Origin of the sequence: Sphingobium sp. RSMS (assembly GCF_005406185.4) — a bacterium.
Classification (GTDB): Bacteria; Pseudomonadota; Alphaproteobacteria; order Sphingomonadales; family Sphingomonadaceae; genus Sphingobium; species Sphingobium fuliginis.
In genome coordinates, this window is record NZ_CM191257.1 from 3,526,596 (window position 1) to 3,584,266 (window position 57,671).

Consider the following 57,671-nt stretch of genomic DNA (forward strand, 5'->3'; position numbering starts at 1 on the left):
CCAGCCCGTGATCGAACGGAATGGTTATGCTCAGTTCAACATCATTCTCGACGCCGACCGCCCTCTCCACGCTGATTGGGAACTGGTCCGCGCCTGGGCGCTGAGCTATTTCGTGCGCGAGCTGCAACTTGCCGCTGTCCTCGTCCTGCATGCGCCATTCCTGGCGGGGTCCGCGAACGAACCCCATGTCCATATCTTGGTCCCAGCTCGGCGGCTGACTGCGAATGGGTTTGGTCTGCACGCCCGTGACACTTGCTCCGATGCAGGTGCGGCTGAAGCGCTTGCCAGCTGGTTGGCGTTCAACGGGGTGGAAGCCGTATGAAGCTGATCGAGCCGGCAACCTGGTGGGGAATTGCATCCCTGCTGCTGGTACGCGAGGCGCATGAGCAAGTCGCATCGGCGGCAAGCGGCGAAGCGTATCAGATTGAAGCACGGGGTGATCCAGCGTCATCTTGATAAACTTGGGTGGCGAAAGGCGCCGAAGCTCCCAGTCGGTTACCCTCGCCGCGTAATACGTTTGGACCTGCGCATGATGCGGGGACACCCGGCCGGCGTCTGCGCTCGGGCGAAGCATGATCTGGTAGTTGTCTTCCGCTGTGGCAAACCTGCTTTCGTGGTGGTCCACTTCGCCTATGCGACGGAATTTTTGGATATCCGGCATATCATGAACAAACCTGCCTCGGAAGCGAACGGCGCTGCTCAACCTGAACGTTGATCAGGGCTAACGGCTTAGCAAGGAATGAAGAATAAGGCCGGACTGTGCTTGCTATCACCCCTTCGGCGCTACCTGCGACTGACACATGGCCGTCAATTTGGAGCAACGTCAATTTATGGCGAGGACGCGCCATGGACGAATTCGCCCGAGCCGAGGCAGCCGTCAGCGAAGCGCTCCTGTTGCTATCGGAAGTACCTGGGCGCGGCGAACCGGTTAGCCTGCCGCATCTTGTCGGCCAGCGCTTCGCGGCGTTGGGCGAATTGGTGAGTGAAAATGGTGCGTTCGCGGCGGAGGGGAAGGGCGTAGCTAAATCACTTGCGGAATGGAGCGCACATCACACCTTCCGGTCCCTATTGTGCCACGGGACCGCGACGGTGACCGTCGATCATCGTGGCCGATGGCATCTGGTACTGAAAATGCTCACCTTCAGATCGGGCGAAGCCGTCCGCGAGTCGATGGTCATAGATGAAGAAGAGGCTGCCGAACGGCTGACCGCGCTGCATGCCTCGCGCCAGCGGCTAGAAGGTAGGTTGCGGGGCATGACGGCCGGCATCTGTCGTTAGCCTCGAGGTAAGGTCCAGCGCAGATTGAACGTATTGACGTCTGTCAGGGCGTGATCGACCACGGTCGCGGAATTTGCCTTCATCAATTCGGGGTACGTTGAAGGCGAAGCTTTGCCGTCATGCCTCTGCGCCTGCATCTCGGGCGTTGCCAGCCCAAGCTGGATAATGACCATCAAAATTTGGAAATCTCAAAGATGCTAAGAACAACACGCCGGAGCAACGGCGACGGGGATCAATCTGCCTCATCGAAGAGGGGTCGCAAGGCTTTGCCGATCGTAGAATGCCCGGTTCCAAAGTTCACAGATTGGGTGGATCCCCCCTCTTTTCGCGAAGCGCTCGTCCTCCATCTGGGGCGCTTTTCCGAGAGCTATTACCAACTCCACCGATCCATCATCCAAGCCGGGGAGAAGTTCGATCGCGCGACCCTGCAATCGTGGGTCGAGGGACGTCGGACCCCGCAAAGCGCGACCAGCCTTGAACTGCTGACGCGAATTGAGCGGCGCTATGATTTGCCCTTGGGTTACTTCAAATCGAAGCTGCCAAATCCCGCGCGTGCGGCCTCGGGTCTATTGGTGAAGGGGCTGCCGAGAGCAGAGCAGCGGCGGCTGGCTTGGCACCTGCCCGATGATTTTAACTCAAGGCCGCTCAGGGAACAAAAGGAGATCCTGGATTGGGTTCAGAACGTCGTGATCTCCGGCGCCACCGAATATCGCCGCTTTCAGGCTCAAGCCATGAAGCTGCGCTACGCGATCCGGTTTCCTTCTCTGACAGGCAAGCAGATGAGCGCGTCGATTGCGAGCGATGAGCTTTGCAATCTCGATGACCAAGCTGACCATATCGGCGTGGTGGATGCGCCGCCTCGTCTGGTGTCGGAGCTGACCGAGCTTGTCCGCTTCAAGACCGCCACCCTCACCGACATCGGCTTCCAGCGCATCGGCGTCTGGAACGAGGAAACGACGGCCCAGAAGATCGAGCATTTCGGCCTCATGTTCGGCGCCTTGGCGGCTTCACCGTCGGGGGCCGTTCATGGCCATGGCGTGCCGGTAAAGGACATCTCGTTCGCCATGCTGATCTTTCCGCGCGTTTGGGACTGGTATGTCCAGTGGCGTGAGCGGCGGCGCGGCTTCTTCACTCGCTGGGAATGCGACATGCTGCGCAATGCGATGGCGTTAGTCCGTTCGGAGACTGGCTGGCTGCGGCAGCATCCAGAACTTGCTTCACGTCTTGTTCCGGTTGAAGGGCTCATATCCGCTGAGGAAGTCGCAGCTGCGCGTGCCGATTGGCAGGGCGCTTGCGATTTTCTCCATGCGCATGCTGGCGCACGTGTGAAGGAAGTCGAACGGGTAGCGCGGATCCATCGTGACCCGTTCGAGCCGATATTGCCGATCCTTGAGGCCTCCAGCCCGGTGGCGGAGTATCTGAAGATTGCCGATGAAATTCTGAAGCTTCGCCCAGACGCGCGGCGGTTTCCGCGTGCGGCCGCGGAAGTGGCTCGCTCCTACCTCATCATTCGTCTGGGCCTACATCTTGGATTGCGACAGAAAAACTTGCGGCAGCTGATGGTCTGCCCGCGAGGGCATCTGCCGCGTTCAGAACGGCAGCTCGAGGCTCTGAAGCGCGGTGAAATTCGCTGGAGCGAGCGCGACCATGGTTGGGAAGTTTTTGTGCCTGCTGTCGCGTTCAAGAATGCCCATTCATCCTTCTTCGCTGGTAAGCCTTTTCGGCTGGTCCTGCCCGATCTCGGCGGTCTCTATGACTATATCAGCGCATACATCGAGGGGCATCGCCTTGCCCTGCTCAACGGTGCGGAGGATCCTGGCACCTTCTTCGTCAAGACGGTGAAGAAGACCAGCCGGGATGCGTCATATAATCAGAATACATTTTATGAGGCGTGGAGGCTCGTGATCCAACGCTATGGTGTCTTCAATCCTTATACCGGGAGAGGTGCGATCAAGGGATTGCTGCCGCATGGACCGCACAATGTACGAGACGTTCTGGCCACCCACATCCTCAAGCACACCGGCTCCTATGAACAGGCAAGCTATGCCATCCAGGACACGCCGGAGATGGTCGCCAAGCATTATGGACGGTTCCTTCCGCAGGACAAAGCGGCGATGGCCGCTAAGATCTTGAACCGGGTATGGGAAGCTGCTTGATGTGAAAAAGTGGGGCCGGCTCAGCCGGCCCCAGTGGAAGAACTTGGATAAGCCAAGCCTTCGGGTCGCGGAGGGAAACTGCTCGCAATTCAACCGATTCGGATAGGAAGAACGCGATATTGACATCGTGCTTCGCAATCCGCCTTGACCGCCTATCATCCTGTCCGCAGGCGGGAGGCCGCAAGTCAGTATCCCAGGGGCTTATGTCAGTGAGGAAGCCGGGTTCATTCCACTTTGTCGCTTTGATTAAGGGTGCATAGCCGACACCAGCGACGCAAGCACGTAGAAGGCTTCTGTTTCTCACCGCTGATGCGACACCGTGTGAGCGTCTTTCCCTGCAACCCGTCTCCGAACCGGGCATTCGCCCGCTGGCAGGTCAGGGACGACCGTTTGGCGACGGCGAGCGGGCAATTGATCGCCTTCAGTGCGAGGTCGGCACGATAAGTCGAATGCCTCATCGCTCTATCGGCAGATCGGTTTGACTTGAACTTAGGGGGAAATGTAGAGCTTCGACCAAACGCTAAAATGGGGGCCGCGTGCTGACGATATTCCGCATGATCGCGAGTAAATCCGGGTGGTTGTTACTCTCGTTCGTCGGCATTGTCATAGTGCTCGCGCTGGCGAACGAGTTACCGGCAAAGCTGTCCGATTGGAAAGCGGAAGCAGTCAGGGCCAAGCAGCTTGCGAGGGAACTGGAGACCGACCTTCCGAATTTCGACAAGGCGGCGCACGACGCAATACACGCTGCAGACGCCGAGATCGCATCACTAAAGCGGGCAAGCGACGCAAGGCTCGCCACGGCTGAACGCGACATCGCCCAACGGACGGAGGACGCGAACCGGCGTGTGCTGATAAACCCGAAGATCGCCATTTTTAAGGGTCAAGCAGATCAAATCGTCGCGAGCTACCATGCGAAATATATTGAGTTGCCGCTGCTCAAGCGCGCTTCGCAGCTGATCGAGATACGCAGGGAAAATTTCCGCAACGTTAGAACGCGCCAAGCGCAAATCAGCTCGCTTCGCCAGGCCCACGCACTGCACGCCGCGAAGATTGCAGCTTTCAACAAACGTGCAGGCGAACGAAATGCCTTGCAGCGGCAGGCAGACGCTCAATTGCGCGCCCGGGTTTGCCGCAGCGTCGATTTGCCGTTCGGTTGCGGTCTCGTCAGGGAAGTCAAGAAGCGCGACGCCGCGTTGACGGTCGAGCGGCTGCAGTTGGAGCAGGATGCGCAAGACTTGCGCGACCGTAAGGCTGCAATGCGGGAACTTGCGCTCCGCCGGGAGCAGTTCGCCGACGGTGCCGCCATTGCTAGAAGTGCCACTGATGCCTACGCGGCGGAGGTGAACCGTCAGTCGAGACAGGCTGGCGACTACACTTGGAATCGCGTCACGGACGCGTTCCAGCGCTATAGTGGGACGGCCTTCTGGATCTTGCTCGGGGCGGTGCTGGTTCCTATCCTGCACAAGCTGTTCGCTTTCCTCGTCATTGCGCCCTTCGCCGCTCGTGCGAGCCCGGTGCGCCTGCGCAATGGCGGACAGCCGCTTGTCGCAACCGCGTCGGGCAAAAGCGTCGACGTAGCGATAGACTGCGACAGCGAGCTGTTGCTGCGATCCGGGCTACAGAGCAGCTCAGTGGATATCCGCGGGAGCGATCAATATCTGCTGGATTGTCGTATGCCATTGACCTGCTTCGCTGCCGGACTTTTCAATCTCCAGCGGCTGCGCAGCGATCGGCCCGATCATATCGTCGTCACCGGGACCGATGAGAACCATCGGTTGGCCCTCATCACAGTCCCAGAGGACGGAGCAATCGTCCTGCAACCACGCGCGCTTCTGGGCTTGGTGAAGCCACGCGGTCGACGGCTCGTCATCACGCGCCCGTGGCGCGTCCGCTGGCTGATCTCGTGGATCACCGCGCAGTTCCGTTACGTGGTATTCCACGGCCCTTGCACGCTGATCGTCCAGGGGCAAAGTGGCGTGCAAGTCGAGGATGCTGCACGCGGCCGCATGATCAACAAGCGGCTGACACTCGGCTTCGATGCAGGGCTAGCCTATGGCGCAGCGCGCTCAGCTTCGTTCTTGCCCTATTTGCGCGGGGAGGCGAGCCTCTTCAACGATCGTTTCCACGGCACGGGCTTTTACCTTTACGAGCAGCGCGCGGCAGGAATGGGTAAGGGTGGTCTGTGGGGCCGCGGTCTCAAGGGGATCGGCGACACGGTGCTCAGCGCACTGGGCGTCTAACGTTGGCCGTCCCGGGTTTTCCGGAGACGATTCCATTTGAGCCATGCGACTATACCGAGGACCTCATCGGATGCATGAAGTTGGGCTCGGCTTCGACGGGCGGAATATGCCCTGTGGCCGATGCCACACGTTCAGCGGCCAATCAGTGGAAATCATGGCTGCGGATAGGCAGCACCTGCTCCGGCTCGGCAGTGGTCTTGAACGGCGGTGACGACAAAGTGCGACCGCTCGGGAACGCCGGATCGCGCGGGTCAGGACCGCCGCCATGGCATGTGCCGTCGCCTCGGCCCCGCACGACCTTGAACTCAGGTCGCCCGATTGATCGCAGCATGTCATCATGATCGGTGATCCGATCACAGATGATGTGGATGACCTCGCCCTCCTTCTGCAGCCGTCCCCGCATGGCGATCAGGGATGCCGACATGACCTGCCGTCGATAGATCTCGAATTTGGTCGGCCAGAGAATGCCGTTTGCAACGCCGGTTTCGTCCTCGATGGTGACGAACAACACCCCCTTCGCCGATCCCGGCCGCTGTCGCACGAGGATGACGCCGGCTACCTCGATGTTGCGCCCATCGCGGATCGATCGAAGATCCGCGCAGCGCACGATGTTCATGGCGAGAAGCTGTGGCCGAAGGAAGCTCAGCGGATGATCGCGCAGCGACAGCTGGAGCGAGCGATAATCCTCCACGACCTCACGGCCCTCGCTCATCGGCTGTAGCACGACAGGGGCCTCAAGGCCTTCCGGCGAGAACTTGCCCTCTCGCTGGTCAACGGCGGCAAAGAGCGGCAGCGGCGCTTCGCCCAAGCCCTTGACCTTCCAGAGGCCCTGCCGCCGATCCTGCGCAATGCAGGCAAAGGCATCGGCCTCCGCCAGCCGCTCGATCGCGGCGCGCGGCACCCCGGCCCGGCGCCAGACCTCCTCGACGCTCTCGAACGGAGCGTGGCCTCGGGCACCGACAATCGCCGCGCCGTGGATGTTGGCCAACCCACGCACCTGTCGAAATCCCAGCCGCACCGCTTTGTAGCGGCCTCGCGCCGGCTCGAGCGTACAGTCCCAATAGCTGTGATTGATCGAGACTGGCCGCACCTCGACGCCATGCTGCCTGGCATCCCGCACAATCTGTGCCGGCGCATAGAAGCCCATGGGCTGGGCGTTCAGCAGCGCGGCGCAGAAGACGTCGGGATGATGATGCTTCATCCAGCAAGAAGCATAGGCGATCTTGGCGAAGCTCGCCGCATGGCTTTCGGGGAAGCCATAGCTGCCGAACCCCTCGATCTGCTTGAAGGTGCGCTCGGCAAAGTCCTTGGGATAGCCGCGGGACACCATGCCGTTCACCAGCTTGTCGTAGAAATGGCTGACCCCGCCGGTCAGCTTGAACGTCGCCATGGCGCGGCGCAGCTGGTCGGCCTCGGCGGGGGTGAACCCCGCGCCGACAATCGCCACCTTCATCGCTTGCTCCTGGAACAGCGGCACGCCCAGCGTCTTTTCGAGCACGGCACGGAGTTCGGGCTTGGGGTATTCCGGCTTTTCCTTCCCTTCCCGCCGCCTGAGGTACGGATGGACCATGTCGCCCTGAATGGGTCCTGGGCGGACGATCGCCACCTCGATCACCAGATCGTAGAATTCCTTCGGCTTGATCCGGGGCAGCATCGACATTTGCGCCCGGCTCTCGATCTGGAATACGCCCAGCGTGTCGGCGCGCTGGATCATGGCATAGACGTCGGGGTCATCATTCTGGAGGTCGGCCATGCCGACCCTGATCCCCTTATGCTCCTCCAGCAGGTTAAAGGCGCGGTTCATGCAGCCGAGCATGCCAAGGCCCAGCACATCGACCTTCATGAACTTCAGCGCATCGATATCATCCTTGTCCCACTCGATGATCTGTCGGTCCTCCATGCGTGCGGGCTCGATCGGCACCAGATCGTCGAGCCGGTCTTGGGTCAGCACGAACCCGCCGGGATGCTGGGACAGATGCCGCGGAGTGCCGATCAGCTGGCGTGACAGTTCCAGCGTCAGCTTGAGGCGATGATCGTCGGCATTGAGGTTGAGGCTCTCGATCTGCTCGTCCGTGATCCCGTCCATGGACCAGCCCCAAACCAGCCCGGTCAGCATCTTGGTGAGATCACGGGGCAGTCCCAAGGCCTTCCCGACCTCGGCCACTGCGCCACGGGTGCGGTAGCGGGTAACCACGGCGGTCAGCGCCGAGCGCGTGCGGCCATAGGTCTCATAGATCCACTGGATAATCTCTTCGCGCCGCTCGTGCTCGAAGTCGACGTCGATATCGGGCGGCTCCTTGCGCTCGCCCGAGACGAAGCGCTCGAACAGTAGCTCATGCTGGATCGGATCGATCGAGGTGATGCCGAGCATGAAGCAGACGCAGCTGTTCGCCGCTGACCCGCGCCCCTGACACAGAATGCCGCGCCGCCGGCTCTCCGCCACGATCGCATTGACGGTCAGGAAATAGGGCGCATAGCAAAGCTGGTCGATCAGGCGCAGCTCATGTTCAATCTGGTCGCGATAAGCTTTGGGCAGGCCGCCCGGAAACATCCGCTTGGCCGCTGCATCGGTGAGCGCCGCCAAGGCCTGCTGCGCGGTGCGCCCCTCCATCACCTGCTCATAGGGATATTGATACTGGATCTCGCCAAGATCGAATCGGCACTCAGCGGCGATATCGGCGCTGGCCTGGATCGCGTCAGGAAAGGCCGAGAAGCGCCGCTCCAGTTCCTGAGGCGATTTGAGGTTGCGGTCCATATAGCGTTCGCGCTTGAAGCCGAGGCCATCGATGCTGGTCTTCTCGCGGATCGCGGTCATGACATCCTGGAGCGGCCGGGCTTCGGGCGTGTGATAGAGAATGTCGCCCGTGGCGACGCTGCGCACGCCTGCCCGCCGCGCCATGGCATCGAGGGCGTGCAGGCGGGCGAGATCGTCAGGACGCCGGCGCAGCGACAGCGCCATATAGGCGCGGCGGCCGAAGGCGTTCCGTAGATCCGAGAGGTTGGCGAGCGACGCGCTGTCAGGCAGGTCCGGCACCAGAATGGCGATCAAGCCCTCGGCATGGTTCGCGACATCGGCCCAGTGGAGCAAGCAGCAGCCCTTGCCGCCCCGCGCTTTGCCGACGGAGAGCATGCGCGTCAGCCTGCTCCACGCTGAGCGGTCTGTCGGATAGAGCAGTAAGGCCCGACCATCGGTCAGATCGACGCGAGTGCCAGGGATCATCCGGACCTGGGTGGCTTTCTGCGCTTCCCAGCCACGCACCACGCCTGCGACGCTTCCCCAGTCCGCAAGCCCGAGCGCCCTATGGCCCAGCAAGGCAGCGGCGGAGAAGAGCTGCTCCGGCGAGGAGGCGCCGCGAAGGAAGGAGAAATGGCTCGTCACCTGTAGCTCGACATAGCGGGTCATCAGCCGAAGATCCCGTGCATGTACCAGCTCAGATTGCCGGTCTGCTCATCGACGCCATCACCACGGCGGAACAGCCAGAAACGCTCACCGCCGGTTGCCTCGACCCGGAAATAGTCCCGCACCGCCCACATCTCGCGGGCGCTCCGCCACCACTCGCCATGGATGCGCTCGGGGCCATCGCCTGCGATCACGCGATAGTCGGTCCGACGCCAGGTGAAGCGGCGGGGCGGGTGATCGGGGAGCAGCGCCACGACATGGGAGAGAAGCTCGGGCCTTCTGAGCATCCGCACGGGGCGCTTCCAACTCGGCCAGCCCACGGACTTTGCCAGAGCCTCGACCCGCCGGACTGCGCGTTCGGGCACATCACTCTCGTGGGAGGAAAGGCGGAACGGCGCGTCAGGTTCGATCCGACCGGCGAGCTGATCGATGAGCGGGGCGATGTCGTGTGGGCGGTCACTTGTGCCAAGGCCCGCCTCCAGCGTCTGTGCCCGAAGTTCCTCAACCCGCGGCGCGACGAGCATCATCGCCTCGATACCAAGCCCAGGGTCGATTCGCTCGATCCGCATGTTGAGCATGCGCTTTAAATGCCGGGCATCGCGTGTGGCGCGGGCGGTGCCAATCGCGACATGCTGCTCGGTACCATCGACAATCATGCAGGTAAGATGGGCAGCGCGCAGGCCCATGCCGCGCTCCTGCAGCACCACCACCAGATCGTTGACCAGATCACCGATGACCTGGGTGATGGCCTCGGCGGTGCCGATGGGTTCGAGCAGCCGTCGCTCCGCCCGTGGTGGCTCGAAGGGCACGACCGGGACGATCGGCTCGGCGACCAGTCCACGCGCTTGGTCCAATCGACGGACGGTCGTTAGCCCCAAGCGGCGGGCCAAGGGGCCGCGCGGCATGGGATATAGATCGGCGATCCGTTCAAGGCCGAAGCGCGCCGCCGACATCAGTGCCTCGGGTTCGAGCCGCAGAGCTGCGAGTGGCAGATCCGCGATCGCCTGCGTCTCGGTGCCGGGTGGCAGCAGGGTGATGGCTTCGCCGCCATAGCGCGCCAGCGCATAGGCGGCGCCCGGTGTGCCGGCAATGGCGATGCTGGCGGTAAAGCCCAGCCGCTCGAGGAAGCGCTGCAGCCGTCGGCAGAAGCGCGCCTCGCCTCCGAAGAGGTGGGTGGTGCCGGTGAGATCCAGCCATAGCCCGTCCACGCCCGACGGGCAGGCGGTCGGCGTCCAATGTCCGACGGCATGGAGCGCCAGCCGATCTAGCCAGGCACGATCGGCCTCGGGATCGGCGTCACGCACATCGAGGTCGGTCACCAGCGCGCGAGCGTGGGCAGCCGCCATGCCGGGACGCAGGCCAAGCTCAAGTGCCACCGGGCAGGCGGCGGTCACCATCTCACGCTGCCCTGTCCGGGTGATGAGAATCATGGGCTGCCCCCACAGCGTCTTCCATGTGGGAGCGGAAGCAGGCCGGATGCTGGCGCCGCCTTCGTCCGTCGGCATGGCTTTGAAAAGATGCTCCGCCGACTCGCTGCGGCGGCCCATCTCGCGCATGGTCGGCCGCTGGTGCGCAGGCAAGGCGTCGATCTCGCTCTGGCTTGGGCGCTGGGCACCTTCCCGCGCCCAGCGCGCACCGGGCCGCCAGCCACCGCCGCGCGGCACCGAACAGGCTCCTGGATTGTCGTCGATCGGTCCTGCAAAACGCGCAGCGAACGACGGGCCAGCGGGCTCAGGCCGCTTGGCTGGCCGCTCCAGCCGCCGCAGACGCTCTATGGGAAGCTGCGGCAGGTAGAGCGAGGCGACCCTGATCATCGCACGCGTCCAGTTCGAGGGAGAAGGGATTGCCGTTTCGCTGACGGACGAGCTCGACGGACCAGCGCGCGCGTCCGACCCCGGGATGGGGAAGACGCGTCGAGGGCACGCAGCCGATTCGCCAGCGGGTCATGGCCGACGAAAGTCCGCTCAGCGGACAACGGGCGCGCGACCGGTGGCGGCGGTAGAGGAGGATTGGCGTCTTGCCGTCAGAGGCAGCGAGCTGCAGCCGACGGGTCGCCGTCTGATCAGCTGATTTGACCTCCGCAATGACGCAGGCAAGCGAGCCGTCGCGGAGAGCATCCTCGCTCATGGCGAGGACGGCGCTGTCGCTCGTGCCCTGCGCATAGAGAACCCGCTCCGGTCTTAGCCCTACCTGCTCCAGCCCCGGCGCATAGAGGTCGAACTTTGTGAGCGCCCAAAATACGGTAAATCCGGGCTGCGCTGCAAAGCGGGCGGCAATGCCGGCCGCGAACAACGTTGCGGCAGCGTCATCGCTAAGCGTCGCAGACGCGGCGGCAATCTCGTGTAATGCGCTGCCGTCCAACCCACGATCGGCTAGGCGCTGGTCAATCGCGTCGATGCCGAAGGGCAGGGCAGGCCCCCGCGCGGCGCGCGCCTGCGTGAGGTCCGCCAGTAGGGCGGCAAGAGGAGTGGCGCGAGGCCGGTCAAACGTAGAAGCGGGGCAGACCATGGGAACATATCGACTCAGATGTTCCCTTTATGTTCCGTTCGGCAGGGAGATTCGTCAAGCGGGATGAATCGTAATTTTTCCTTCGCCCGTCTTCAGATGGATCAGTCCGCAAGCATTTGCAGGGTCACTGGGTCGCGCTCTCCGCCGAACCAGCGGTCCAGCGCGCCCGCGAACAACGGACATGGCTCCGCCGCCTCGAACAGGGTTAGCGATGAACGCAGCTTCATGGCATCGATGCTACTGAACACGGCGACGGGATCACAGGTGCCCAGCTGCTGTAGTGCGTCTACGCACTCCCGATAGCGCGGACCAAGCAGGTCGTGCTCGAGATAGGCGCGGGCTTCGTCGATCGACGCGATGCCATAATAATGGGCGGTCGGACTTTGCCCCAAGCCGCGCAGCTGCGGGAGAATGTACCACATCCAGTGCGAGCGCTTTGCTCCAGCCCGGATCTCCGCCAATGCGGTGGCGTAGCTATTTTCCTGCGCCTCGACGAAGCGGGCGAGGGTGGCATCGGTGGTCATTAGAGCAGCGCTCCCTGCGCTGGCGGCGAGCCGTAGACCTGGGTGACGGGCAAGCTGTCTTGCGGCAGCCAGCGCAGCACTTGGCCGGCGGGTACGGTTGGATCAAGCCAGTCAACCCACTGCTCGCGGGTAAGGGGGATGATCTGCCTATGATGGTAGGGAGCCACGTCCGGTCCTGCGTCCATGGTGAGCATAGTGAAGGCTTCGCCCAGCGGGCTCTCACGCCATATGCCTGCAATGCAGAACCAGCGATGATCTGCCATGGTGAAGAGCCATTTGTCGAGCCGCTTCTGCTTGGGATCGGCGGGATCTGTAAACTCGTAGAAGCCATCGGCCAGAATCAGGCAGCGGTGAGAGGTGAACTCGCGCCCCTCGGAGCGGAAATTATAGACTGGTTTGCCCTTCGTGCCCGGCCAGCTCCATCGTCGGTTGACCAGCTCCCCTGTGCTCCGCTCGCCCTCCACCGACCGAACGATCGGCGCCATGTCGGTCATCTTGATGTCCTCACGCGCGGGCACATTGGGCTTACCCTCCGGCATCTTGATCTTGATTTTGAGATCTTCAAAATCCTCGGCGATCGAGGCGATGTCGACCTCCAGCCTATAATCGTTGCACATCGCTCCTCCTTCTTGGCCGCGCTTGCCCCTGCCATCCGGCAAAACGGAGCTAATTGGAGATTCGGCGCATGCTGGTAGGTTAACGCGCGACCAGTCCGACTGTTCGCCACGGAAATATGACATCGTCTTTGGGCGGTCGAGCAGAATGTCAGCGCCTACCCCAGCTTGTATGTCGCACATTGTGACGCTATATTGCGTCAAAATGATTGCGTTAGGAAGTGTTATGGGCCTGCTAGAATATGCCGATCACGGACTTTTTGCTCCGAGTAAGATCGCGGCAGCATTCCGGACGACCAGCGAGGAGGTTGCTCGATCGGCCGGCCTGGGTCGTGACGCTGTACAGCGCAAAGAGCGCTTGCGTTCCGATAAAACGCAGCGCCGCCTGAGGGAAATGATCGAGGTGATCACCAAAACCAGCCCGCGCTTCGGATCCCCTCTCATCGCCTATGCCTGGTACAGGTCGGAGCCACTGCCGGGATTCTCCGGCCAGACGGCCATGCAACTCGTGCAGGATGGCAGGGCGAGCGAGGTGCTGGAATATATCGACGCTGTCGACGCAGGCATTTACGCCTGACTGCGTTCATGCGCTACCAGGGCAAACTCTACCGGGCGCTGAACCCAATCTATGCGCGCGAGCCACTTTCAGGCCGGGGTGCTGCCCTATATGGCGGCCGTTTCAATCCCAAAGGAACAGCCACTCTCTACCTCGCAACTTCATTGCAGACGGCAATTAGAGAGGCAAACCAGGTCGGAGATCTCCAACCGACGACGATCGTCTCCTACGATGCAGATATCGCGAATGTCTTCGACGGTCGTGATGCTGCTGAACTCGGAAAGTACGGGATGATCCCAACCAGCTTAGGCGAGCCGGCCTGGCGCGATCAGATGAAGAAGGCCGGGAAAGCGCATACCCAGATCTTCGCTGAAAGCCTCATCTCCGACGGCTTCAACGGCTTGCTCGTTCGCAGCTTCGCTCGCGGCGCCACCGATGAGGATATCAACCTCGTGCTCTGGAAGTGGAGTGATAGACACCCGTTTAAACTCACGCTCATCGATGATGATGGACGCCTGAGTAATATCTGAATCTTGGGTGGGGCGGGTCAGCGCCGTTTCCTGCCAAGCTGCTGCGAAAGGCCTGCCAACAACGCAGCCATATTGGCGGAATACGCTACGCGGGGATCGTTGATCAGCCCCTAACCTCGCAGCCGGTCACTCTACCGGCTCATCGACTCCCTTCGCCGGAGGGCTTGACCCTGCTGATTGTTCCCTATATGTTCTCATCAATGGACTCGAAATCAACCCCGTTCGATGCCGACGCGCTCGGAAGTCGCCGTGCGATCATCCGGCGTAACCCGAATGACGTAGAAGAGATCGAGATGATCGAGGCAGCCTGGGGGTCAGACCCGCGCTTTAGCGATGGGGTGCGCTACGAGTTCATGCGATCTGAAGGGCGATCATTCCCGAGCAATCGCTGCCTGGTGCCGGCTTCGGAATTTCACATCCGCAATGGCGAGAAGAAATTCCGGGTGACCATGGAAGACGGCAATTTCTTCTATCTCGCCGCCATTTGGGAGCCCGCCATGGGCGACTGGCCAGTCTCCTATCGCATTATCACCGTTGACGCGAACCCAGAGGTGATGCGCTACCAGGAGCGTCACGGGGCCATCATCCAGCGCTGGCAGGTCATGAAGTGGCTGGATTGCCAGGTACCCGAAACGGATCTGCTGGTAACCCCGCCTGCGCATCTGTTTTCGGTCGAGGAGATCCTGACCAAGCCTGTGCAGACCAGTCTGGCGTTTTGAGCAAGAGCGGGGCGGTGAATCCGTTCGCGCATACCTTCGCCGATCGATGGCAGCTTGTCGGGCGGCTGACACATCGCCGTTGAAGAGTGAGCCATCTGCCAGTTCCAGCAAGGCCGACCGGCTCGGCGGCAGGGCATTGGCGGCGTCCGTGATGGATTGGAAGATCGTGGCAGGCCAGCCCGTCCGCCCCGGCTACAGCTTTCGAAACGGCATCCTACGTTAATTTTCGTAATCAATCTTAGATGGTAGACGTCATTGGTAATCGTTTTCGTATCGCGCTAAGTGTTTTCACATGAAAGATGACATAGATGACGGTCGGCCGAAGCTGGGCCATATGTGGCTGCGAGCGGCGTTCGCACCGCAAAGTCCGCCGCCCTATTCCGAAAGCTACCTCGTCTCGGGTGCGCGGCGCACCGAAGTAATCGCTGGTCGCACTGTCGAGTTCTACCCGCGTTCCTATGCGACCGGTGACAATGTCATCGCCAACCTGCGCTTTGCCCTGCGCTATGAATCCCTGGATCTAGGCGTGCTGGCCGCAACCTTCGTTGCCATCGACGCCGAGGTCGTCGCGGCATGGGTGCGCACCGAGCCGAGCGGCAGCTACGCGCGGCGCGCCTGGTTCTTCTATGAGTATCTGACCGGCGAACGTCTCGACGTGCCCGATGCCGCGGCCGGCAATTATGTCGAGGCGCTCGATCCGCAGAAGCATGTCGCCGGGGCGAGGCGGAACTCGTTGCGGCACCGCGTTATCGATAATCTGCTCGGCACGCCGGACCTGTGCCCCACGGTGCGCCGCACGGCGAAGCTGGAAGGGCAGATCGGCGTCCATATCGATGCCGAGGCACGCGCGATCATCGAACGCTATGACCCGGCCGTGCTCGCCCGCGCAGTCCGGCACCTCTTCACCAAGGAGACGCGCGCGTCCTTCGCCATCGAGGGGGAGGCGCCCAGCCCGGATCGGACCGAGCGGTTCGTCGCCGCGCTGCGCGCCGCCTCCAGCTTTGACACGGGCGACAAGGAAGCGATCGTTCGGCTCCAGAATGCGATCGTTGATCGCCGCTATGCCGCGACCGACTGGCGCAGCTTCCAGAATTTCGTCGGCGAGACGACCGTTGATCTCCGCGAGGAGGTGCATTTCATCTGCCCCCGACCTGAAGACGTTCGCTCGCTGATGACGGGCTGGAAGGCGCTGACGGCGCGGATGCTCGCTGACGACATCGAGCCTGTCGTAGCAGCGGCAGTCGCGGCTTTCGCCTTCGTCTTCATTCACCCGTTCGAGGACGGCAATGGTCGCATCCACCGCTTCATCGTTCATCATGTGCTGAGCAAGACAGGTTTCAGCCCAGACAGCATGATCTTCCCTGTGTCGGCCGCCATCCTCCGAGATCGGCGCAGCTATGACGCGGTGCTGGAGAGCTTCTCAAAACCCCTGTTAAGCGCGATCGATTGGGCCTGGACCAGCGAGCGCGAGATCGCGGTCCGCAGCGACACCGCGCCGCTCTATCGCTTCTTCGACGCCACCCCTGTCGCCGAATATCTCTATGACCGCGTGGTCGATTCCGTCCGTACGGACCTGCGCGAAGAACTGGGCTTCCTGGCTATGTTCGACCGCGCGATGGAAGGGGTCCGCACAATCGTCGATATGCCGGACCGCCGCGCCGCGTTGCTGATCCGCCTGATGCTTCAGAACGGCGGACGTCTTTCCAATAGCAAGCGCGGTCAGTTCGACGAACTGACCGATGCCGAGATCGCCGAGATGGAGCAAGCGGTGCAGTGGGCGCTGGCCGAAGCGGGGGATATACCTCGTGCGGCAAACGCCTCCTGAGAGTATGTGATTACCCGAGGCTATCTGCGGTGGCGATCACGTGGGCGGCACACTAGGATCCCTGTACCCCACCAAGCTTGCCGCCAGTCGCATCGACCAGCAGCCGTTCGGCATCGCGCCAAGGGCGGTCATTCAAGTGCCGCGGTTACTTGGAACCGGACAAAGATGGCTCTGCATCAATTTGCTTTCTAGCGGGTTGAACGCACGGCTGCGTTTAGCTGAGGCTGTCTCGGGTTGCAGGGAGGAGCAAGCTCCATTGTCCGACGGGTTCGATCTTGTCTTTTGACCATATGAGCCATATATATGGCTCATATGAACGAAGGAGAATAATGATGATCGCGGAAGCATGCAGCCTCGCTGACTCGCTTGGGCTAAAGACAGGCCCGCGATCGCCGCTGGCGATCGCGAACTGCATCAAGGCTGGACTCCCGCTCTCCTCGCTAGAGCGGTTGTCGAAGGCTATCGCGCCGGACGACGCTAGCTTCCCGTATCGCTTCGTGCCCCGTGCAACGCTGACGCGGCGCAAAGGCGCCAGCGAGCCAAAGCTCACCGTTGACGAAGGCAATCGTGTCGCGGCCGTCGCCAAGGTCTGGGAATTTGCGATGGAGATCTATCACGACGAGATCAAGGCGCGCGAGTTTCTCTACCGTTCGCACCCAATGCTTGAGAACCAGAGGCCGATTGACGTGGCTACCGACACGGGAATTGGTGCCGATCTTGTTATCAATCTCCTCGGCCGAGCGGCCTATGGCGGCGGCGCTTGAAGCCGGGGATCGTTGACAGGGTTCTCTACAGCTACCGGATCGGTGACCCTGCAGGAAAGCATCCAATCTATGATGACGAGGGAGCCCGCCTTTTCCCCGGACGCTGGAATACCCCGAGCAGCCCGATGCTCTACACCTCTGAGCATTATGCGACCGCGCTGATCGAGAAACTCGCCCACTTCAACGGCGTGCTTCCCGGGAACCAGCACTACATCCGCCTCACGATTCCGCCGGGCGTCAGCTACGAAGAATTCCCGCAGACTTCCCATCCGGGCTGGGACGGGATCGACGATTCGATTTCGAAGACCTTCGGTGCCACATGGTGTCTCGAATGTCGCTCGTGCATACTCATCGTCCCATCAATTCCCGGCGGTCGGATCGAGCGCAACTTTCTCATAAATCTGCGTCACCCCGACGCGGGCAAGATCACTCACGACATGGCGAGTCCGGTACCTTGGGACCTGCGCCTGTTCCAGATTTAGCCACTTTTTTGCGCGGACCATCGGCCGGGGCACAGTGCGCCATAATGTTGTCGTTCAAGTGAGCAAGGGCTGATCCCGAAAGCGGCCGTTCCTATTCCCAGTAAAAGGGCACCTGCCCAAGGAGGCAGGCAAAGCTATCTAGCCCCTGTGCATCCTCGGCCGTCGCAAAGGTGAGCTCTAAGAAGAGAGAATTTGTGAATGTGCGAACGGGCACCGGAACCTGCTCCGCCTTTATGGCCATATCGAGCAACTCTCGCCATTTAGACCGCACGCGCCGGATGTGATCCCCCGGCGCTTCGTCAATATTCAAGCATGGCTCCAGGCGGCGTCTCACGAATCTCCGAGAGTCCACACTTGGGGCACCCTATCCGCAGGCGCTTCGAAGATGGAACCCGTAACTGAGTCTGGCACCGTGAGCACCTCACGATGACCCGATCCCCCTCACGCTGTTTCGGTAGGATGCCGACCTTTGACGGAAAAATATCGTCGGTCCCGGCGCGCTGAGGCGGCACAGCCTCCTCGACAGGCACGGGCTTTACGGGCTTCGTCGGAACGGCCCAAGGATACCGGGCGAAGAAGATGGCCGCACCGACAGCCATCAAGCCGAGACCCAACAATGCGTCACTACTGGGTCCGCCCGAAAAGAGCACGAGCACGCCGAAGCCAGCGATCATAGCGGCCCCCGCCGCCCAGCCACCGCTCCAGGATTTCGATTTCTTCTCCCAGGCAGCTTGGCCGACCTCCCAATCTTTCAGGCGGTCGAGATACGCTTCGTAATCGATCTTGTATTCTTCGGCCTGCTGCGCCCTTCTTTGGATCCGCTCCCTCGCTTCAGCCGCTTCACGCTCTTCGCGTTGGTTTATCCGGAGCGCCATCCCTTCGGCGGTGCGATCGTACTCCCACCCGGCAATAAGCTCATCGGCGTGGAAGAAAAGAACTCCCACGGAATGCGCTAGGGATTTAGCCGCTTTGCTCGGACGGCCTTCGTATACCACCAGGCCGCGGGCGGCATTGAAATGCCTCACAGCGGTGCAGACCTCCTGAACGGCCCCGACGCCGATCGAGAAGGCATCCTCGTAGCATTTGCATTGAATGATGATGAACTCTTCGCCGACGCGGCAAAAGAGATCGGCACCGAAATCACCGGAGCCCGGCGTCATTTCGCAGGTCCACCCCAGCCCGCGCATTCTCTCTGCGATCTTCAATTCGAAAGCATAACCGTCCGGCATACGACCCCCCGCAGACCCGAAAGCCGATGCATAGCGCACAACCGCGCTCCAATCGACCGGCTAACTCTGAAGTCTGGTTATTCGCCAATGTGATGCGTAAACGGACTATCTGTAAGCCGCCAGTCGAGCTGATCAGCGGCCCGACAACCCTGCGCCACTTTTTGCCGTCCGACTGCGAATTCCCTGTGCTTGGAAGCGGCCATTCAATTCATGACCAGGGTTGGGACATTCGCGACGGTGGTACCTCAGCTCAATGGCTTGCCCTGCGACAACGCTACCCTGCCCCGTCTGATCCGGAAAGCACGTCCATTATCGATTATACGGAAATCGGCCAGCATCGCGTCCAGAATGCATCTTCGATCCGATCACCAAACCCGAATGGTTATTGATACTTGGCATATGTTTCTCATAAAGACGCGACCGTGGAAAATCGCGTTCGAGCTCCCTCATCTATGCAAAATACTAAACGGGACGAAAGTCTGAGGAAACAGCTCGAGAAGCTTTTAAAAGGTGCAGGATCGCAAGAACCTTTGGGAAAGTCCGCGCCCTCACCCGAGGACGATACCACCTTGGACATGCGCACCGGTTCCCTGCCCACGCTTGGCGTGGTGCACAGCCTCACGGGAGACCAGGGGTACGGCTTCGTCACGCCGGACGGATATGACAGGCGGCTGTTCTTCCACGTCAAGGGCAACATCGACCGGGAGCGCCCCGACCTGCCGGCTGCAGGCGCAAGGGTGGTGTTCATCGCCGGGACTAACCCGCGTCGGAAACGCGGGTTCGAAGTCGTGCGGTGGCGGGTCCTCGATGGTTCGTGGCTTCCGACGGCATCCGCGATCGAACATCAGGAAGATTGGGATGCCGTCCGCCTCGGATTCCTCGAGTCTCGCAGTGATCGGGAGATCTCCGATCTCCTCAGGGCGTCGTGGTACCATGTGCTCTGGGAGAACGACGCCCCGACGGACCTGCACGATCCGCTCCTGCGGGATCTGTGCAAGAAGCGGTTCCAGCGTCTGCCGGACGACATGTTCCGGGGGGAAACGCCGCCCCCGCTGATCCGCAACAGCCCATATGGGTTCTTGGCTCCGCTGAAGTCGCCACAGCCGGGCCTTGCCCACGTGGCGTATTTCACCCCGGCCCAGCTGGCCCTGATGGGCACCCCGTCCGCCGAGTGGATGGAAGGGGCCGACGATGTGACCAAGGCCTGCATCCTGAACTGGATGCTGCGCCGCCTCTCCACGACGGAGGATCGCCGGCCGTGGGAGAAGTGGCTGCGCGGCAGCGAAAAGCATGAACGCTATCTCGCGAATGCGCTCCTGGCCTCGGGATTTCAGCCCGATGCCTTCGTCGGCGAATGGCTGGCAAGGCTGGCCGCCAACGGCATGCTCGCGCAGTCGGCCCTGGATGACTGGGGCGGGCGCGGACCGGAAACCGGACTGGCGCTGTTCGAACACCTGGGGGCCAGGCGCCGAAGCGAGGTTCGCGCGCACTGGGTGGGCAAGGCCAACGCGGACAGACTGACTCCGGCAGTGGCCCCCCGGCTGCAGTCGATGCTGGTTACCGACGCCCTGGCAATCGACCTCGAGACCGACGGCGAGAATGTTTGGGAAGTGGGCATTGCCCACGCCGGGGAAGCCCGCCTGCTCCATGACCGGGGAAACGAAGCCCAGCTGCGCTCCGCCATGACGTCGCTGCATGCCAAGGTACGCGATGCGCCCCTGGTGATCGGGCACAATTTACTCGCCTGGGACTGGCCGATCATCCAGCGGTTCGATTCCGACGCGCCAACACCGCTTGTCTGGGACACGTTGCTTGTCTCCTTCCTGCTCGATCCGCAGGCCCCGACGCATGCGCTCGGCGGAACGCATCACGCTGATGGCGATGCGCGGGCCTGCCGGGACCTGTTCGAGCAACAGCTGCGCCAGTTCGAGCCCGGACTGGCGCGCGCGATCCTTGCCGGGGAATTCCAGAACACCGCGCAGCTTGTCGATACCATGGTGGGCAGCCTGGTCACCCCAAGGCGGTACGCCCGACCTTTTCCTCGCAACATCCCGGCCACTGCGAAAGTCGAGGAGACGCTGCTCTGGCCCGCATCATGGCTTAGCGAGCTCGACTGGATCACGCGCCTCGTGATCACTTCCGCCGATGAGTCGCACGACCTGCCGGCGGCACTGCGGGAAATCGATCCCGAGTTGCTGGAAGGCATCCTGCGCGACGAAACACTGGACGGCGCTGCGCCCAGGGTGATCCTTGCCGTGGTGCGCCTTGCGGCCGGGCAGGACATCTCGGTGCGGCGCAACATGATCCCGGCATGGCTGGTCGATCACGAATCGCGCCTAGCCTCGGCACTCGATCGCGCCACACGATTGCCGGCGCGGATGGAAGGCTGGTGCGCCGCGCCGATGCCGGAGCGTCCGGAATGGTGGGAACAGGCGGACCTCGCGCGCTTCCGCCTGGTGGCCGGTGATCGGCAGCAGATCGTGCTCGGCACGGAAACCCTCGCGTTCGACGAGTCGGGACTCGAAAAACGCCCGGCCCAGACCGACCGCCTGATCCAGATCCCGTCCGGCAACCGCACATCGTCGTGGGTCGGAATGGACCGGACCGCCGCCATGCTGGAACGCTCCGGCGGTCTGCGGCGGTTTGGCATCCTGAGCATTCCTGCGGACGCTAAACGGCTGTCGCAGCCCACGTCCCCGCAGGCAACACACAAACCGATTCTCGCGACGAGGCGCTTCCAGGCTTTGCACCCCGGCGCACTGGACCAGCTGTCTTACTGGATCGAGGTGCTGCGCACGTTCGGCGAGCTGGTCCCCGGCCGCGCTGCCCATGCCTCGATCCTGCTGATCGGCAGCACTAGCAGCCCACAACTCGTCTCCATGCTTGAAACAGCGCTGGCGGAGATCGGCCGCGGGGAACGTCGGCCCGAGCATCGCAGCAAGCGCGAACACCTGCTGCGCGCGGCAGCCCGCAACTACGCCATCGTGGACCATGTTTCGAACTGGCGGGCTTGGGACGAAATGGCCCGTAGCATCGGGACCAAGTTGCTGCCGGTCGTCGAGGCGCTGCCTCTGGAGGAGTGGCTGGCCCGTTCGCGTTCGCCTGTGCCGGGACAGCCGGCAAGCGAACAATCAACCGACGGTGGTCAGGCGATGTCCGGATCGAAACCGCACCAAGCCTTCGGCAGCTCGGTCGTGCTCTCGGAATCCCGCTCGCTCATCGGGGATTACCTTGCCGAATGGCTCACCGACAACATGCCGCCCGACGCCGGCGCCCCGGTCACGATCATCGATTCACGCCTTGCAACGCATGGCCGGGAATTGAGCGGCTACTTCAAACCTTTGCCGGTCAGTGGCGCGCTCGACGACGAACAGCGCGAAAAGTTCAGGGTCGCACTTTCCCGCCTCGAGCTGGAGCGCAACCCGGCGCCCGGCGACCTCGCCTCAATGGAACGGTTTCTCGTCAAGCACTGGAATCCGGGCCAGGACGTTTCAAGCAAGGACGCCCCGCGAAAGGTCGAACGCTTCAAGGATGGCCAGCGATCGGCAATGGAAGCGATCTGCGGCCGGAAGCATCACGTCATCGTCCCGCTTCCCACCGGGGAGGGCAAATCGGTGCTGTTCCAAGTGCCCGCGCTGCTCCGCGGCCTCAACAACCGGCGGCTTACACTTGTGATCTCGCCGCTCAAGGCCCTGATGCGCGACCAGGTCGAGGGCCTGCGCGACCTAGGCTTTTCGGAGTCCGCAGATTTCCTGAGCGGGGACTTGTCCCGTGGTGAAATCGAGGAAGTCTTGCAGGGCGTCCTCGATCACCGCATCGTGCTACTCTACGTGGCGCCCGAACGCCTGCGTGGAGCCGAATGCCGCGACGTGCTCGAGCGCCGGATGGAAATGGACGGCGGGCTGGAGCATGTCGTCTTCGACGAGGCCCACTGCGTCAACCAGTGGGGCTTTGAGTTCCGGCCGGATTATTTTTTCGCGATGGACCAACTCCTGCGATGGAGCCGCGACTTCGACCAGGATGCCAGGTCTCCCTTCCTGCTGCTCTCAGCGACGTTAACGCGGATGGACCTCACCGCGCTGGAACAAATGGTCTGCGGCGGGGAAGGCAAACGCGGGCTTTCCATGGCCGTGCGGCCCGAAGTCTACGCCAACCCCATCCGCTCGCACATCGCGGTGGACCGCAGCCGGGTAAACAGGCGCGTCAATTTCCGGGAATTCCTGCAAACCATTGAGGAACGGCTGCCCGTCATCCGGGGCGCCATCTCCGCCGCGCAGGACAACACGGCCAAGACCGATCAGCGAAGCGCGGTCGTCATCTTCGTGTCCTCGCGCCAACAGGCCGAAGATCTCGCCGAGTTGCTCTCGAAGCAAACGAGCATCCACGCCGATTTCTATCATGCCGGGCTCGATGGCGAAGCGCGCGAAGCGGTCTACAACGCCTATCGCCACGGGGAACTCGACGTGCTCGTCGCCACGACGGCTTTCGGCATGGGCATGGACATTCCCGACATCCACTGGGCTGTCCACCTTTCGCCCCCCGGCTACCTCGAGGAATACCTCCAGCAGGTCGGCCGGATCGGCCGCGGCAGCGCCGAAATGCAGCGCGCGCAACTCAACAAGTTGAACGCATTCCTGCCGTTCGCCGATGAGGACTTCGCGCATATCCGGGGCATGCGGCACGAGAATGCTCTCACTCCGCAGTACCTCGAGGATCTGGCCGACAAGGTCGGCCGAAGCGCCTTCTTGCAGGACAAGCACCTCGTCGCAGTGGTTCCCTCGCACGGATACGAGTCCTACGAGTACGATACGGAAAAGCGCGCCGCCCAGACCCGCACCCGGATGGCACTCTACTGGCTCGAGCAAGGCAACCGGCTGCAATACATCACCGCGATCAACGACGCGGTGGAGATCGAAATCGATCGCGCCCGTCTCGCCGAAATTGCCGAAGAGCGGAGTACTGCCGGGAAGTTGGCGAGCCTGTTGGCCGAACTTAAAAAGGACGATACGCCGGATAGCGAAACCTTGACACTCGTCCCGTCCCGGAATGACCCGCCCGACACCAGGGCCCGGATCCTCGAGACGTTGGCCGGGAAAGTGGGGTTGGCTTTCGCCCTGCGGCCGAAGGACCAGCAGGAGGGCCTCGGAGTGCCGCGGAATCAAGGGCGCCATCATCCCCGCACGGCAAAAGAGCCGTTATTCGGCGCGAGCTTTTGGCTCGACACCGGTCCTGCCAAGCTGGAGGAAAACACCGGGGGCGCGGTCGTCAGCCTGTCGCAGATCGTGTTCCTAGTGCCCGAAGTCGGTTCGACCAATGACGCACTCACGCTGCTGGCACAGTTGCAGCAGCAGGGCGCGCTGCGCTTTTCCAGGCAGCTCGAATACAAGCGGTCCGATCTGTTCGATCCAGACCTCAACGACCGCTTGATCGATGCCGCAAGCCATGCCGTTGAAGAACTCCTGGCCCAGACGAGACGGCAGCCCGAGTACAGGTTCCTGCCTCAGGAGTTCCTGAACACGCCCGAAATCGAGCATTTCATCGAAGAAGCCATGATCCGGTATCGGGACTCATTTGCCCCGGAAGAGGAGGGCAAGCATAGCAAGCGCAAGTTGCAAGCTCGGCGGCAGTTGATCGAACGCGCCCTTCTCAACGGCTTCCGGTCGTTAACCCGCTCATCCGGCATCCGCCTGCACCAGGTCATCGACGAAGGGCGGACTGTTCGCTGGCAGGCCACCTTGCCTTCGTCATTACGGCAGCAGGTCGAGCGTCGGCGCAAGGTGATTGTCGCAGCAAGCAAATCGATCCTCGGCTTGCTTGCGGACGAGTTCGGCCTGACCGCAGCATCCGACCCATCCGAGCCGAAGTTGATGGCCGCATCCGTTATCGTGGAGGCGGTCCAAAAAGCGGCCGGCAATGCGAAGTTCCAAGAGTCGGACCTCAAGCGCACCGCCGGCCTTGTAGCAGCGCTGAAACTCCTTCGGGTGAACGTCGAACTCGTCGATTTTTCGCATGTCGTGAAGCTGACGGGGAAGGACGAAACCGCCCCGGAAGCCCTGAGCCGGCTTGCCGAGGTAAACGCGCTCTCGGAAGTCCGCACGAATGCCATGGAGATCTTTGCCAACCTTCGCCCCGCCGCGCAGGATGCCTTCATCGAAGGCTATTTCGCGCAGACCGATGCCGAAGGGTTGAAAGACTTCCTCGAAAGCCAGCTGGGCGAAATGGAGGATCCCGAAACGGACGGGGGAGGCGAAGCCCCCCCCCTCAAGCGCGTTTCAGCTACCGTCAGCGCCATGAGGGACCGGCTGCGCGCGACCAAAGCGGTCGAGTTTTTCGCGAAGTTCGAGAAATCCGAAGAACCGGCCCAGTGGGAGGCTGCAAGGCACCCGTGCAACCAGCACCTGCTGGTCAACGCCGGGCCGGGTTCCGGCAAGACTTTCGTGCTGGTCGGGCGTATCGTCCACCTGATCCGCGAACAGCATGTCCGCCCCTCGCGGATCGTGGTCCTAGCCTTCAACCGGGCGGTGGTGTTCGAGATCCGGCGGCGCATCAAGGAACTTTTCACCTCGCTGGGCTATGCCGCGCATGCCCAACGCGTTCAGGTTTCCACGCTCCACGGCTTTGCCATGCGCCACATTGCGAAGGAGGGGGCCGCCGTGAAGCGTGACGACCTCCTCGGCGAATTCGCCAGGCGCATGACCAACAGCGAGGCCTTCCGCCGCAGCGTCGCCGGCGATGTCGATGCCATCCTGGTCGACGAGTTTCAGGACTTCGGCGAAAACGAATACGCTATCCTGCGCGCGCTTCACGCCGGCAGCGGTGGCCGCGCCGGGGTCATGGCTATCGGCGACGACGACCAGGACATTCTGCGCTGGAACCGTAGCGACAAGGCGTTTTCCGAAACGTGGTTCCAGCGCTTCAGGGAGGATTTCGGCGGAGCCGGACTGAGCGAACTCGTGCTCGGGGTCAATTTCCGCTCGTGCGCCAAGGTGGTGACGGAAAGCCAGGACATGATCACCGGGTTCTTCGCACGCAACACCCGCTCCGCCAGGCTCAAGACCCGAAAACTTGTCCCGAGGCAGGATGCGACACAGGGCGGGCGGGCAACGCGCCTCGACTGGCAAGGCAGATCGTTTGACGATGCGGTGGCCGAAGTGCAGGAACAGTGGAGCTTCATAAGAGAAGAGGCAGGCAAGACCGTCGCCATCCTGTGCCGCAACAACGCCGAGGTTGCCGCCGTCTACGAGGCACTGCTCCCGAAGGAGCCCGATCTGGCCATTCAAGGGAAAACCAATCTGCGGGTTTCAAGCCTGCGACATGTTGCCCTGTGGCTGGATTTCCTGCGGATGGAACAGGCCCGCGAAGACCGCCCGTTGACCCCTGCCCTTGTGCCGCAGTTGATCGATGCTTTCATGCAGGGCAAGGCCGTGCCCGAATTCGGTCCGGGTGCAGCCACTTCGCCAGGCCTACGGCCATTGTGGGACCTGTGCCTGCAGGAACGCAATTACCCTCGGATCTCCGATCTCGTCCGCTTCATCGAGGAACTGCGCACCGACGACCTGACGCGATTGAGCCTCGATGTTTCGGGGGACGCGCAAGTCGTCGTGTCCACCATCCACAAGGTCAAGGGCCTGGAATACGACAGGGTCGTCATCATGCCGTCGCAGGAGAGTTTCGGCACATATGGCGAAAGCGGACGGTCGAAACCCTTGGCCGAGGTGGAGGCCGACGCCGCTGAAGAGGCCCGCCTATTCTACGTCGCCATGACCCGCGCAAAGGAACGGCTGTGGTATTTCTGGGGAAACCGGGAACGTGCATGGTTCGAGTCCCCGACACAGTCTTTCGTCGGCACCAGATCGGACCGCCTGACGCTGAGCGGCGCTTGGGCGGATGTCGGACTTGGCTGGGCCATGGACGAGACGTCCTTCAACAAGGATCCCGACGCTTGCCAGGCATACATCGAACACGAAGTGCGGGTCGGAGACAGCATCGTGCTCGGAGGCTCGGGACTAGGAGCGTTCAAGGGACTGTTCCACGTCCAAGCCTCAGGCACTAGGCGCCAAGTCGGATTCATCGCGAAAATGCACGACAAGGGCGGCGCCAATCACGATCTGCGCGTAAGTTCGGTGGTCCGGTTCTACCCCGATGATCCGGAAGACCAGTTGATGGACACCGGGACGAGAAGCCGTCGCTGGGGTTATGCCGTCCTCATTGCAGGCCGGTTGCGATAGCGGCAACGATACTTTGCCCCTGCGCGCCGCGCGCAGCGGACGCCGGCATGGTAGCTGTGGCCTTGGTTTTGGAAAGACGGTAGGGCAGTCCGAGCAGACTTCCTTCGCGCTGACAGTTGCAGATCTTTGTAGGCCTAGTCTTACGGGTAAGCTGCGGGCAATCCGGGATGAATGGCTGCCTGTGCGCTGCGCGCAACTCGGAATAGACTTGACCTTTGGTCCGCTGGCATTTGGGGCGGCAGATGCATTGCTTGAGCGCTTCGTAGAGCAATGCCGGGCTTTTTCGGAACGGGTTGTCCTGCAGTCCGATGCCGATCTGCCCAGGATGGGGCCGATCATCTTCGAAGCAGCGCAGGGCTTACTTCTCGACCAGGGTGCAGCTGGTTTCCCATTCGTCACGCGCTCCAGTACGGGTCTTGCCAACATCACTGCGATCGCCACAGAGGCGGAGATTGGGGAGCTTGAAGCGGTCTACGTCACCCGCTGCTATCTCACCCGTCATGGACGTGGAGGGATGGAGGATGAAAGGTCGATTGATCACTGGTTCAGCGTGGATGATGCAACCAACCTTCCCAATCCTTGGCAGGAAACCTTGCGCTTCGGCCTTCTCGATCCGGCTCGTCTCGGCCGCCGTATCGCGGCTGACCTGGCCGTGGCCGGGGATACTATGGCCGTCACGCCGTCGCTTGCGATCACATGTCTGGATCAGGCCAGGGATGATCGCTTGGGGTGGATCGACGGCGCTGAGTTGCGAAGCGGGCCAGTGCGAGAGATGATGGCGGAGCTTGAGATGGCTACCCGCCTTCCGTGGACCGCTGAATTTTGGGCTCCAAGCAACAGATGAAGTCAAAAGTTCAATCATCCGCGTTGCCATTGCCGCGAATACGGCGATTGTCGAGGAGCGGCGGATGCTGGCTATCAGTGCGATAGGTGGCCATCTACTGTGACCGGAAATGTCGCATCTGGCTGACAAAGGCGAAAGAAAAGGAGCGTCTATGAAAAAGCCGGTGGGCGTCGCCAGTCTGAGCGAATTTGGAAGGGTGCGGCTGTCAAAGTCGTTTTTCATGCGCGACTTTTTGTTCTCGGACATCGCGGCAATTCACGGACTTCCGAACGTACCGGATGATCCTGATCTCGCCATCGCTGTGGGTAGCCGCCTGTGTCAGGATCTGCTTGAGCCGCTACAGGACCGCTTCGGTCGGTTGGCCATACGCTCGGCATTCCGCTCCTGCGACGTCAACGGACTTGGCTCCGAGATGATGAATGCCGGTAAAGCGGGCTATAACTGCGCCTCCAACGAGCGGAACTACGCGAGCCATATTTGGGATCGGAAGCGTGACGGTATGATGGGAGCGACGGCCTGTATCGTTGTTCCGTCTTTTTGGGATGCCTTCCAGGAGGAGGGCGATTGGCAGAAGCTCGCATGGTGGATCCATGATCATTTGCCTTACTCCAGTCTCTACTTCTTTCCCAAATATTGGGCTTTCAACATATCCTGGTTCGAGCAACCGGCCAGAACGATTCACAGCTATACCAGTCCGAAAGGCTGTCTGACCAAGCCCGGAATGGAAAATCATGTCGGCACACATGAGCATGAATGGGCCGGAATAGAAAAAGCGATGAATTCTTAATCGGCGCGCTGACCGCGTCATTTGGCGCATGCACCGCGCGCCGAGATAGGGGGCGGCGGTGCTTTCAGTCGGTCAGACGTTGTCGTCGATCATGCCGATGATTGGGAAAACTTGTTTGATCTGGCCGTGGGGGATAGATGCCGTCGCTTGTCCGCGATATTGCCTTAGCTCGATAAGGTTGCGATCGCGGGCGAGCAGTCGACCGGCGGTCCACAATGAGCGCCCTGATTCATCTCGCAGCTGGACCAGCACGTCCGCATTGATCGATGCCGGTTTGACGCGGTCAAATACCACTCGCTCGCCGGCTCTGAATCGCGGTTCCATAGCTTCGCCAGGGATATACATGGCAAGGTAGCGATCGGCGTCACCCAGCCCGAAAGGTGCTGCCATATAGGCAACTGGACGAGAAAGATCGGCCTCCCAGAGTTCAAGCTGCTCGGAAAAAGCTAAGCCGCTCTCCTCAGGAAAATGGACAGTCGCCGCGTACACTGGGATGCCGTTCTGCTTCGAAAGCACGGGAAGGGCCGGATCGTCCTTCAGCATGATGTCGGATGCCGGAGATCGCAGCGGCAACGCATCCGTTTCACAGATGGAAAATGCATCTGGAAACGTGGCACTGAGCTTAGCGACGCTTTGTTGTGAGAGCGAATAGCCGACCGTGGGGTTGGGGTAGATCCGGGTGAGCGTGGAGGGCGCAAGACCTGAGCGGCGCGCAATCTGGCTTGCTGAAAACCCGGTTTCCTTGATCAGGCAACCGATCAGGCTGCGGGCTCTATCCTGATCCCACTCACCGACAAAAGACATGTGTATGCGCCCGTTTTCTTAGCGCGACAGCCAACCACGACCAGATGCGGCCGTCGTCCGTCGCGCCAGCATCATTATGCGCTTCGATCATTCCGGCGCAAACTATAATAGCGCAAATTTGCAAGTGCATATTTGCGCAAATTCATCAGAAAAATTGCGGTGCGGCATGCCGGCATATTGCGACTGCGACCATTTCTGTCATTCTTGAGGGCGCGAACTCACAAAAAAGATTTGCACGGCTTTCGGTCTGGACATAGATGTTTGCGCATGTTGCGCATATTTGCGCAACTACAGGTGTCATGGGGGGAGTTACGAACAGCATCAGCGCAAAGCCTTTTGCGTACGCGAAAGCACTGGCGCCCGTCGTTTGCCGCTCATCTGCCTGAGAATCGCAGCCAATAGGGGTTTTGAATGAATAAGAAGTCGAGGTTCAACCGGATGCTGCTGTTGTCAGCCTCCATACCAGCGGCGGCTCTGCTCGCAAACGCTGGTGGTGCATTGGCGGCTCCCGCCACAGTGAGCGTGCCGACCGGCGCAGGAACCGGCGCAGCCGTAAACGCCGACATTGCTACGGCCATCACCACGCCAGCCAATCCCGACCTCACGGTGACGATTGCCAGCGGCGCCGATATCAGCGGCGCGAGCGTCGGCTATGATTTCGTTGCAGGAGGTTTTGCTGCGGGTCAGGGCGACGGCGCGGTAAACCTCACCAATGATGGTCGCGTGACCGGCCTGAGCTTTGGCGGCGTGGGTGCGGCAAGTGCCGCCAACAGCTTTACCGCCACCAACAATGGTGAAGTCGTCGGCGGCGTAAGCGCGACGGACTTTGGCGGCGCGGTATCGCTTACCAACAATGGCACTGTAGGCGGCAGAGTTGTCGGCTCTGGCTTTGGTGACGTCACACTCGCAAACGGCCTAGCCGGTGAAGTGGGTGGCAGCCTTATCGGGCAGGCGCTCGACGCCGCCAACGTCTCGATCACTAACGCTGGCACTGTCGATGGCGACCTCGATGGATCGGCCACCACCGGCACCGTAAGCATCGCCAACAGCGGCGATGTTGCAGGCAGCGCCTTTGCCTCGACCAGCGAAGGGGCGATCTCCGTCACCAACGCCGCGTCTGGCCGCATCAGCGGCGATGTGTCCGCGGGATCGGAGTCCGGCGCGATCACGATCGCGAACAACGGCCAGGTCTTGGGTCAGACTGACGCGTTTAGCCGCAATACGACCTTCACCTCGACCGGTCCGACGACCACTGTTTCGGGCACCACCACGACCACCCAGTCGAGCACTTCGCAGCAGACCGTCGGCGGCGATATCGATGGTACTTATGCGGGTATCAATGGCTCGCTGAACTTCGGTGCTGGCAATGACGGCAGCATCACTCAAGTGAGCGGCACGAACAGCACGGCGACCGTGACGGGCACCGTGTACGGCGACATCTACTCCGAAGCGTCTGGCTCGTCGTTCGCCACGCAGAATGTGGCCGTGTCGACCGATTCGCGCGACGCGGCGGGCACCGGCTCGGTCGTGAACAGCAGCAGCAACACCTTCGACGTTGCGTCGACCGGCGGCACGAGCACCGTCAACATTTCCGGCATGGTCGCGCCAGGCGATTCAGGCCGCAATGGCGATGTCACATCCCGCGGCGATACTGCGAGCGCAGTCAATATCAACGGCGGCAAGGTTTCGGGCAATGTTTCCTCGACCAGCCAGGGCGTGGCGTTCAACGGGACATTCACCTCGGAAGACACCGACACCTATGACGCGGGCGTTTTCCAGGGTTCCACCTCGGTAAGCGGCACGCAGTTCAATCAGACGCGGGCAGGCGGAGACGCGTCCGTCTCGCTTCAGGGAAGCAGTCTGGTTAACGGCAATGTGAGCGTTGTGGGCGGTGCCTCTGCTTCGGCAGCAATCGGCTCGGCAGCCAAGGTCGAACAGGATGTGTTCGTCAGCACGGCTGTCCCGACTGGGCCATTCTTCTTCACCGTAGGCGATGCCTCCTCTACAGCCTCCAGCACGCGGGCAACGGATGCGTCGGGAGACGGCACTCAGGTCGATACGTCGCTGTTTACGGTGTCGGCTCCGGCTGTTGCTGCTGATGCCACGCTCAACAACGCGGGGCGGATCGATGGCGATGCGACCGTTGCAGCGGGTTTCGGCAACGCCACGGCGAACATCACCGGCACCGTTGGCGGTTCGGTGAACGCCAGCGCGTTCGCGTCCACCTCGAGCAGCGGTTCCACTTCGGAATATAGCGTTGCTGGCGGACTCAACACGCTGACGTCGCAAACCGTCACCGACAGCTTCGCCGACGCGGGTGGCCAGGCCAATGTCGTGATTGACACGGCCGCTGCGCTGCAGGGCAAGGGCGTACCAAGCGTTGCGGGCAACGTCTTTGCTTCGGGCGTCGCTGGCGCTTCGATCACGGTCGGCAGCGGCAGCGTTGTTGGCGATGGTGGCTTCGGAACGGGCAATCTGTTTGCCAACAGCTTGGGCGAAAGCAGCAGCGAGGAGACTGTCACGACCTACGCTGCGGACGGCTTCACGCCCGTCACGGTTGCATCGACCTTCAGCACCACCGCAGTAGGCGGCGGCGCTTCGGTCACCAACAACGGCACCGTTCTTGGCGATGTCGAGGTTCAAGGGCTGACCTCCGCTTCGCTGGTCAACAATGGCGATCTGGGCACCGGCGGCAATCTGTTCAGCGTTTCGGCTCTAAATGGCAACAGCACTGTCACGTTGACCGACACGAACCCGACCAATGCTGGCATCCGCGCCCTCGCCGCGACGATTGACGCAATGCCGGTGGGCGGCAACGCCAGCTTCACCAACAGCGGCAACGCCTTTGGCGATGTTGAGCTGGAAGGCTTGACCGGATCGTTCACCAACAATGGCATCCTGACCGGCACCACTACGCTTGGTGGTTCGGTGTTCAGCGGATCGGCCACGGTCGATGCGACGATCAACACCACCAACGTGACCGTGACCCCCGTTGCCGCTTCGCAGACCTACACTGTCGATCAGAACGGTGTGTCGGGTGGCTTCAACGTGACGGGTGCGGTTTCGACGCAGAGCGATGTCGTGTCCGAGCTGTCTTCGCTGCTTTCGCCGGCGGTTCCGCTCGATGCCTCGCAGGTCGATCCTGCTGCGTTCAACCTGACCGTGGGTGGCGAGGCAGCCGTCAAGACCGCCGACATCAAGGCGACGATCAACCTCAACAACGGTTCGATCACACTTGGCGACATTGACGCACAGCGTGCCGACAACGGGGCCTTCCTCACCGACACGACCGTCAACCTGAATGGCAGCGGCTTCCTGGGTGCCAGCGAACTCCGTTCGGCTACGTCGACCTCGCCTGCCAACTTCACGCCGGCCGCCACGCTGCCGGAAGACGCTGAAGGTCTGTTCGGTCCGACCGCCGTCCGCGTGCTGGGCGTCAACACGGTCAACAAGACCGGTGCAGGCACCTTCGTGGTGACGGGCGCCGAATATGTTCCGGCTGAAGGCTCGACGCCCGCAGGCTGGACGATGGATGTCGGCAACTTCAACGTGCAGGCTGGCGAAGTTCAGCTGGACGTTGATGGCACCGACGCCGTGTTCGGTATCAAGGGCAACATCAACAATGATGCCACCCTTGTCCTGGGCCGTCGTGCACCGACCTTCGTTCAGACGGTTGGCAACAGCATCGTCACGCCGGGTCCCGAAGCGATCAAGGGCATCGAGATCTATCAGCAGGGCAACTACACCCAGACTGCCAACGGCACGACGGTTGTGGGCATCAATCCCTCGCTGGTCCGCTTTGGCAACCTGTCCGTCAACAATGGCGGCGCAGCGCCCGAAGTGCTGGGTCCGATCACCGGTGGGGTCAGCGTTCCCTACTTCACCACCCCGACCAATGCCGGTGTCTTCTCGATCCCGTCGTCGGTCACTGTGGACGGTAACCTGAACCTGGCCGGCAAGGTCGCGGTGACGGTGTCGAAGGATAGCCTCTATTCGACGGGCGACGGCTATACGCTGTTCACCTATACCGGCACCGGCAACGTCACCGCCACTGCGGCACCGACGCTCGCCTCGCAGTTCGTCACCTTCGGCCTGAAGCACGATGCGACCGCCAAGACCGTTTCGATCGCGGCGACCCGCAACAGCTACGCCACGGGCGCAACCAATCCCAATGCCGCTTCGGCAGCCGTGGGTCTGGACAGCGCACTGGCTGACGTCATCGCTCGGGTGAAGACGGACGCTGCCGGCGGCAATGGCTTTGCTTCGGTAACGGAGATCGCCAATGCGCAGGACATCGCCAACATCGCGGCGGGTCTCGACTGGCGCCTGAACAGCGCACAGGCGGCGCAGGTCTTCAACGAGCTTTCCTCGGCGGAGATCTACGGTTCGCTGGCCGCTGTGGATCAGAACGCGGTGTTCAATACCACCGTCAACCGTCTGGCCGCGCGCCGCGGTTATGGTGAGGCATTGGGTACCCAGATCTGGTTCAACCCGTCGGCGAACTTCGCCAAGACGGGCGGCACCAGGTCGGGTGCGTCGAAGATCAAGACCAACAGCTATGGCGGCGCCTTCGGCGTTGACGTGGCCTATCAGGAAGACGGCGCCTTCGGCATCGGCTTCGGCTATGGCCAGCATGACGTCACTGCACAGGGTTCGCAGGAAGAGGCGCAGGTTCGCACCTACACCATCGGTGCATATGCGACCCAGGGCTTTGGCCCCTTCTACGGCAGCTTGCAGCTGGCTTACGGCTTCTCGAAATTTGAAGTCGAACGCGACCTGGACATCCTTGCTCGCACCATACAAGGCGACTTCAAGGGCAAGCAGTTGGATGCCAGCCTGGAACTGGGCTATGACTTCGCCGCCGGTAGCGGTCTGGTCGTGACCCCCTATGGTAAGCTGGCGCTGCGTCGCTGGTCGATGAACGGCTTCACTGAAGAAGGTGGCGCTGGCATCGGACTGAAGGTGGATCATGCCTCCAAGACCGTCTTCTCGCCTGTTCTGGGCGTGAAGGCCGGGGCTCTGATCGGTGATGCCGATGGGATCGCCTATCGACCCTATGCGAAGGTGCAGTACAGCTTCCAAGGCAGCATCGGCAGCGATCGCACGGTCCAGTATCTGGGCGGCGGCGACGCCTTCCGCCTGAAGGGTGTGGATCCGGACGGTAACGGCCTGATCGAACTGGGCATTGATGCTTCTGTCAACAAGCGCGTCAACCTGTTCCTCTCTGGCGGTTACGGCTTCGGCGGCCATAACAGCCTCGGCCAGGTCCGCGGTGGCATTAGCTTCGGCTTCTGACACAATCAGTAGTGACGGGAGGGCGCGGCGGTTTCGGCGCGCCCTTTCGTTTGCTTCGCTGCCTTGCTCTCCTGCTTTCGCGTTGAACGATAGCTATGTCGAGCGCCACACCGGATTGGAAGAATTCTGCTGCGTCCAAATCTGTCGCGTGACTTATTCACACCCCAACGAGAAATATTGGCGCAGAATCAACGAGTAAACAGAACGTGAACAACTTTGGAACAAGCGCAGAACCTCTCAAGACGATTGCGGGTCTGATTATGGAGAGGCTTGCCCATTACGGGGTTCAGATTTTGACTAACGGGAACGGCGCACTATGCTTTTTCACGCCCTCTCCCGGTCATGTTGGTCGCCCTTGGGTGGCAGGTGAATACGCACAAGGACTGGAAGACGGCGCAACACGGGAGTTGCAGCAGCTCGTGAGGGCCTCGCCGATGCTTGCCCGTGCCATCGTGGATGAGCTTACGGTTTCCGGACTGCCCTCGGCCTCAGACTGAACAGTGTCTCTTGGCTCTAACGTGCCAGTCGCATAGCTGCGTATGTACGGAGGGGGGGCTCCCCTTCTCAGAGAATTTTCGGCTCTCCGCGCATGATCAGAAAATCAGCATTTGTGATGTCTAGCGGAAATGCCTTAACTTATAGGCAGTTAAATCGATGTAGATGAGAGGCAGAGGCGGCGGCTCAAGCGGGTCGACGCATTTGGTCAAGGAATGCGCATCAATATGAACAAGATCCCGGTAGCTGCACTTTTCGAGGGCCACATCGTCACACTGGAAGGCGATCGCTTTGTTGATCCGCGGAGTGATGTTGATGAGCTGAGGGCCCCGTTGACTGTGGTAGGCCATTATGCCGGTATTCCTACGGCGCAGGATGAGCACCGAGCGTTTAAGCTCATCGGTGATTGGAGTGATGTTGCGGCAGAGCAGGATGTTCCTGAGCAGGCCTGCACAATGTTGCTCGTCACGCCGGCGCCTTCGTCGAAATTGCTCGTAGCTTATTTTCCTGATGATCAACATGAAGTAGTGGTGGATCTGGATAATCAAGACGGATTTGAATGATTTTCGCACCGGATGATCCGGGTCCTATAGCGGCCGACGAAGCCTTGGATGTGCGTGTCCTAAAGGTTTTCGACGGCGACGGCTTCCTGGCAAATGTTTGGCACCCACTGCGAGAGGCATGGGTGGAGCGCATCCCTTTCCGGTTCGCGTTCATAGATGCACCAGAAATGGAACAGCCCTTCGGGCCCGAAGCCCGCGACTTTCTGCTCGGACTGGTAGGTGGCAAAAAGCTTCGTTTGCTTCCGATTGGCAAAGAATCGACGGGCGGCGTACCTATCGACCCGTATAAACGCCTCCTCTGCATGGCATATTTAACGGAGCAGATGGATCCCGGAAGGGTGGAATATTATCATGAGGGTAAGCGGGGATCTTGCTTGGTGACGAGACCCCGGTCCGTTACCCGCAATATCGAGCTGGAGATGATCGTAAACGGTTGGGCCTGGGTCACAGAGCAATATGCGTTCGACCGCGAAGCGGAATATTTCAATGCACAGGACGATGCCAGGCGGAACCGGCGCGGATTATGGGTCAGCAACAATCCCGATCCGCCGTGGAACTTTAAGCGTCGCCAGAAGCATCGAATGCGGCAAGCGGAGGGGCAGGGGCGACTGATTTAGAGCAGTGCCTCACTTTCCATATCATCAGACGTTCAGTTCAAGTTGATCCCATTCGATGCCGGCAGCCTTCAACCGCGCAAAAGGGTCAGCATTCTCGTCGTCGAACGACCAACCTTCTGGCATGCGCACTTTCAGGCCGAGCTCGAAGTCGAGGCGCTGTCGTTCAGCTTTGGAGATCATCACGATCTTCAAATGCCGCTCCAACAATTTCGCGACCGCTGACGCATCTGCTCCCGAAGAAAACATCTTCTCGCACTGATTACGAATGAGCGCCAAGGGCACAACATGTTCACGATGGTCAGCGGACGCCCGTGAGCGCCCAGCCGTGATGATATGGTTAGGGATCAACGGCTCATCAAGCAAACGCGAGTGACGCCAGTTTTCTTCCCATGACTGCTGCATTACCCAAGCAGCTCGTTCAAACACGCGTCTGGCAATTTCTTTTTTGTCGAGTTCAGGTCGCATACTATCCGGCACAATGTAGAAATGATCCCCATTGTAGGTTTGCGTTGGCTTCCGCAAGCCGGCGTATGTCAACATGCTTCAGTTTCAGCCGCTCAAGCATCCGGTTAAAATGTCACCGCGGTCCGCAATTCGGCTAGGATTGAGCTCACAGTGTCTCGATGCTTTTCATTCCGGGCAGCCCAAAGGCGTCGAAGCACATTCTCCTCTACAAAATCGTCGAGTTTCGCGGTTCTCAGCCCAAGGACAAAGTCCGAGAGATCTTCCATCGGCGGGCAATCGCCCGCCTGCTGGAGAATGGCAGCGAGTTGCTTCGGTGTCACATCGAACGCAGTCACGCCCACGTCGTGGACCGCAACCTCTAGGCCAGCGCTCATGAGGACGATCGACAGCACCGAATTTATAGCCGTGCCACGCCAGGTGATGACGTGGGTGTCTCGCGCCGCGGGGATGAGTGCGCGTCGATGGAGGCCGAGTTCGCGGAACGCGGTGCGCCCCTGCAGGAGGAACTCCTTTCCGGCCGCATCGAGATATGCGGGGACCTCGTGGTCGGACAGCACCTCCAGCATCGTGGCGGTGACGCGGTCGTGCAGTTGCTCGTTCGCGGGTCGATCGAAGCGGGGCAGCTTCCCCGATCGATGGGGAACAACTTCGAGCACCTTGGCGCGGTCATCGACCGCCTCTACGCGCCATCTACGGCCTGCGAAGCCTACGAGTGATCCTATCCCGAGGACATTGGTGAGCGGAACGGTCCCGAGGGTACGGCCGCTCGAGACAAGGCGCCATTCCTCGTCCGTCTTGAAGACGGCATAGAAGTCGCGCGCCTGGACCAGTTCCTCCCCCGTACGACCGAGCATGAGGATGCCATCTGGCGATTGTTCGAGAAGTTCGAAACCCTGAGGACCAGCCCCGCGGAGCAAATCGGCGTAGTCGGACGGCGCGAAGGCTAGGTAGCTGTCCCGACCGAATAGGAGCTTGTGCGCCCCAGCCGCGCGGACGCCGCCCTCGGATGCTATCAGCGAGAGGGTCTGATGCAGAGCCACCGTGGCAAGCGAAGGGTCTTCTGTAGAGGGCTCGACCCAATTCTCCTGCAGAAGTCGGACGCAGGCGACGGCCCTCACCGTTTCGAGGCGTAGCTTGTCCAGCGGATCGGAATCCGGATCGAGATGGTCTTCGCGGACATAGATGCGAAGCACCGCCGGGCTACCGCGACGGCCGCTCCGACCGAGGCGCTGCTTCAGACCGGAAAGCGATCTGGGCGCACCCACTTGGGCGACCGACTGGACGCTGCCCAGATCGATGCCGAGCTCGAGCGTTGTCGTCGCGACCGCGGTGGTGGGCTGGTCGCCAGCCTTGAGTCGCGTCTCCAGAGTCTCGCGGAGTTCCTTGGAGAGGCTGCCGTGATGCGGGAAGAATTCCTCCGGCACGTTGTCTCGCTCCGATCGCTCGCGGAGGCGGTCCGCAAGAGCCTCGACCGTCCGCCGAGAGGCAGCGAAGGCGAGGTTGTTCGACCCACGCAGGTTCGAGAAGATATGGTCTGCGATTTGGCTGAGCGCATCGTGTGCCCCGTTCTCGGCGATCTCGTCGATCCCTGCACCCTCGGGGGGCTCCTCGTAACCGCGGATCTGCAGCCTGACGCCCGGTCCGCTCTGCGGCGCGCGCAGCACCTCGACGCTATGTGGGCTGACCGCGTTCATCCAGCGGCAGGCCGCGTCGGCATCGCCTAGCGTGGCGGAGAGGCCGACCCGTCGCGGGCGTCCGGACGCGATCCTGTCGACGCGACGGAGAAGAGAGGCCAAGTGCAGCCCGCGCGGGCCTTGGAGGAATGCGTGAAGCTCGTCCACGACGATCCCATGCACGCCTCTGAACAGCTTAGTGGCATCGGCGGGGCGGCGCAGCAGGAGGGCCTCGATCGATTCAGGGGTGATCAGCGCGACGCCCGCTGGCGCCTTGAGCAGTCTCGTCTTAGGGCCTTGAGGCGCGTCGCCATGCCAACGGGTGATTGGTAGACCAAGGCGTTCGCACAGAGGTTCGAGACGCCTGAACTGGTCGTTGATCAGCGCCTTGAGCGGACTGACGTATAGGAGGCGAAGGCCACCACCTGTCATCTCCGCTGCCTCGGTGAGCAGCGGCAGGAACGCTGCCTCGGTCTTGCCCGAGGCTGTGCCGGCCATGATGATTACGTCGCTGCTGGATCCCAGGATCGAGCGGATCGCCGTGTCCTGTATCTCACGCAGGCCGGTCCATCCCTCATCGCGCACCCAGCGGCGGATTTCAGGATGAAGCCGATCATAGGACGGGGCGTCAGATGCGAAGGTCGACAAGCTCTTCGTCCGCCTCTGGCTCTTCTGGCTCCTCCCTGTCCGGCGAGACAGCTGCGATCAGATCGTGCCACTGCGTGTCAGGGTTCTGCTCCAAAACGGACAGAAACTGGACGAAGGCCTTGATGGTGTTGCGGGGTGTGCGGAAATAGGCCTCGCCGATCCGCTTATTGCAATGCTCCATGAAGGCGGTCTTCGCCTCGTCAGGCACGAGGAAGGCCGATGGGTCTCCGAGTGCGAAGACCGACCTGATATTTCCTAGCAGCACGAGGAGATCCTCGGGCGACAGGCTCTGGAGCCGTATCACTGGTCCGCTGAGATCGATCCGCCCCTCTGTGGCGAAGCTGTTCTCTTCCAACCGCGATTGGAGCGCCTTGTAGCTGTAGAGGCCACGCCGACTGTCGAGTAGGAACTCCGGCGTTCCTCCGAAAACGAAGCCGAGCCCCTCGACATTGCCCTGCAGCACGTCGTTGAGCGTCCTGAGAAGCTGCTCGTAGTTCTGGTTGCGCGCTTGGGAGCTCTGCAGCTTGTAGAGGTTGACCATCTCGTCGAAGACCACGAGAAGTCCTGAATAGCCCGCGATGCGAACGAAGGCTGAGAGAAGCTTGAATGTGTCATAGACGTCCGCGTCGTCGATTATGCTGCGAACGGGGAGGGCCTGCCGCGCCTCCGTCTTGGTGGGATATTCGGCCCTGAGCCAGCGCAGCGCCGCCGCCTTGAGGCCGTCGTCACCATCCTCGTGGGCGCGCCAGTATGTCTTGAGCACCGTGCAGAAGTCGTGACCGCCTAGCATCTCCAGCAGGGGAGCGAGGCGCCGGTCGATGATTCGCTCGACAGGAGCTCCACCGTCTTCAGCCTCCCGAACGCACTCCGTTACGAATCGCTCGACAATGCTAGGAAGAGCGCCGCCTTCCGGCTTCGTGCGTGTCGCCATGTTCCGGACAGCCTCCGCATAGAGGCCGCGGGCCTGTCCCCCAGTCGCGTGAAGCCTACGGTCGGGAGCGAGATCGGCGTGGACCGTGACGCATTTCCGTTCGAGGGCGATGAGACGCACGAGATTCAGGAAGAAGGTCTTGCCTGCTCCATACTCGCCGATGACGAAGCGAACGGCCGATCCGGCGTCCGCGATCCGGTCGATGTCGCGGACGAGCGCGCCGACCTCCTGAGAGCGTCCGACCTGGATATGCTGGAGGCCCACCCGTGGAACGACGCCGGCGGAAAGGGCCTGAATGATGAGATCCCGGTCCTTGCGTCGGATTGTGCTCAAGCGGCAACTCCCATTGGTTCAAGTTGGTCAGTCACTTCGGAGGAGACGCGCACGTCGTCGTCGTCCTCCACGATCGGCTCGCCCAAATTGTCGAAGCCCCATTCGTTCAATGTCTCGATGGCGCCGTCTGGCATCAGGCGCAGCTCAGCCGCGAGTGCATCGAAATCGGTCCGAGCCATCGGGCCGGCCAGAAGGCGAATAAGAAGATTAGAATGGGGGGCGTCGAGGCCAGCGAAAGCCGATGCGGCGACGCTTGCCTTAGGCGGAGGGGCGGGGGCTGGTTCGGGCTCCTCCTCGACAAAGATTGCCGCGAGCATCGCGGACACCTGCGTCGTTTCGCCGCGGATCCTCTCAAGCCTGGCGGCGTCGATGGCAACGCCCGCCCGCTTTGGCTCGTCAGGCAGCGGCACCATGCGCTCGTGAGTGGCTGGCAGAACCTCCACCGGACCGGCATCCTCACCGCTGCGATGCAGGGCGGAATAGAGCGCACTCGCGGGTAGCCCGAGCGCCGCGTGGAGCGCCTCGAGGAACCTAACCTCGTCGGGCAGGACCCGGCCATCTGCTAGCACTGCCTCGACCGCGGAGGCCGCGAGCGCCGCCCTGCTCTCAGGAGCGATGTCCGTCAGCTTCTTCAGGGCTGCACGGACCTTTGGCGGATCCGCAGCAAGAGCGTTTCCGCACGCGAGCAGCCGGATGATCTCCTCTTCCTTGAGCTCGGGTGTCGAGCGCAGACGGCGTTCGATGGCGTCCATCTCTGAGGAGGCGACAGTCCCGTCCGACACTGCGGCCAGCATTGCGACTTCAACCATGCCGCGGGCAGCCGCGTAGACCGAGCGTTCGGGATCGACGGCCCCACCAAGGCTTGCCGGGAACAGGGCGATGCGTCCATCGGCCCGGAGCGCAGCGGCCGGACCGTAGCGGCGATCGGGCTCGAACCCGAGATCCAGCGCGTCGAGCGCGAGGCCCATCTGCCGAACGAGAACTGCAGGCAGCTTCTCGGTGCCCGGCCCTAGCTCCAGATCGAGGGCGCGTGCCACGTCGCCGACCGTTGCCAAGCCGCCAACTGTCGATTGATCGAGCGCGTTCCGGCAATCGGCGAAGGAGGCCCGTCCCCGGCGGAGCTCCAGTGGTAGCAGGAGGTCGCCGCGCAGCGTTCCGCGAACATTTGGGTCTCGGCCCAGCAGTCGGCTGTAGGCTGATAGATCTTCCATGCAGCCGTCGAGGATCGTGCGAAGGCTATTGAGCGGGGCCTGCGTCCCAGAAATGTCAGGAAGATCCATTTCGATCGAACGGAAGAACGTGTTGCTTGCCGCCTGATATCGGGAGCGGATCTTCGACTTCGGCCGTCGGACCCGTAATCCTTCTGGATTGCGGACGGCGAAGCGGACGCGCCAGAGGCCGAGCAGCTCTTCGAAGCACCGCTGCCCCGGCGTCCGGAGGTAGACGTCTGGAAGCGATAGCACCCATAGAAGACAGTCGTCGGCATCGAAGGGCTGGTTTTGCTCGATTCGGCTGCCAAGCCGCACTCGGACATTGAGCGGCAGCTCCATCTCGTAGTTGTGCGGCGGAGCGGATGTTACGGGTTCATCGGTGCTATCGCCGTATAGGCAGGAAAGGGCGAGCAGCTTCGACGCGTAGGCCGTGAAGGAATAGTTCTCTCCATGGATCGCTAGAAGGCGCCGGAGTTCCGCGAAGATCGCTGAAGCCTCATCCTTGGCGTCTTCGACCAGCAAGCGCTGCTCGAGGCCGTAGAAGAACACGAACACGTAGCCGATCGGGATGTTAGGATCCGTCCGGCCATTCTCCAGCCAGTCCAGATAGGTCCAGCGTGCCCGCGGATCGAGGCGATCGTAGCTCGGCCAGTATGTCAGGGTGTCGCCGGAGGGATCGCCCTGAGGATTGATGGGAAGCGTGGGATCGATCCGGCTTTTGTCACGCGCCGGGTCATGCCGGGCAGGAGTGCCATAGTAGACCATATCGAGAGTGACGGTTCGCGCTCCCACCTGAACCACAGTCGGGTGGTTAACCCAGCAGGCTGGAGCCCGCGGACCCCTCGATGTCGGAGAGGCGGGCGCGGAGGGGCGAGGCCGCGGCGCGGCGACCCCCGACTTGGACATCCGCGTGGCATAGTCCGACGCCTGCTCGATGGTCGAGAATGAGTATCCGCCATAAAGGTATCGGCCATTGGCGCTCAGGCTGACGCCCGGCGGAGCCCTGTCGAGGTCCGACGGCGGGGATGGCGAGGACGCTGTCGCTGCGGTTGTCTCCGCATCGCGACCGAGTTCGGGCTGTCCGTCAGTGCCTGTCGCCGGGGCGCCAGACATTATCTCGCCGAATCGACGAGCGACTCTAGAGAGCCAACCTTCTGACTGGGCCATCATTCTTCCCCCCGACTTGGGGATACTGTCCCAAAGTTATTCGGATTGCCAGAGCCTTACTCTTCCTCAAAAATGGCAAAGTGATCTGAATCAGTTGATGTTAGCCGTAGAATAATAAATGCGGATGTAGCAGCGTGAAGCGTCGATCGGCCCGTGCGTGGGATTCGCGGAGGAACTCGACGACAGGGGGAATGGACGAAATGGTGTTGTTGGGGATTCCGGTCATACCGGTGCTTGTTTTTGCGGTTCTCGTTAGCCTTGCATACGCGTTCGTCCGCTACTTCTTCATTCCCGCGAAGCGGCTGGATGCAAGCCTAAAGCAGATCATCGACAACGTGGAGGCAGCGCGGGCGAACGGGCTTCGCGACCTCTCGAAGTGCTTCGAACCCGACCGTGCGATCGCCGCCATCTTCAACGAGTATCGCGAGACGCTCCACGTTCAGAAGGATCTCGACACCCAGACGGGCGAGATGGTCGAGAGGGCTGTCCGCTCGACGGTTCCGGCTGAGATGTTTCTCTCGCCACACGCTGTGGTGGACAATCGCGTCCATGCCGAGTTCTTCAAGCATCTGCCCGGCATTTTCACCGGCATCGGCATCATCGGGACATTCACCGGCCTTCTGACGGGCTTGAGCTCCTTCCAGATCTCGGACGATTCCGGTGTAGTCCGGAACAGTCTGACCGCGTTGCTGCATGGCGTGAGCGAGGCGTTCGTCGTTTCGGCCTTCGCAATCATCCTTGCGATGCTCACGACCGGACTGGAGAAATTCCGGCTCAACAGCCTCTACCGCAAGGTAACGCAGCTCGCTCACGAGATCGACGCGACCTATGAGGCCGGTGCAGGCGAGGAGTATCTAGCTCGCCTCGTGACTTCTTCGGAGGACGCCGCCAGTCAGACCAAGATCCTGAAGGATGCGCTCGTCGCAGATCTGCGGGAGATACTCACCGACCTTGCCGATCGGCAGATCAACGCGACGGTGCAGCGCTCCAACGAACTCGGCACGACTATCGCAGGTGCGCTGACCGACGCACTCAAGGGACCGCTCGACCAGATCGCCGGCGCGGTGGGCCAAGTCAGCCAGGATCAGTCGTCCGCCGTGACGAAGCTGCTGACCGACGTGCTCGCGAGCTTCAGCGACCGCTTGGAGAACATGTTCGGCACGCAGCTCTCCGGCATCGGCGACATGCAGCAGCGCACGATTGACGCGATGCAGACTGCGGTCTTGAAATTGCAGGACCTGACCGACAACGTCGAGGCTGCCGGGACGCGAGCTTCTGACGCGATGTCGACCAAGCTTCTCGAGGTTGTTCAGGCGGTCGAGGCCAAGCAGGCCGCGATGTCGGAGGAGCTCCGCACTGTGATCGAAGAGATCCGCTCATCGACGGGCGAGATGCAGGAGGCGACCCAGACCCGCGTCCAGGACATGTTGACTGCGCTTGGTGAGGGGATGGCGCAGGCGATCTCCGCCATTGAGAGACAGGCGGCTGAACGCTCCAGGCTTCAGGCCGAGGAAGACGGCAGGCGTGCTGAGGCGGCGGCTGGCCACGTCGGGCAGATGCGGCAATCCGTGGATGCGATCTCCTCCAACGTCGATGGTCTCGTGGCGGCGATCCGCGAGATGACCGCGGGCGTCCAAAGTGCGACGCGGGATGCGTTCGTTCGTCTCAACGGGGGGGCGGACTCCCTGCTGGCTGCCGCTAACAAGCTCGAGAATTCAGGGCGCGAGGTCGTTGGCGGGTTCGACCGCATCGCGAATGTCACCACTGGCCTTTCGGAGGCCGCAGGCAGCGTTGCCGGGGCGGCTAGGGGCCTCGACTCTGTCGTCTCCGATTACCGATCAGCCCGCGACGCGGTTGCCACCATGGTCCAGGATCTCCGCGCTACCATTGAGAATGCATCACGTGAGGCCAGCCTCACTGCAGATGTCCTCAATCGAATTGAGGGCGCAACGCAGAAGCTGGTGGCTGCGCAAACCGAGGCGGACGGTTTCCTCGACGAAGTCGCCGAAGTCATCGGCCAGTCGCACGAGAAGTTCTCGGAAGGTATGCGCGGCGTCGTTGTCGAGGCGAATCGGGAGTTCCACACACAGCTGTCTCGTGCCACCGGAATGCTCAAGGAAGCGATCCAAGAGCTCGAGGCTTCCCTTCCTTCCACCGGTCGGCAGGCGGCGTGATCTGAATGTTCCAGCGCGTTACTATGGGGCATCGTGGTCGCGAGGAGGGCGAGAAACCCTTCTGGATCTCGTTCGCCGACCTTATGACTGCCCTGATGGTGCTCTTCCTGCTCGTCATGAGCGTGGCGCTCCTTGCCGTGACGCGCACGATTTCGGAGCGCGAGCAGCTTGAGGCCGAGAGGCAGGCGGAGATTGTTAAGCTCCTCGACCGCATCGACAAGGCTGCAAAGAAGCAGGGCATCCGCGTCGATCACAACCGTGCCGTCATCGACTTCGGAGATCGTGCCCGCTTCGATTCGGCGAGCAATGCCCTCAGTCCCGAACAGGAGCGATTGCTGCGGTCGTTTGTCCCGGAGGTGCTCGCGATAGCGCGGGACAAGGGCGGGCAGCGATGGCTGAAGCGGATTGTGGTCGAGGGCTTTACTGACCGGAGGGGGAGCTATCTCTACAACCTGAACCTCAGCCTCCAGCGTAGCCAGCGCGTTCTGTGCGCGCTGATGGCGCGGCCGCAGGCGGGCGAACGGCCCATGGATCGACGCGAGCTAGAGGAGATACGGCGGCTCTTCCTCGTCGGCGGCTACTCCTCAAATTCCGCGAAGGCGTCGCTCGACGCAAGTCGACGCATTGAGCTGCGCCTGGAATTCTTCGGCGTTGATGAACCGGCGGCTGCACCTGTCGACGCGTTTGAAGGCGAATTCGGTACATGCGCCCTCTGAGCCCGAGAATGACGAAGCTGCAGCAGCGGCTGGCCGACGTTGGCGCTGCGGCGTTCCGCGACATGCCGGAGCCCGACCTCCGAATCTTGAAAGGGCATGTGCAGTCACTTCAGGCCATGCTCAGCGGGGCAGGCGCGGGTGCGGGCGCTTCGAACGACCGGATCCAGACGGAGATACTGAGGTTTCGCGAGACCGGCAGGCTCCATGATGTTCGGTCGGCACGCTTGGTGAGCTGGGGAACGCGCCTCAGGTCTGTAGGCCAGCCAGCGCTAATAGAGGACGGTGAACGGTTCGATCCGCTGCTGAGTGAGATTGATGCCTTCCGATCGATGCCCCGGCCATACAGGCGGTGCTGGCGGGGCCTGCTCGATGGCTACGTGAACTACGATCCCGGAAATGCTCGTGGTGCCGGTGATCGGAACTGGCGGGTCCTGCGGGAATATCTGAACGACAATCTTCCACAGCTCGAACGCTCCGGGCAGGCACCGGACTGGCTCGCCGCGATCGACGACCATGCTAACCTGCTGACTGAGGATCCATGCACGCGCTACGGAGCCGAGCTTCTCACCGGGGAGGGGAATCCCCTCGAAGTTCTTCGTCGCGATCTCTCCGCGGGTGACACTTCGTGGATCGGCCAGCGTATATTCGAGGCGCAGATCGAGGCAGCGGTAAGGTTCGATGACCGGAAGTTCCGTGATGTTCTCCCGCGCGTCATCGGTTTGATCGTGGAGCATGATGTGCTCGCGGATCACGGCCTGTCCCGTGTTCTAGATCGCTACTCCGAATGTTCCTCGATCGAGGTCGATCCGGCGCTGTGTGAGACCTCCGTCGGTCGATGGGGCAATCCGTGGCTCGAGCGTAACGACACACTTTGGACACTTGTCCGTCCGGACACGCGACGGATGGTTTCCTCGTGGCACAAACTCCGGCTGATCGAGGACTTCTTCAACCTCCTCTCGGCCGATGGCATCAACGACCAGCGTCGCATCAACTTCTGGAAACGCCACGTTGATCAGATCAGCGACATGCATTTCGCGCTTGGCGACGCCGCCTATCGCGATCCGCGTCCGAGCTTCAAGACCCTGCGGCAGATGATGAAGGGCCGCATGCTCAACCTTACAAACGGAGGCGTTTCCAGCAACAATGCCTTCATCATGCGCATCGCCGGCCACGTCTACGTGGAGTTCGGAGAGGAGGGCAACGCTATGTTCGCCTTCGATGCTGCCAAGCTGCCGTTCGATCTCTCGAAGCTGCAGGTGGCGGGAAACAAGACCGCGCTCAAGCACCCGAGCAACGTCGCGCGTATCATCCACAAGGACGGCGTGGGCGAACGGTGGGAGCGTAAGGCCGATCGGCTCATCGCCTCCCTGTCAGCCGCACGAAGTGGCTCCCAGGTTAGTCATACGACGCCGTCCTACGGCGCGCGCCCATCAGCGCCGCCGCCCCCTATCACCATATCCTCCAACCCCTCACCGGCCCCGCGACCCGCGAGCGCCGACTCCGAACTGTTCGCGTTCTTCGCCAAGCATGGGATCAAGACAGCGGATTCGCGAGATAAGGGAGGTTCGCTATGGGCCTACGCGCCGCGCTTCGGTCCTGCGACGAACGAACTCACCCGTAGGAACTTCGCTTGGGCGGAGCGTCGCGGGGCTTGGTATCTGCGCTCATGATCTGGGGTAGGAAGGCGGCCAAGACGGAAGTGCGCCAGGTGGCCACGCGATCGCCCGTCGTTGAGGATGGTGGCATTCTCCTGCCGAGCGGTGGCGAGCCGACCCCCAAATCGAAGGCAGCGACGGCGCTTCTCGACCAATTGGCGGATGAGGGGCTGGCCGAGCGGGTGGAGGATGGTCACCGCTTGAATTGGTCCCAGCTCTTCGTGCTGTTGGAGGACGCGGAGGCTGCGGACGAGCTGGCGATACTCGATCTTCCATCATCCACTGCTGCGGTCCCGAAGATTGTCAGCCGAAAGTCTCTGACCGATAGAGACTTCTCGGTCGCAATAGACGGATGGTTCGATACCGACCGTCGACCAATGTCCGGCGCCAGGCTCAAGGGCGGTGCCCTCGAAGCCGACGGTGGCGTTCAGCTCGTCGCTCCAGGCGTCTGGAACCTTATCGAGCGAATCCGGCGGTTTGCGCGCCGTCCGGAAGGGGAACGGAACGAAGCTGACCAGCGCCGGGCGTGGGGAGAGATTCGTCAGTTGGCAGTAGCCGCTGGCGCCTCGCTCGACGACTTCCTCTATCGAACCGTGGTTCTCACTCCGGACCGACTGCAGATGGCGCTCCGTCGCTCGGAAGGACTTGGCCTCGTGGAGATCGAACCGTGGTTCGAGGGGGCACCCGCCGACTGGCTCGAGGCGTTTGATAAGTCGGGTCAGGTGCGTGACAGATACGACCTACCAACGCCGCACGGGATCATCCAGGTCATGATCTCGCCGGAGGTCGGCACCGTGCTGCGGGAGGTCAAACGCATGCCCGGTCGGCGCGTGGCTGGCGAGCGGGCGCAGGCGTTCCTCCTCAATCCCATTGCGGCGCTCGGACCGGACGCGGCAGCTGTCGTCGACGAGGACCAGTTCGAGGAGGCAAAGCAGCAGGCGGGCATCGTTTTTGAACGGTTCGCCGCGGTGACACCTGAAACCCATGGAGAAGCTGCTTTGGGGCTGCTCATCACGAGCGGGTCAGGCGACGCTATTGAGACGCGCGAGATCATGCTCGAGGAAGCCGACGTACTCGAGTTCATCGAGGGCGTAGAGCGGAACCTTGATCGTGGCCTCCAGCTGTTTGCTTGGGACGAATACGAGTTCGAGCTTGACGGCGATAGCAGGCTACACTGCGAAGCGCTTCGCCGGGCGCTCGGCCATCGCGAGGATGGGGTCATCACGCACGGCCAGATTTACGACCTCTCCGGCTATTCGGAGCGCGTCGAGGGAATCGGCCAAGAAAAGTCCTTCTACTCACCGCACATTGCCAAGCGCGACGATGGTGAGGGCTGGTTCCCCGAGAATCTAGTTCCGATGATCGGATGGACTGATCCGAACACCGAACAGCCGTGCGTTCTGCCGCTGACCGACAAGCTATCGGCCGAACTCCGCAAGGGGTTGGAGATGGCCAAGGCGAACGGAGCCACTTCCGTATCCTTGACCGGGTGCCCCACTCCCATACCCGTCCGCGAGGCGGAGGCGATAGTTTCTACGTTCGGACAGGTGCAGGATCAGGCGGCAAAGGGCACCTTCAAGCCAGAGTCTCCTGTCCGTCGCGGCAAAAAGCCTACGTTGATCCTCAAGAGCAATATCGGACAGGTCGACTACCAGGAGGAGCGGCTCGCGGCGCTAGCCGAAAAGCCGGCTCCCGCCCGCCTTCCTTCCAGTCTTCGTCCCGGCGTCGCGCTGAAGCACCACCAGCTTGAAGGTCTTGGATGGATGCAACACCTTCTCGCACTGGCCCCGGATAAGTGTCGGGGCGCACTGCTGGCGGACGACATGGGACTTGGGAAGACGCTTCAGATCCTGAGCCTCGTCGCGAGGGCAAGGGAAGAGGATCCCGGTACGCCGCCAGCGCTGGTGGTTGCGCCGCTTTCTCTCTTGGAGAACTGGAAGGAGGAGGCAGAGAAGTTCCTCGAGTCTGGAACGCTGAAGATCCTCATGGCTTACGGCGAGGGCCTCGCTGGTCTCCGCGTCGATCGGTCCTCGGTCGACGAGCAGCTTCGCCGGGAGGGTCTGGTGCGCTTCCTCCGGCCGGACTGGCGGGGTGATGCCGACCTCGTCCTTACGACCTATGAGACGCTGCGCGACCTGGAGTTCTCGTTCGCGCGCGAGAAGTGGTCGGTCATGGTCTGCGACGAGGCGCAGAAGATCAAGAACCCCAACGCGGCGATGACCCGGGCTGCCAAGAAGCAGCAGGCGAAGTTCCGTATCGCCTGCACCGGGACGCCCGTCGAAAACAGCCTAGTCGATCTGTGGTGCCTGTTCGACTTCGTGCAGCCCGGTTTGCTCGGCGCGCTCAACGAGTTCGGGTCGACCTACCGCCGACCGATCGAGGCGAAGAGCGACGATGATCGGGTGAAGGTGGAGCAGCTTCGGGGTATCATCACGCCTCAGTTGCTCCGCCGGATGAAAGCAGATGTCGCGACCGGCCTGAAGGCGAAGGTCGTGGACGAGGAAAGCCGCAGTTTGGATATGAGCCCTTTCCAACGCGGCCTCTACGTCGGAGCCATCGACACCTTCCGGCGATCGGGGGCGGCACCGGGGAGCCACCTTGCACTTCTCCACAAGCTCAGGCTCCTTTGTTCCGATCCGGATGAAAGCGCGGGTAGCGCATATGATCCGGTTGAGAGCTACCGAGCACGGTCACCGAAGCTGGATTGGCTAATAGAAGTACTTGAGGTAATCCGCGATCGCGGAGAGAAGGCCATCGTCTTCTGCGAGTTCAAGGCGATCCAGCGCTTGATTCGACACTATGTGCGCGAGGCCTTTGATGTTCCCGTCGACATCATCAACGGCGATACGACCGCCGTGGCGAGCAGCATCGATAGCCGGCAGAAGAGGATTAGGGCCTTCCAGGAACAGCCTGGCTTCGGCGTGATCGTCCTATCGCCCGTGGCCGTCGGGTTTGGGGTGAACATGCAGGCGGCTAACCACGTGATCCATTTCACCCGGACCTGGAATCCCGCGAAGGAGGACCAGGCAACCGACCGCGCCTACCGCATCGGACAGACGAAGGACGTGTTCGTCTACTATCCGACCGTGTCTGCTGGCGACTTCAAGACGTTTGACGTTAAGCTGGACGAGCTTCTTGAGCGGAAGCGCTCCTTGGCGAGCGACATGCTGAACGGCAGCGGCGAGATCGGTCTACGCGATTTCGACGTAGACGAGCTAAGGCCGGTCGATCCCTGATCGCATTGGGTCGGCGCATTGTCGGACAGCGAACAGCTGGAGGACCGTGTTACGCAGTAAGGTGGCGGATGTGAGGAGTATCGGAGGCTTGCCACCGAGGCGCTTCAGGAATTCCCGCTGTGCGATACGAAAGTGGGGGCATTCAAGGGGGCATGCAATATAAAGATGAATAAAATAATCAAATGAAATGAGTACCTTGAAGCGAATGTTTGGTTTCCTCCCTCTCCGCCATATTATCCATCAAGTCGCTGAATTCCGGCGAATGCGTTCCGCCTGTTCCCTGTGGGATAGCTGTGCCCGATAAGGGTTGCTTTCATCGGTTGATCCACGCCCGACGATGGCGGGTGCCTCTTCCAGAGATTCAACCCCGGGCTCCCCATCCGGTGCGATCGATCGTCCACGGGCGCTCCAGTCCTTGTGGAACGCTGCCGGGAAGGATGCGGTTGCCGATCCTGGCCAGATCGGCCATTGCCGGTCCATTCGGTGGCCAGTCAAAAGGTTCAGGATCCATGATCCCACATTCTCCAAGTAAGTCGCTGATTTCGCTGTCGTAATCGTGATATTTCGCATATAAATCATGGCGTTGACGGCTGCGAGGGGCGCGTTTCATGGATCACCTGGAGGGTGCGGGCTTGGCGCGGGGAGATCGGGTTGATTTCGACCGCCGTGTGCGTCTGGAGTTCCGTGGTGCGCAGATCAGTTCAGACGGTGGCCTGCTGGTGATGCGCGAGCTTGATGACGTGCTCGGCCTGTCCAATCTGGCGTCGGAGGCGCTGCGAGACAGCCGCACCGGGAAGAACACGCTCCATCGGCTTGACGGATTGTTCCGGCAATCGGTGTTCGGACGACTGGCCGGATACGAGGATGTGAACGATGCCGACCGCTTGGCCCTCGATCCCGTGATGCGTCAGGTCGTTGGCGGCAGGGCCGTCGAGGCGCAAGCTGCTTCGGCATCGCAGATGGGACGGTTCGAGACCGAGACGCTGGCTCTGGCCGCGAACCGGGCGGCGCTGGCCGATCTGAACGGCCAATGGATCGACCGGTTTCATGACCGCAACGGGTTGAAATACATCGTGCTGGACATGGACAGCTCGGTCAGCCCCACCCACGGCGATCAGGAAGGTGCTGCCTGGAACGGGCATTTCGACTGCACCTGCTATCACCCCATCTTCTTGTTCAACCAGTTTGGCATGCTGGAGCGCTGCGCCCTGCGTAACGGCAATGTCCACAGCGCCGATGGCTGGCGGGATGTCCTTGATCCCGTCATTGCCCGATATGCTGGCCGCGACCTTGGTGGACGCTTCTTCCGGGCCGACGCTGCCTACGCGATCCCCGCGATCTATATGCGGCTGGAAGAAGCCAGGTTCTTCTACGCCATCCGTCTGCCCGCCAACGCCGTCTTGCGCGAGAAGATCGCGCATCGGCTGACACGGCCCGTGGGACGGCCTTCGCTGACCAAGGTCAAACGGTTCTTCGAGGACTTCGAGTATCAGGCGGCGTCCTGGGACAAGCCGCGCCGCGTCATCGCCAAGATCGAATGGCATCCGGGCGAGCTGTTCCCCAAAGTCGGCTTCATCGTCACCAACCTGCCGATGGAGCCAGACTGGGTGGTGAGGTTCTACAACCAGCGCGGCACCGCAGAGCAGCACATCAAGGAAGGCAAATATGCCTTTCGCTGGACGCGGCTGTCATGCCGGAAGTTCCGGCACAACGAGGTGCGGCTGCAACTGCACGCGCTGGCCTACAACCTGGCAACCTTCCTGCGCTGCATCGAACTGCCCGAGGCCATGGCGGACTGGTCGTTGACCAGCCTGCAACTCAAGCTGATCAAGATCGGCGCCCGCGTCGTCCGCCACGCCCGCGCCATTACCTTCCAGTTGGCCGAGGTCGCCGTCACCGGCCCGATGGTGCGGGCCGTCCTTGCCGCCATCCGCCGTCTTCGAACGCCTCCGTCATGCGCATGACCACGATCCATGCCCAAGCTGAACGAAAGCGGCAGGACAGGTCCGTCTGCCGCGCGGAAAAGCGGCTCTGCCGGGCCAGAATGCTGCGGGTTCGAGGCTTGATCCACCCGACTTCGGCCGTTTGCGCGACGACAGACACCGCTCGGGGCGAAAAACGCTTGCCCAGCGAGCAAAATCAGGCGATCTTGAAGTCAAGCGGCAGGCTACTTGGGGAATGTCGGATGATGACGCTTTACGACGCCTTCGTACCGGGGTGCCTTCAGATTTTGGAGTCTGTGTCGAGACTGGTTGTGAAAGCGAAGTCCTATTGCGATGCGCAGTCTCTCCCCCCGGAACGGCTGCTTCATGCCAGACTCGCCCCCGACATGTTGGACTTCGCCTATCAGGTGAAAAGCTGCGCAATCCATTCCATCGGCGCGATCCATGGCGTTCAGCGCGGGAATTTCTCGCCTGACATCGCGGCGCCACCGGCCAGTTTCGAGGAATTGAACGCCAGGGTGATGGAAGCGGCCGACGCCCTTGGCGCACTTCAAGTTGCCGATGTGGAAAGCTTGAGCGACAGGCCGATGACATTCACCATCGGTGACAAGCTGCGCTGGGATTTCCTGGGCAAGGATTTCCTGCTCAGCTTCTCCCAGCCCAACTTTTATTTCCATGCCTCCACGGCCTACGACATTCTCCGGACGAACGGCGTGCCCCTCGGGAAGCGGGACTATCTGGGCGCCGTTCGGAAGCTGCCGTCGCCGCCAGCGCCGATCTGATCCGCTGGCGGCATGGCGGGCAGGGCCCCGCCGTGCCCGCGGACGTAGCGAGCCGGGGAACTAAGGCTGTCTGGGCAGAGCATAGGCGATGACATGATCGCCCAGCTTCGTGCCGAGGGAGCCATGCCCGCCTGCAACGACGATCACGAACTGCCGCCCGCTCGCCCTCGACCGATAGGACATCGGCGTCGCCTGTCCGCCGGCCGGAAGGCGGGCACGCCACAGCACCTTGCCGGTGCGCGTGTCATAGGCGCGCAGATAATTGTCGATCGCCGCCGCCATGAAGGTGAGCCCCCCTGCCGTCGACATCGGACCGCCCAGCGATGGAACGCCCAGCTTGAACGGGATAGGCAGGAAGGTTTCGTCGCGGATCGTGCCGTTCTTATGTTCCCAGACCTTCCTGCCGGACCGCAGATCGATGCCCGCGACATAGCCCCATGGCGGTGACTGGCAGGGCAGGCCTGCGAAGGACAGGAAGGGGTTCATGTCGACCGCAAAGGGCGCGCCCGTATTGGGATTGTACCCCTGCTCGTCCGATCCGCGCCGGTCGGAGCCGCCCGCTGGCCCCCGTACGCCATGGTCCTCCATTTCCGCGCGGGGGATGAGCCTGTCCACGAAAGCGACATAGTTTGGATGGGCGAATGCGACCTGGCGGATCGGGTCTATCGAAATGCCGCCCCAGTCCATCACGCCGAAATTTCCCGGGAACACCAGCGTCCCCCGCAATGAGGGCGGCGTGAAGGGCCCCTTATAGTCGAGCGACTTGAACCGGATGCGGCAATAAAGCTGGTCGAGCATGGTTGCGCCCCACATATCGCTTTCACGCGCCGGGGCGGGCATCAGGGATATGGCGGAAAAGGGCTGGGTGGGCGACAAGCGGTCGCCCGGCGCTGCGCCGCCCGGGACGGGGCGCTCCTCCACCGGGAACAGGGGCTTGCCGTTCCGGCGGTCCAGGACGAAGAGATTGCCGGTCTTGGTCGACTGCACCAGCGCCGGCACCCGGCCGCGGCCGGGCAGGTCCAGATCGACCAGCGCCGGCTGGGCCGGGACGTCCATGTCCCACAGGTCGTGATGGACCGTCTGGAACACCCAGCGCGGCCTTCCGGTCACGATGTCCAGCGCCAGGACCGAAGTGGCGAACCGTTCGGTCGTCGCGGGCCGCCTGCCGCCCCATTGGTCGACAGCGCCCATCCCCATCGGCAGATAGATCAGGCCCAGCGCCTCGTCAGCGGCCGGCGTGCTCCAGCTGTTGGGGGAAGAGGGCGTGTAGTGCCGGCCCGCGCCCAGCGGGGCGGTGCTGTCCGGATTGCCCGGATCGAAATTCCAGACCAGTCGGCCCGTGAGCGCGTCATAGGCACGGATGACGCCCGAGGGCACGTCGGTGGAGATATTGTCGTAAACCGCGCCGCCGGTCACGACCAGGCCATGCGCGACAAGGGGCGCGGACGTCACCTGATACCAGCCGCCATTATAATGAGGTTGCCCCGGAAGCAGGCTGACGGTCCCGGCGCGTCCGAAGCTGCGGCACGGCGCGCCCGTGCGCGGGTCCAGCGCAATCAGGCGGCTGTCGTTCGTGGCGAGGAAGATGCGCCGGGGACAGTCGGCGGCGCTCGCCCCCGCGCGCGATGAATCCCAATAGGAAAGGCCGCGGCAGGTGAGATGCTGCATGTTCCTTGCCGAAGTCCTGATCAGCGGATCGAACCTCCAGCGCTCCCTGCCCGTCTCCGCGTCGACAGCGATCACCCGATTATGCGGCGTGCAGAGATAGACGGTGTCGTCGACCTTGATCGGGGTCATTTCATAGGTCGTCTCGCCCGGATCGCCCGAGCGCTTGAGATCGCCCGTCCGCAACTGCCACGCCACCTCCAGCTTGCCGACATTGGCGGGCGTGAGCTGGGTCAGGGGCGAGAATTTGTCGCCACGCCAGCTTCGGGCATAGGCTTGCCAGTCATCATCGGGCATTGCGTTCGGCTCCGGCGCGATCGCGCTGCGCGGGCCAGGAAGCGTGCCGTCGAGATTGTGGACGTCGCGCATCAGCGCGGCCAGGCCGAAGATGCCGGCGATCGCCAGCGCCACCGCCAGGGGGCCGGCGTTTCGCACCCATCCCCCAGCCGGCGCAAGGCGCCGCACGGTCCATGGCAGGATCAGCAACAGGCCGAAGAGGAAGATCAGGTCGCCGCGCGGAACGAGCGGCCACCAGTCCACGCCGATTTCCACCCAGGCCCAGGCCATCGTGGCGAGGACGAGCGCCGCGAACAGATGCAGGGCGGCCGCGCGCCGCTTCCAGAGCAGAAAGGCGCTGGCCAGCATCGTCAATCCCGCGGCCGCATAGAAGGGGCTGCCGCCCAATGAGGCGAGCCAGATGCCGCCGATCAGATTGGCCGTGCCGACAGCGCCTGTCAAGACCGCGATGACCTTCAGCAATTTTGCAGTCTGGCGGCCGGACTTCATCGATTTGCCTCCGATGATCTCGCAAGCAAACCGTCGCGCAGCGGCGATGTTCCGTTTCGGGAAGTGAAGAGAGACGCAAACAAGGACGGGCCTTGCCGGAGGTTGCACCCTTGCTGCCCGCGGGTTCGAATGGCTTTGCCGGAAGCGGTCCTCTGCTCAGTTCAGCGCAAGACCTCTGATCAGGGCCAGGACGCTGCCGAGCGTCGACACGTCCGGCGTGCGCATGCGGTCGCCGGCGAACTGGAAATGCGTGAGCGCCACCTGCTGCTGGGGCGAAAGGAGGATCTTGGCCCCCACGACGCGATCCGTGATGCGCGCGACGATCGCCGGAACCTCACCCAGTTCCCTGATGGAAATCGTGCCCCTGTCGCCTATGCGCCAGCCGCCTTCATTGGCGAAGGCCACGCCGCTCGACGAAATGTCGAGCAGCCGGACCGGGGTGGCGCTGTCCCCCGCGCTGAAAAGCGCCGTTCCGCTGATGGGGGCCCGCTCTTCCGCCCTTCGCGGCGTTTCGACGCAGACGATGATGGCGATGATGCAGACGAGGACGTTGTACATGCTCCAGAACGCCACGATGCCCTTCTGGTCCGAGAAGAAGGTCGGCGCCAGTGGCGAGCCATAGCCGAACAGCATCCCGCCCACGGTCAGCAGAAGCACGACCGCAAAGCGCGACAGCAATTTCCAGTGGATCACCGTCCGGGAACGGTCGCCCCCCTTGTTGGTCACCTTGAACGGCCGCTCCCCGGGGAACAGCAGGGTGTGGCAGGATGCGGCCACGATCTCCGGCGCGACCAGCAACTGGGACGTGTCGGTCAGAAGCGGGAGTATCCGGCCGTTGGAATACCAGCTGATGGCGAAGGCTTCCACCAGGATGCGGGGCAGCAGGAATGTCGCAAGCTCGCCGATCGGCGCATCCATGATGGTGAGGCCCGTCATCCAGTAGAGGATCGGCACCAGCAGGCAGGCGAGGCGGAAGGGAAAGCTGCCCATCCAGTAGAGCAGGGTTTCCAGCAGGCTCATCCTGTCGATCCAGCCCAGGCCCTTGCGCGAGAACAGGCCGTCGGCGCTGCGCATGATCTGCATCGCGCCGATGCACCAGCGGATGCGCTGGGTGCAATATTCGCCGATCCCTTCCGGCGCGAGGCCAAGGCTGAGCTTTTCGTTCAGATAGGCGGTGACGAAGCCATGCTCTTTCATGCGAATCGACAGCAGCATGTCTTCGGTAATGCTGTCGGTAGGGAATCCGCCGATCTCGGCAAGCGCGGCGGTGCGGACGACGGACGACGTCCCGCAGGAAAAGGCGGTGCCCCATCCGTCCTTGGCCGGCAGCAAGGTGTCGAAGAAGAAGCGCTGTTCGTCGGGCAGGTCCAGATGCCCCTTGATCCTGTGTTGCAGCGGATCGGGGTTGAAGAAATGCTGCGGCGTCTGGACCACCCCCACGGTCGGGTCCTGGAACAGGGCCACGCAATGGGACATGAAATTGGGCAGGGCGACGAAATCCGCGTCCAATATGGCGATGAAATCCGGCATCTCGCCACGCGCGGCCAGTGTCGCCAGCCCTGCGTTCATATTGCCGGCCTTGGCATGAGCATTATCCGGCCGGGTCAGCCATTCCACGTCGCGACGGCGGCACAGCGCCTCCACCTCCGGCCGCCGGCCGTCATCCAGCAGGAAGACCTTCGCCGGATAATTCTGGTTGAGGGCGCCGGTAATCGTGCGGTCGAGAATCCCGACATCTTCATTATAGGTGCAGATGAAGATCGCGGCGCTGGGCCTGTTGACATGCAGCCAGCGTATGTTGCCGCTGACGTCCTTCAGTCGGTCGCGC

38 protein-coding genes (2 of these 38 cut by a window edge) are annotated in these 57,671 nt (G+C 62.0%); 24 read left to right on the plus strand and 14 right to left on the minus strand.

What is annotated here, in order from left to right:
* From EGM87_RS17255 to EGM87_RS17280, 6 genes are all read left to right on the plus strand, one after another.
* Positions 1 to 322, plus strand: the 3' portion of a protein-coding gene (locus EGM87_RS17255; RefSeq protein WP_137709479.1) for a MobA/MobL family protein. The gene continues 254 nt to the left of window position 1, outside the view; 322 of the gene's 576 nt are visible here — the last part of the coding sequence; its start codon lies off the left edge, out of view; it ends in the stop codon at positions 320 to 322.
* Entirely contained in the window at positions 319 to 456 is a 138-nt protein-coding gene (locus EGM87_RS17260) for a hypothetical protein (RefSeq protein ID WP_157838169.1), read from the plus strand. Before EGM87_RS17255 ends, EGM87_RS17260 begins: the two co-directional genes overlap by 4 nt.
* Before the next feature lie 73 nt (positions 457 to 529).
* Positions 530 to 715: a hypothetical protein gene (locus EGM87_RS17265; RefSeq protein ID WP_066526478.1), complete on the plus strand. Its 186-nt coding sequence runs from the start codon at positions 530 to 532 to the stop codon at positions 713 to 715.
* A 131-nt stretch (positions 716 to 846) separates the two neighbouring features.
* Complete coding sequence (locus EGM87_RS17270) at positions 847 to 1,278, plus strand: hypothetical protein (protein WP_137709477.1); 432 nt, start codon at positions 847 to 849, stop codon at positions 1,276 to 1,278.
* A gap of 119 nt (positions 1,279 to 1,397) precedes the next feature.
* The gene (locus EGM87_RS17275) at positions 1,398 to 3,434 is read left to right on the plus strand and encodes a hypothetical protein (protein ID WP_253719095.1); all 2,037 of its coding nucleotides are present in this window, start codon (positions 1,398 to 1,400) and stop codon (positions 3,432 to 3,434) included.
* 536 nt (positions 3,435 to 3,970) lie between these two features.
* Positions 3,971 to 5,674: a hypothetical protein gene (locus EGM87_RS17280; protein ID WP_137709476.1), complete on the plus strand. Its 1,704-nt coding sequence runs from the start codon at positions 3,971 to 3,973 to the stop codon at positions 5,672 to 5,674.
* 142 nt (positions 5,675 to 5,816) lie between these two features.
* On the opposite strand, the gene EGM87_RS17285 is transcribed toward EGM87_RS17280, so the two are convergent.
* From EGM87_RS17285 to EGM87_RS17305, 5 genes are all read right to left on the minus strand, one after another.
* Positions 5,817 to 9,077, minus strand: a complete 3,261-nt coding sequence (locus EGM87_RS17285) for an error-prone DNA polymerase (protein WP_137709475.1) — start codon at positions 9,075 to 9,077, stop codon at positions 5,817 to 5,819.
* The gene (locus tag EGM87_RS17290) at positions 9,077 to 10,888 is read right to left on the minus strand and encodes a DUF6504 family protein (RefSeq protein WP_137709474.1); all 1,812 of its coding nucleotides are present in this window, start codon (positions 10,886 to 10,888) and stop codon (positions 9,077 to 9,079) included. Before EGM87_RS17290 ends, EGM87_RS17285 begins: the two co-directional genes overlap by 1 nt.
* Positions 10,806 to 11,582, minus strand: coding sequence for an ImuA family protein (locus EGM87_RS17295; RefSeq protein ID WP_137709473.1), 777 nt, complete (start codon positions 11,580 to 11,582; stop codon positions 10,806 to 10,808). Before EGM87_RS17295 ends, EGM87_RS17290 begins: the two co-directional genes overlap by 83 nt.
* A 101-nt stretch (positions 11,583 to 11,683) precedes the next feature.
* Positions 11,684 to 12,106 carry a DUF1810 domain-containing protein gene (locus EGM87_RS17300; protein ID WP_137709472.1) on the minus strand — a complete coding sequence of 141 codons (423 nt, stop codon included), beginning with the start codon at positions 12,104 to 12,106 and terminating at the stop codon, positions 11,684 to 11,686.
* Positions 12,106 to 12,723, minus strand: a complete 618-nt coding sequence (locus EGM87_RS17305) for an SOS response-associated peptidase (RefSeq protein ID WP_137709471.1) — start codon at positions 12,721 to 12,723, stop codon at positions 12,106 to 12,108. The genes EGM87_RS17300 and EGM87_RS17305 overlap by 1 nt, the downstream gene beginning before the upstream one ends.
* Before the next feature lie 223 nt (positions 12,724 to 12,946).
* Between EGM87_RS17305 and EGM87_RS17310 the strand changes: the two genes are divergently transcribed.
* From EGM87_RS17310 to EGM87_RS17335, 6 genes are all read left to right on the plus strand, one after another.
* Positions 12,947 to 13,297: an MbcA/ParS/Xre antitoxin family protein gene (locus EGM87_RS17310; RefSeq protein WP_137709470.1), complete on the plus strand. Its 351-nt coding sequence runs from the start codon at positions 12,947 to 12,949 to the stop codon at positions 13,295 to 13,297.
* 8 nt (positions 13,298 to 13,305) lie between these two features.
* Entirely contained in the window at positions 13,306 to 13,806 is a 501-nt protein-coding gene (locus EGM87_RS17315; RefSeq protein ID WP_137709469.1) for an RES family NAD+ phosphorylase, read from the plus strand.
* Positions 13,807 to 13,970: 164 nt separating this feature from the next.
* Positions 13,971 to 14,525 carry an SOS response-associated peptidase family protein gene (locus tag EGM87_RS17320; protein WP_253719096.1) on the plus strand — a complete coding sequence of 185 codons (555 nt, stop codon included), beginning with the start codon at positions 13,971 to 13,973 and terminating at the stop codon, positions 14,523 to 14,525.
* A gap of 292 nt (positions 14,526 to 14,817) precedes the next feature.
* Positions 14,818 to 16,350 carry a Fic family protein gene (locus EGM87_RS17325; RefSeq protein WP_137709468.1) on the plus strand — a complete coding sequence of 511 codons (1,533 nt, stop codon included), beginning with the start codon at positions 14,818 to 14,820 and terminating at the stop codon, positions 16,348 to 16,350.
* A 329-nt stretch (positions 16,351 to 16,679) separates the two neighbouring features.
* A complete protein-coding gene (locus EGM87_RS17330) occupies positions 16,680 to 17,114 on the plus strand; it encodes an Xre family toxin-antitoxin system antitoxin (protein WP_137709467.1) in 435 nt (144 codons plus the stop codon).
* Positions 17,111 to 17,596 carry an RES family NAD+ phosphorylase gene (locus EGM87_RS17335; RefSeq protein ID WP_137709466.1) on the plus strand — a complete coding sequence of 162 codons (486 nt, stop codon included), beginning with the start codon at positions 17,111 to 17,113 and terminating at the stop codon, positions 17,594 to 17,596. The genes EGM87_RS17330 and EGM87_RS17335 overlap by 4 nt, the downstream gene beginning before the upstream one ends.
* A gap of 299 nt (positions 17,597 to 17,895) precedes the next feature.
* Here EGM87_RS17335 and EGM87_RS17340 read toward each other — a convergent pair whose 3' ends face one another.
* Positions 17,896 to 18,825, minus strand: coding sequence for a restriction endonuclease (locus EGM87_RS17340; protein ID WP_137709465.1), 930 nt, complete (start codon positions 18,823 to 18,825; stop codon positions 17,896 to 17,898).
* A gap of 575 nt (positions 18,826 to 19,400) precedes the next feature.
* Here EGM87_RS17340 and EGM87_RS17345 point away from each other — a divergent pair.
* The 3 genes from EGM87_RS17345 (at position 19,401) to EGM87_RS17355 (ending at position 28,684) form a co-directional block, all read left to right on the plus strand.
* The gene (locus tag EGM87_RS17345; protein ID WP_253719165.1) at positions 19,401 to 27,053 is read left to right on the plus strand and encodes a UvrD-helicase domain-containing protein; all 7,653 of its coding nucleotides are present in this window, start codon (positions 19,401 to 19,403) and stop codon (positions 27,051 to 27,053) included.
* Positions 27,022 to 27,897, plus strand: coding sequence for an adenylosuccinate synthetase (locus EGM87_RS17350; protein WP_137709463.1), 876 nt, complete (start codon positions 27,022 to 27,024; stop codon positions 27,895 to 27,897). Before EGM87_RS17345 ends, EGM87_RS17350 begins: the two co-directional genes overlap by 32 nt.
* A 151-nt stretch (positions 27,898 to 28,048) precedes the next feature.
* Complete coding sequence (locus tag EGM87_RS17355) at positions 28,049 to 28,684, plus strand: hypothetical protein (protein ID WP_137709462.1); 636 nt, start codon at positions 28,049 to 28,051, stop codon at positions 28,682 to 28,684.
* Positions 28,685 to 28,756: 72 nt separating this feature from the next.
* Here the strand turns inward: EGM87_RS17355 and EGM87_RS17360 are convergent, their stop codons facing one another.
* Complete coding sequence (locus EGM87_RS17360) at positions 28,757 to 29,488, minus strand: hypothetical protein (RefSeq protein ID WP_216614567.1); 732 nt, start codon at positions 29,486 to 29,488, stop codon at positions 28,757 to 28,759.
* A gap of 411 nt (positions 29,489 to 29,899) precedes the next feature.
* Here EGM87_RS17360 and EGM87_RS17365 point away from each other — a divergent pair, with 411 nt between their 5' ends.
* The 3 genes from EGM87_RS17365 (at position 29,900) to EGM87_RS17375 (ending at position 36,458) form a co-directional block, all read left to right on the plus strand.
* Positions 29,900 to 34,783 carry an autotransporter domain-containing protein gene (locus EGM87_RS17365; protein ID WP_137709461.1) on the plus strand — a complete coding sequence of 1,628 codons (4,884 nt, stop codon included), beginning with the start codon at positions 29,900 to 29,902 and terminating at the stop codon, positions 34,781 to 34,783.
* A 722-nt stretch (positions 34,784 to 35,505) separates the two neighbouring features.
* Positions 35,506 to 35,841, plus strand: coding sequence for a hypothetical protein (locus EGM87_RS17370; RefSeq protein WP_137709460.1), 336 nt, complete (start codon positions 35,506 to 35,508; stop codon positions 35,839 to 35,841).
* Positions 35,838 to 36,458: a thermonuclease family protein gene (locus EGM87_RS17375; protein WP_137709459.1), complete on the plus strand. Its 621-nt coding sequence runs from the start codon at positions 35,838 to 35,840 to the stop codon at positions 36,456 to 36,458. The genes EGM87_RS17370 and EGM87_RS17375 overlap by 4 nt, the downstream gene beginning before the upstream one ends.
* A 24-nt stretch (positions 36,459 to 36,482) precedes the next feature.
* Here EGM87_RS17375 and EGM87_RS17380 read toward each other — a convergent pair whose 3' ends face one another.
* From EGM87_RS17380 to EGM87_RS17395, 4 genes are read right to left on the minus strand one after another with little or no spacing between them, the layout of a single operon-like run.
* Positions 36,483 to 36,998, minus strand: coding sequence for a hypothetical protein (locus EGM87_RS17380; protein ID WP_137709458.1), 516 nt, complete (start codon positions 36,996 to 36,998; stop codon positions 36,483 to 36,485).
* A 29-nt stretch (positions 36,999 to 37,027) separates the two neighbouring features.
* Positions 37,028 to 39,244, minus strand: a complete 2,217-nt coding sequence (locus tag EGM87_RS17385) for a DEAD/DEAH box helicase (protein ID WP_137709457.1) — start codon at positions 39,242 to 39,244, stop codon at positions 37,028 to 37,030.
* Positions 39,225 to 40,508 (minus strand): ATP-binding protein, encoded by a 1,284-nt coding sequence (locus tag EGM87_RS17390; RefSeq protein WP_044661485.1) that lies wholly within the window; start codon positions 40,506 to 40,508, stop codon positions 39,225 to 39,227. The genes EGM87_RS17385 and EGM87_RS17390 overlap by 20 nt, the downstream gene beginning before the upstream one ends.
* Positions 40,505 to 42,889, minus strand: a complete 2,385-nt coding sequence (locus tag EGM87_RS17395) for a tellurite resistance TerB family protein (protein ID WP_137709456.1) — start codon at positions 42,887 to 42,889, stop codon at positions 40,505 to 40,507. The genes EGM87_RS17390 and EGM87_RS17395 overlap by 4 nt, the downstream gene beginning before the upstream one ends.
* Before the next feature lie 188 nt (positions 42,890 to 43,077).
* Between EGM87_RS17395 and zorA the strand changes: the two genes are divergently transcribed.
* Genes zorA through EGM87_RS17415 form a run of 4 tightly spaced genes read left to right on the plus strand, consistent with a single transcriptional unit; the run spans position 43,078 to position 50,667 of the window.
* Positions 43,078 to 45,060: an anti-phage ZorAB system protein ZorA gene (gene zorA, locus EGM87_RS17400; protein WP_137709455.1), complete on the plus strand. Its 1,983-nt coding sequence runs from the start codon at positions 43,078 to 43,080 to the stop codon at positions 45,058 to 45,060.
* A 5-nt stretch (positions 45,061 to 45,065) separates the two neighbouring features.
* Positions 45,066 to 45,776 (plus strand): OmpA/MotB family protein, encoded by a 711-nt coding sequence (locus EGM87_RS17405; RefSeq protein ID WP_044661486.1) that lies wholly within the window; start codon positions 45,066 to 45,068, stop codon positions 45,774 to 45,776.
* A gap of 8 nt (positions 45,777 to 45,784) precedes the next feature.
* A complete protein-coding gene (locus EGM87_RS17410; protein ID WP_171009994.1) occupies positions 45,785 to 47,446 on the plus strand; it encodes an EH signature domain-containing protein in 1,662 nt (553 codons plus the stop codon).
* The gene (locus EGM87_RS17415) at positions 47,428 to 50,667 is read left to right on the plus strand and encodes a DEAD/DEAH box helicase (RefSeq protein ID WP_503345418.1); all 3,240 of its coding nucleotides are present in this window, start codon (positions 47,428 to 47,430) and stop codon (positions 50,665 to 50,667) included. The genes EGM87_RS17410 and EGM87_RS17415 overlap by 19 nt, the downstream gene beginning before the upstream one ends.
* Positions 50,668 to 51,028: 361 nt before the next feature.
* Here EGM87_RS17415 and EGM87_RS17420 read toward each other — a convergent pair whose 3' ends face one another.
* Positions 51,029 to 51,277 (minus strand): hypothetical protein, encoded by a 249-nt coding sequence (locus EGM87_RS17420; RefSeq protein WP_137709452.1) that lies wholly within the window; start codon positions 51,275 to 51,277, stop codon positions 51,029 to 51,031.
* On the opposite strand from EGM87_RS17420, the gene EGM87_RS17425 reads away from it, so the two are divergent.
* Entirely contained in the window at positions 51,276 to 52,631 is a 1,356-nt protein-coding gene (locus EGM87_RS17425; protein ID WP_012112698.1) for an IS1380-like element ISPme1 family transposase, read from the plus strand. The genes EGM87_RS17420 and EGM87_RS17425 overlap by 2 nt on opposite strands.
* Positions 52,622 to 53,392 carry a DUF1993 domain-containing protein gene (locus EGM87_RS17430; RefSeq protein WP_503345419.1) on the plus strand — a complete coding sequence of 257 codons (771 nt, stop codon included), beginning with the start codon at positions 52,622 to 52,624 and terminating at the stop codon, positions 53,390 to 53,392. Before EGM87_RS17425 ends, EGM87_RS17430 begins: the two co-directional genes overlap by 10 nt.
* 60 nt (positions 53,393 to 53,452) lie before the next feature.
* On the opposite strand, the gene EGM87_RS17435 is transcribed toward EGM87_RS17430, so the two are convergent.
* Both EGM87_RS17435 and EGM87_RS17440 read right to left on the minus strand, forming a co-directional pair.
* Entirely contained in the window at positions 53,453 to 55,843 is a 2,391-nt protein-coding gene (locus EGM87_RS17435; protein ID WP_137709451.1) for a membrane-bound PQQ-dependent dehydrogenase, glucose/quinate/shikimate family, read from the minus strand.
* A gap of 156 nt (positions 55,844 to 55,999) precedes the next feature.
* On the minus strand, positions 56,000 to 57,671 hold the 3' portion of the coding sequence (locus EGM87_RS17440) for a glycosyltransferase (RefSeq protein ID WP_137709450.1). It continues 275 nt past the right edge of the window; only the last 1,672 of its 1,947 coding nucleotides appear in the window; its start codon lies off the right edge, out of view; it ends in the stop codon at positions 56,000 to 56,002.

Bases quoted from the DNA above. Each gene is read 5' to 3' on its own strand.
- EGM87_RS17325 (WP_137709468.1), top strand. From the start codon at position 14,818: ATGAAAGATGACATAGATGACGGTCGGCCGAAGCTGGGCCATATGTGG.
- EGM87_RS17375 (WP_137709459.1), top strand. From the start codon at position 35,838: ATGATTTTCGCACCGGATGATCCGGGTCCTATAGCGGCCGACGAAGCC.
- EGM87_RS17285 (WP_137709475.1), bottom strand. From the start codon at position 9,077: ATGACCCGCTATGTCGAGCTACAGGTGACGAGCCATTTCTCCTTCCTT.
- EGM87_RS17295 (WP_137709473.1), bottom strand. From the start codon at position 11,582: ATGGTCTGCCCCGCTTCTACGTTTGACCGGCCTCGCGCCACTCCTCTT.
- EGM87_RS17420 (WP_137709452.1), bottom strand. From the start codon at position 51,277: ATGAAACGCGCCCCTCGCAGCCGTCAACGCCATGATTTATATGCGAAA.
- EGM87_RS17275 (WP_253719095.1), top strand. From the start codon at position 1,398: ATGCCTCTGCGCCTGCATCTCGGGCGTTGCCAGCCCAAGCTGGATAAT.
- EGM87_RS17360 (WP_216614567.1), bottom strand. From the start codon at position 29,488: ATGTCTTTTGTCGGTGAGTGGGATCAGGATAGAGCCCGCAGCCTGATC.
- EGM87_RS17435 (WP_137709451.1), bottom strand. From the start codon at position 55,843: ATGAAGTCCGGCCGCCAGACTGCAAAATTGCTGAAGGTCATCGCGGTC.
- EGM87_RS17315 (WP_137709469.1), top strand. From the start codon at position 13,306: ATGCGCTACCAGGGCAAACTCTACCGGGCGCTGAACCCAATCTATGCG.
- EGM87_RS17300 (WP_137709472.1), bottom strand. From the start codon at position 12,106: ATGACCACCGATGCCACCCTCGCCCGCTTCGTCGAGGCGCAGGAAAAT.
- EGM87_RS17350 (WP_137709463.1), top strand. From the start codon at position 27,022: ATGCCGTCCTCATTGCAGGCCGGTTGCGATAGCGGCAACGATACTTTG.
- EGM87_RS17380 (WP_137709458.1), bottom strand. From the start codon at position 36,998: ATGTTGACATACGCCGGCTTGCGGAAGCCAACGCAAACCTACAATGGG.
- EGM87_RS17305 (WP_137709471.1), bottom strand. From the start codon at position 12,723: ATGTGCAACGATTATAGGCTGGAGGTCGACATCGCCTCGATCGCCGAG.
- EGM87_RS17345 (WP_253719165.1), top strand. From the start codon at position 19,401: ATGCGCACCGGTTCCCTGCCCACGCTTGGCGTGGTGCACAGCCTCACG.
- EGM87_RS17395 (WP_137709456.1), bottom strand. From the start codon at position 42,889: ATGATGGCCCAGTCAGAAGGTTGGCTCTCTAGAGTCGCTCGTCGATTC.
- EGM87_RS17365 (WP_137709461.1), top strand. From the start codon at position 29,900: ATGAATAAGAAGTCGAGGTTCAACCGGATGCTGCTGTTGTCAGCCTCC.
- EGM87_RS17310 (WP_137709470.1), top strand. From the start codon at position 12,947: ATGGGCCTGCTAGAATATGCCGATCACGGACTTTTTGCTCCGAGTAAG.
- EGM87_RS17425 (WP_012112698.1), top strand. From the start codon at position 51,276: ATGGATCACCTGGAGGGTGCGGGCTTGGCGCGGGGAGATCGGGTTGAT.
- EGM87_RS17370 (WP_137709460.1), top strand. From the start codon at position 35,506: ATGAACAAGATCCCGGTAGCTGCACTTTTCGAGGGCCACATCGTCACA.
- EGM87_RS17410 (WP_171009994.1), top strand. From the start codon at position 45,785: ATGACGAAGCTGCAGCAGCGGCTGGCCGACGTTGGCGCTGCGGCGTTC.
- EGM87_RS17290 (WP_137709474.1), bottom strand. From the start codon at position 10,888: ATGATCAGGGTCGCCTCGCTCTACCTGCCGCAGCTTCCCATAGAGCGT.
- zorA (WP_137709455.1), top strand. From the start codon at position 43,078: ATGGACGAAATGGTGTTGTTGGGGATTCCGGTCATACCGGTGCTTGTT.
- EGM87_RS17405 (WP_044661486.1), top strand. From the start codon at position 45,066: ATGTTCCAGCGCGTTACTATGGGGCATCGTGGTCGCGAGGAGGGCGAG.
- EGM87_RS17260 (WP_157838169.1), top strand. From the start codon at position 319: ATGAAGCTGATCGAGCCGGCAACCTGGTGGGGAATTGCATCCCTGCTG.
- EGM87_RS17270 (WP_137709477.1), top strand. From the start codon at position 847: ATGGACGAATTCGCCCGAGCCGAGGCAGCCGTCAGCGAAGCGCTCCTG.
- EGM87_RS17330 (WP_137709467.1), top strand. From the start codon at position 16,680: ATGATGATCGCGGAAGCATGCAGCCTCGCTGACTCGCTTGGGCTAAAG.
- EGM87_RS17430 (WP_503345419.1), top strand. From the start codon at position 52,622: ATGCGCATGACCACGATCCATGCCCAAGCTGAACGAAAGCGGCAGGAC.
- EGM87_RS17355 (WP_137709462.1), top strand. From the start codon at position 28,049: ATGAAAAAGCCGGTGGGCGTCGCCAGTCTGAGCGAATTTGGAAGGGTG.
- EGM87_RS17265 (WP_066526478.1), top strand. From the start codon at position 530: ATGATGCGGGGACACCCGGCCGGCGTCTGCGCTCGGGCGAAGCATGAT.
- EGM87_RS17340 (WP_137709465.1), bottom strand. From the start codon at position 18,825: ATGCCGGACGGTTATGCTTTCGAATTGAAGATCGCAGAGAGAATGCGC.